At 60.4% G+C, this 57,671-nt stretch carries 49 protein-coding genes, 2 other RNA genes and 1 other annotated feature (2 of these 52 cut by a window edge); of the genes, 13 read left to right on the top strand and 38 right to left on the bottom strand.

Translation table 11 applies throughout. From position 1 onward, the window contains the following. Positions 1-47, top strand: the 3' portion of a protein-coding gene (locus tag EDD78_RS03425; RefSeq protein WP_132083967.1) for a rhodanese-like domain-containing protein. The gene continues 955 nt to the left of window position 1, outside the view; only the last 47 of its 1,002 coding nucleotides appear in the window; its start codon lies beyond the left edge, outside the window; it ends in the stop codon at positions 45-47. Positions 48-113: 66 nt separating this feature from the next. On the opposite strand, the gene EDD78_RS03420 is transcribed toward EDD78_RS03425, so the two are convergent. The 5 genes from EDD78_RS03420 to EDD78_RS03400 form a co-directional block, all read right to left on the bottom strand. After that, positions 114-1,685, bottom strand: a complete 1,572-nt coding sequence (locus EDD78_RS03420) for an oligosaccharide flippase family protein (protein WP_165873094.1) — start codon at positions 1,683-1,685, stop codon at positions 114-116. A 160-nt stretch (positions 1,686-1,845) separates the two neighbouring features. Next, positions 1,846-3,240 carry an MATE family efflux transporter gene (locus EDD78_RS03415; protein WP_079699400.1) on the bottom strand — a complete coding sequence of 465 codons (1,395 nt, stop codon included), beginning with the start codon at positions 3,238-3,240 and terminating at the stop codon, positions 1,846-1,848. A 183-nt stretch (positions 3,241-3,423) separates the two neighbouring features. Further along, entirely contained in the window at positions 3,424-4,218 is a 795-nt protein-coding gene (locus EDD78_RS03410) for an ABC transporter ATP-binding protein (RefSeq protein ID WP_117507455.1), read from the bottom strand. Then, complete coding sequence (locus EDD78_RS03405; RefSeq protein WP_242942164.1) at positions 4,211-5,125, bottom strand: ABC transporter permease; 915 nt, start codon at positions 5,123-5,125, stop codon at positions 4,211-4,213. Before EDD78_RS03405 ends, EDD78_RS03410 begins: the two co-directional genes overlap by 8 nt. Positions 5,126-5,160: 35 nt before the next feature. Further along, positions 5,161-6,246: an ABC transporter substrate-binding protein gene (locus tag EDD78_RS03400; protein WP_079699402.1), complete on the bottom strand. Its 1,086-nt coding sequence runs from the start codon at positions 6,244-6,246 to the stop codon at positions 5,161-5,163. Between the two features lie 513 nt (positions 6,247-6,759). Here EDD78_RS03400 and EDD78_RS03395 point away from each other — a divergent pair. From EDD78_RS03395 to EDD78_RS03360, 8 genes are all read left to right on the top strand, one after another. Beyond that, a complete protein-coding gene (locus EDD78_RS03395) occupies positions 6,760-7,293 on the top strand; it encodes a spore maturation protein (RefSeq protein ID WP_132083965.1) in 534 nt (177 codons plus the stop codon). A 93-nt stretch (positions 7,294-7,386) separates the two neighbouring features. Continuing rightward, positions 7,387-7,486: signal recognition particle sRNA small type (ffs, locus tag EDD78_RS03390), an RNA gene on the top strand. Between the two features lie 63 nt (positions 7,487-7,549). After that, positions 7,550-9,151, top strand: a complete 1,602-nt coding sequence (dnaX, locus tag EDD78_RS03385) for a DNA polymerase III subunit gamma/tau (RefSeq protein WP_132083964.1) — start codon at positions 7,550-7,552, stop codon at positions 9,149-9,151. 92 nt (positions 9,152-9,243) lie between these two features. Continuing rightward, a complete protein-coding gene (locus EDD78_RS03380) occupies positions 9,244-9,588 on the top strand; it encodes a YbaB/EbfC family nucleoid-associated protein (protein WP_079699405.1) in 345 nt (114 codons plus the stop codon). A 4-nt stretch (positions 9,589-9,592) separates the two neighbouring features. Next, positions 9,593-10,192, top strand: coding sequence for a recombination mediator RecR (recR, locus tag EDD78_RS03375; protein WP_079699406.1), 600 nt, complete (start codon positions 9,593-9,595; stop codon positions 10,190-10,192). 84 nt (positions 10,193-10,276) lie between these two features. Further along, positions 10,277-10,741 carry an SsrA-binding protein SmpB gene (smpB, locus tag EDD78_RS03370; RefSeq protein ID WP_132083963.1) on the top strand — a complete coding sequence of 155 codons (465 nt, stop codon included), beginning with the start codon at positions 10,277-10,279 and terminating at the stop codon, positions 10,739-10,741. A gap of 61 nt (positions 10,742-10,802) precedes the next feature. Continuing rightward, positions 10,803-11,194, top strand: a transfer-messenger RNA (tmRNA) gene (gene ssrA, locus EDD78_RS03365). A 318-nt stretch (positions 11,195-11,512) separates the two neighbouring features. Further along, a complete protein-coding gene (locus EDD78_RS03360) occupies positions 11,513-15,271 on the top strand; it encodes a diguanylate cyclase (RefSeq protein ID WP_132083962.1) in 3,759 nt (1,252 codons plus the stop codon). Between the two features lie 70 nt (positions 15,272-15,341). On the opposite strand, the gene EDD78_RS03355 is transcribed toward EDD78_RS03360, so the two are convergent. From EDD78_RS03355 to EDD78_RS03310, 10 genes are all read right to left on the bottom strand, one after another. Continuing rightward, on the bottom strand, positions 15,342-16,226 hold the full coding sequence (locus tag EDD78_RS03355; RefSeq protein ID WP_132083961.1) for a ribokinase: 885 nt from the start codon (positions 16,224-16,226) through the stop codon (positions 15,342-15,344). Continuing rightward, positions 16,223-17,152 carry a nucleoside hydrolase gene (locus EDD78_RS03350; RefSeq protein ID WP_207668646.1) on the bottom strand — a complete coding sequence of 310 codons (930 nt, stop codon included), beginning with the start codon at positions 17,150-17,152 and terminating at the stop codon, positions 16,223-16,225. Before EDD78_RS03350 ends, EDD78_RS03355 begins: the two co-directional genes overlap by 4 nt. Positions 17,153-17,163: 11 nt before the next feature. Further along, entirely contained in the window at positions 17,164-18,006 is an 843-nt protein-coding gene (locus EDD78_RS03345) for a carbohydrate ABC transporter permease (protein ID WP_286170696.1), read from the bottom strand. Then, complete coding sequence (locus tag EDD78_RS03340; RefSeq protein WP_132083958.1) at positions 17,993-18,892, bottom strand: carbohydrate ABC transporter permease; 900 nt, start codon at positions 18,890-18,892, stop codon at positions 17,993-17,995. The genes EDD78_RS03345 and EDD78_RS03340 overlap by 14 nt, the downstream gene beginning before the upstream one ends. 35 nt (positions 18,893-18,927) lie before the next feature. Then, entirely contained in the window at positions 18,928-19,920 is a 993-nt protein-coding gene (locus EDD78_RS03335; RefSeq protein WP_132083957.1) for a nucleoside hydrolase, read from the bottom strand. Next, positions 19,917-20,951: a nucleoside hydrolase gene (locus tag EDD78_RS03330; protein ID WP_165873093.1), complete on the bottom strand. Its 1,035-nt coding sequence runs from the start codon at positions 20,949-20,951 to the stop codon at positions 19,917-19,919. Before EDD78_RS03330 ends, EDD78_RS03335 begins: the two co-directional genes overlap by 4 nt. A 25-nt stretch (positions 20,952-20,976) precedes the next feature. Continuing rightward, a complete protein-coding gene (locus EDD78_RS03325) occupies positions 20,977-22,323 on the bottom strand; it encodes an ABC transporter substrate-binding protein (RefSeq protein ID WP_165873092.1) in 1,347 nt (448 codons plus the stop codon). Positions 22,324-22,373: 50 nt separating this feature from the next. Continuing rightward, positions 22,374-24,287: a PfkB family carbohydrate kinase gene (locus tag EDD78_RS03320; protein ID WP_132083954.1), complete on the bottom strand. Its 1,914-nt coding sequence runs from the start codon at positions 24,285-24,287 to the stop codon at positions 22,374-22,376. Between the two features lie 192 nt (positions 24,288-24,479). Beyond that, positions 24,480-24,929 carry an RbsD/FucU domain-containing protein gene (locus tag EDD78_RS03315; RefSeq protein WP_079699455.1) on the bottom strand — a complete coding sequence of 150 codons (450 nt, stop codon included), beginning with the start codon at positions 24,927-24,929 and terminating at the stop codon, positions 24,480-24,482. 135 nt (positions 24,930-25,064) lie between these two features. Beyond that, positions 25,065-26,423 carry a catalase gene (locus EDD78_RS03310; protein WP_286170695.1) on the bottom strand — a complete coding sequence of 453 codons (1,359 nt, stop codon included), beginning with the start codon at positions 26,421-26,423 and terminating at the stop codon, positions 25,065-25,067. A 263-nt stretch (positions 26,424-26,686) separates the two neighbouring features. On the opposite strand from EDD78_RS03310, the gene dinB reads away from it, so the two are divergent. Continuing rightward, positions 26,687-27,895 (top strand): DNA polymerase IV, encoded by a 1,209-nt coding sequence (gene dinB, locus EDD78_RS03305; RefSeq protein ID WP_434059178.1) that lies wholly within the window; start codon positions 26,687-26,689, stop codon positions 27,893-27,895. Positions 27,896-28,096: 201 nt separating this feature from the next. On the opposite strand, the gene tpx is transcribed toward dinB, so the two are convergent. From tpx to aspS, 6 genes are all read right to left on the bottom strand, one after another. Further along, on the bottom strand, positions 28,097-28,537 hold the full coding sequence (tpx, locus tag EDD78_RS03300; protein ID WP_286170694.1) for a thiol peroxidase: 441 nt from the start codon (positions 28,535-28,537) through the stop codon (positions 28,097-28,099). A 164-nt stretch (positions 28,538-28,701) separates the two neighbouring features. Beyond that, positions 28,702-29,976, bottom strand: a complete 1,275-nt coding sequence (locus tag EDD78_RS03295) for an ABC transporter permease (protein ID WP_079699458.1) — start codon at positions 29,974-29,976, stop codon at positions 28,702-28,704. Beyond that, positions 29,963-30,703 (bottom strand): ABC transporter ATP-binding protein, encoded by a 741-nt coding sequence (locus tag EDD78_RS03290; protein WP_079699459.1) that lies wholly within the window; start codon positions 30,701-30,703, stop codon positions 29,963-29,965. Before EDD78_RS03290 ends, EDD78_RS03295 begins: the two co-directional genes overlap by 14 nt. Before the next feature lie 87 nt (positions 30,704-30,790). After that, the gene (locus EDD78_RS03285; protein WP_079699460.1) at positions 30,791-32,266 is read right to left on the bottom strand and encodes an efflux RND transporter periplasmic adaptor subunit; all 1,476 of its coding nucleotides are present in this window, start codon (positions 32,264-32,266) and stop codon (positions 30,791-30,793) included. 352 nt (positions 32,267-32,618) lie between these two features. Next, on the bottom strand, positions 32,619-34,526 hold the full coding sequence (locus tag EDD78_RS03280; protein WP_132083951.1) for an NAD(+) synthase: 1,908 nt from the start codon (positions 34,524-34,526) through the stop codon (positions 32,619-32,621). Positions 34,527-34,704: 178 nt separating this feature from the next. Beyond that, the gene (aspS, locus tag EDD78_RS03275) at positions 34,705-36,513 is read right to left on the bottom strand and encodes an aspartate--tRNA ligase (protein ID WP_132083950.1); all 1,809 of its coding nucleotides are present in this window, start codon (positions 36,511-36,513) and stop codon (positions 34,705-34,707) included. 57 nt (positions 36,514-36,570) lie between these two features. Beyond that, positions 36,571-36,822: a binding site (T-box leader), on the bottom strand. Positions 36,823-37,096: 274 nt separating this feature from the next. Between aspS and EDD78_RS03270 the strand changes: the two genes are divergently transcribed. Next, positions 37,097-37,429 (top strand): hypothetical protein, encoded by a 333-nt coding sequence (locus EDD78_RS03270; RefSeq protein WP_132083949.1) that lies wholly within the window; start codon positions 37,097-37,099, stop codon positions 37,427-37,429. 15 nt (positions 37,430-37,444) lie between these two features. Here the strand turns inward: EDD78_RS03270 and EDD78_RS03265 are convergent, their stop codons facing one another. The 3 genes from EDD78_RS03265 to EDD78_RS03255 all read right to left on the bottom strand — a co-directional run bounded on the left by EDD78_RS03265 (position 37,445) and on the right by EDD78_RS03255 (position 39,924). Continuing rightward, a complete protein-coding gene (locus tag EDD78_RS03265; protein WP_079699463.1) occupies positions 37,445-38,119 on the bottom strand; it encodes a response regulator transcription factor in 675 nt (224 codons plus the stop codon). 29 nt (positions 38,120-38,148) lie between these two features. Then, a complete protein-coding gene (locus EDD78_RS03260) occupies positions 38,149-38,643 on the bottom strand; it encodes a MarR family winged helix-turn-helix transcriptional regulator (protein WP_165873091.1) in 495 nt (164 codons plus the stop codon). Positions 38,644-38,775: 132 nt separating this feature from the next. Beyond that, positions 38,776-39,924, bottom strand: a complete 1,149-nt coding sequence (locus EDD78_RS03255; protein WP_132083947.1) for an acid shock protein — start codon at positions 39,922-39,924, stop codon at positions 38,776-38,778. 387 nt (positions 39,925-40,311) lie between these two features. On the opposite strand from EDD78_RS03255, the gene EDD78_RS03250 reads away from it, so the two are divergent. Continuing rightward, positions 40,312-41,322: an aldo/keto reductase gene (locus EDD78_RS03250; protein WP_132083946.1), complete on the top strand. Its 1,011-nt coding sequence runs from the start codon at positions 40,312-40,314 to the stop codon at positions 41,320-41,322. Between the two features lie 51 nt (positions 41,323-41,373). Here the strand turns inward: EDD78_RS03250 and EDD78_RS03245 are convergent, their stop codons facing one another. Genes EDD78_RS03245 through EDD78_RS03210 form a run of 8 tightly spaced genes read right to left on the bottom strand, consistent with a single transcriptional unit; the run spans position 41,374 to position 47,219 of the window. Beyond that, a complete protein-coding gene (locus EDD78_RS03245; RefSeq protein WP_132084120.1) occupies positions 41,374-42,438 on the bottom strand; it encodes a type IV pilus twitching motility protein PilT in 1,065 nt (354 codons plus the stop codon). Positions 42,439-42,458: 20 nt separating this feature from the next. Further along, positions 42,459-42,929, bottom strand: a complete 471-nt coding sequence (locus tag EDD78_RS03240; RefSeq protein WP_132083945.1) for a hypothetical protein — start codon at positions 42,927-42,929, stop codon at positions 42,459-42,461. Between the two features lie 22 nt (positions 42,930-42,951). Next, on the bottom strand, positions 42,952-43,365 hold the full coding sequence (locus EDD78_RS03235; protein ID WP_132083944.1) for a hypothetical protein: 414 nt from the start codon (positions 43,363-43,365) through the stop codon (positions 42,952-42,954). Between the two features lie 17 nt (positions 43,366-43,382). Further along, the gene (locus tag EDD78_RS03230; RefSeq protein ID WP_079699469.1) at positions 43,383-43,880 is read right to left on the bottom strand and encodes a DUF4860 domain-containing protein; all 498 of its coding nucleotides are present in this window, start codon (positions 43,878-43,880) and stop codon (positions 43,383-43,385) included. Between the two features lie 24 nt (positions 43,881-43,904). Further along, complete coding sequence (locus EDD78_RS03225) at positions 43,905-44,240, bottom strand: hypothetical protein (RefSeq protein ID WP_079699470.1); 336 nt, start codon at positions 44,238-44,240, stop codon at positions 43,905-43,907. A 42-nt stretch (positions 44,241-44,282) separates the two neighbouring features. Then, entirely contained in the window at positions 44,283-45,329 is a 1,047-nt protein-coding gene (locus EDD78_RS03220) for a type II secretion system F family protein (protein ID WP_132083943.1), read from the bottom strand. Between the two features lie 21 nt (positions 45,330-45,350). Beyond that, positions 45,351-46,508: a transglutaminase family protein gene (locus tag EDD78_RS03215; protein ID WP_132083942.1), complete on the bottom strand. Its 1,158-nt coding sequence runs from the start codon at positions 46,506-46,508 to the stop codon at positions 45,351-45,353. A gap of 27 nt (positions 46,509-46,535) precedes the next feature. After that, positions 46,536-47,219 (bottom strand): class E sortase, encoded by a 684-nt coding sequence (locus EDD78_RS03210; protein ID WP_132083941.1) that lies wholly within the window; start codon positions 47,217-47,219, stop codon positions 46,536-46,538. 229 nt (positions 47,220-47,448) lie between these two features. Here EDD78_RS03210 and EDD78_RS03205 point away from each other — a divergent pair, with 229 nt between their 5' ends. Beyond that, complete coding sequence (locus EDD78_RS03205; RefSeq protein ID WP_132083940.1) at positions 47,449-48,660, top strand: AfsR/SARP family transcriptional regulator; 1,212 nt, start codon at positions 47,449-47,451, stop codon at positions 48,658-48,660. 177 nt (positions 48,661-48,837) lie between these two features. Here EDD78_RS03205 and EDD78_RS03200 read toward each other — a convergent pair whose 3' ends face one another. From EDD78_RS03200 to carB, 6 genes are all read right to left on the bottom strand, one after another. After that, a complete protein-coding gene (locus EDD78_RS03200) occupies positions 48,838-49,254 on the bottom strand; it encodes a DUF3842 family protein (protein ID WP_079699474.1) in 417 nt (138 codons plus the stop codon). A 125-nt stretch (positions 49,255-49,379) separates the two neighbouring features. Further along, on the bottom strand, positions 49,380-50,558 hold the full coding sequence (locus EDD78_RS03195) for an LL-diaminopimelate aminotransferase (RefSeq protein ID WP_132083939.1): 1,179 nt from the start codon (positions 50,556-50,558) through the stop codon (positions 49,380-49,382). Positions 50,559-50,591: 33 nt separating this feature from the next. Continuing rightward, on the bottom strand, positions 50,592-52,418 hold the full coding sequence (glmS, locus tag EDD78_RS03190; RefSeq protein WP_132083938.1) for a glutamine--fructose-6-phosphate transaminase (isomerizing): 1,827 nt from the start codon (positions 52,416-52,418) through the stop codon (positions 50,592-50,594). 86 nt (positions 52,419-52,504) lie between these two features. Then, positions 52,505-53,245, bottom strand: coding sequence for an NAD(+) synthase (gene nadE, locus EDD78_RS03185; RefSeq protein WP_286170693.1), 741 nt, complete (start codon positions 53,243-53,245; stop codon positions 52,505-52,507). Positions 53,246-53,274: 29 nt separating this feature from the next. Continuing rightward, a complete protein-coding gene (gene pyrG, locus EDD78_RS03180; protein ID WP_132083936.1) occupies positions 53,275-54,882 on the bottom strand; it encodes a CTP synthase in 1,608 nt (535 codons plus the stop codon). Then, positions 54,879-57,671, bottom strand: the 3' portion of a protein-coding gene (carB, locus tag EDD78_RS03175; RefSeq protein ID WP_132083935.1) for a carbamoyl-phosphate synthase large subunit. The gene runs 1,248 nt beyond the window's last position; the window shows 2,793 of its 4,041 coding nt (coding positions 1,249-4,041); its start codon lies beyond the right edge, outside the window; the stop codon is at positions 54,879-54,881. The genes pyrG and carB overlap by 4 nt, the downstream gene beginning before the upstream one ends.

The raw sequence follows: 57,671 nt of genomic DNA, 5'->3' as shown, positions 1-57,671 counted from the left end.
CCGGGACCGGCTGGCTGGGCGCCGGCTATGAGGTCGTCACCGACTAATCCATCCCTACGATAGAAGAAAAAGGCCGCGGACTAAAGTCCGCGGCCTTTTTCCTTGCCGTCGGGTTATTTTCGCTCCGCGCCCCTTCCCCGCGCCGTCCCCGGGATGGTCAATGTTTTATAATAGCGCAGCGGATGCAGCCCCGCCATCAGGAAGATGGCGATACAGATCCCGCCGCTGCAGGCGGCCGCCGCCAAGATGGGCAGGAGCTGGCCGCCGAACAGGGGCAGAAAGGTGACGTAGAAGTAGCGCGCGAACATCCCCGTGACCCCCGCCGCCAGCATAGGCAGCAGGAAACTGTCATAAAATGCCGGGGCGCAACCGGTCTTATAGCGGATGGCCTCAAGGCTCAGCAGCAGCACCGCCAGAGGGCTGAGGATCATCCCGATGATGTAGCCGTAGATTCCGAGATTCGGCAGGGCCGCGAGGTAATAGGTGCACAGCAGCTGTATCCCCTCCCCCACGATCATGATCAGCATCCCGGCGCGCTGCATGCCGAGGCCGTTGAGGATGCTCGAGGCGATCACCTCGAAGTAGGTGAAAACGGCCGCGATGGCCAGCAGCAGCACATAGGCGGGCTCGAGCTCCTGGCGGTAGAGGATTTTCGAGAGCGGCCCCGCCAGCGGGACCAGGATGGCGGTGGCGGGCAGGACAAAGAGCCCGGTCGCCTGGAAAGACTTCTGCACCTTGCGGCGCACATCCGCGCCGTTGCTCTGCGATATGCTGCGCGAGATGGTGGGCAGCAGCACCGAAGACATCGCGCGGATAAGCACCATCGGCAGGGTGATCAGCGGCAGAGCCATCTCGCTGACCACGCCCAGGGCGCTCAGCGCCTCGCCCGAGCTCAGGCCCGAAGCGATTAATCTCCCCGGCAGGATCACCACGCTCGCCGAGGCGATCAAATTGGTCACCACCGCCGAGATCGAAACCGGAAGCGCCAGGGGCAGGATTTTGAGAGGCTCCTCCCCCACGGCGCTCCGCGCGCGGCCCTGGGAAGACACCTTGCGCCGGTAGGACGCCAGAAGCCAGACGACCGACGGGATTTCGCTGAGGGTCATCCCCAGCATGATGTAAAAGGCGACCTGGCCGTAATCCTCGCTATGCCCCAGCCAGAGCAGCAGGGCCGAGACGAGGACAATCTTGGAAAACTGCTCGAGCAGGTTGGAGACGGCAGTATATTTGGTCTTTCCGATTCCCAGAAAAAGAGCCTCAAAGGTCCACTCGAAGCCGATCAAAAAAACATAGACCGGGATCAGGAGCAGGGCCTTGGCGGTGCGTCCCTCCAGAATGACGTGTTCGGCAATGAAGCGGCTGAAAATCCCCACCGGCACCGCCGCCACCAGGAAGAGGCGGAAGAAAATGAGCATGCTCTTTCGCACCAACGCCCTGAGCCGTCCCGTGTCCCGCCCGGCGCGCAGCCCCGCCGAGAGGCTGGTCACCGCCAGACGCAGCCCGGACAGGGTCGCGGCGAGCACCACCGTCAACACCGGGGACACCAGCCGGTAGACCCCCAGTGCCTGCGCGCCCGCCATCCGGCTGAGAATTACCTGGTAAACGAACCCCAGCAGCTGAAAGAGCACCCCCGATACCGTGAGCACCGAAACATTATAAAAAACCGAAGCCCTGCTGATCTTCAAAAAGCGCCACCCCATACCATGTTGTCCTCCTTCATACTTATGAAGGTCGGGGGAGCACTATGCTTTATGGATGAGACTCCCCGGCTTCCGCCGGGGGCCCATTCATACAAAAAAGCGGTCCCGCGCAAAATCTCGCGCGGGACCGCTTTATAGCCTGGGATCAGGCTTCCGGCTGCGGGCCGGAAACAGCCTGTTCCTCTTTTTTGTGGAACTCCTTGCGCACCACCGAAACCGCGATGGGCAGGAAAACCAGAAGGCAGATGTATTCCGCCGTCGGATAAGCGAACCAGACGCCGTCTAAGCCCCAGAGCTTGCCGAACAGCCAGCCGATCGGCAGGATGAGCACCAGCTGGCGCAGCAGGGACATCAGCAGGGAGTTGAAGCCGTAGCCCATCGCCTGGAACATGGTGGAGATGATGATACCGCCCGCCGCGCCGATGAAGCAGAAGCCGATGGTGCGCAGCGCCACCGTTCCGATGGAGAGCATCTGCTCGCTCGCGTCGAAGAGCAGCAACAGCTTGTCCGGGATCAGGCAGAAGATCGCCGTGCCGATCACCATGATGATGGAGGCCACGATGAGCGACAGGTTCATGGTGCGCATGAAGCGCTTCTTGTTGTTCGCGCCGAAGTTGTAGCCCATGATCGGCATGGCGCCCTGGGTCAGGCCGAAGACCGGCATGAACACGAAGGACTGGAGCTTGAAGTAAATGCCGATGACCGCAACCGCGGTGGAGGAGTAGACCATCAGAATGGCGTTCATCCCGGTGGTGGTCACCGAGCCGATCGCGTTCATGATCATGGTGGGCACGCCGACCTTGAAGATGTCCCGGACAATCTGCCCGTCGGGCCTGAAATGCTTAAAGCTCACATGCACGTCGTGCTCCTTAAAGAGGTACATCACCAGCACGAAGATCATGGCGAAAATCTGGCCGATCACAGTGGCGATCGCGGCGCCCGCCACGCCCATCGCCGGGCAGCCGAGCAAGCCGAAGATCATGATCGGGTCGAGCACGATGTTGGTCACGGCGCCGATGATCTGCGAAACCATCGGGACGATCATATTCCCGGTCGCCTGCAAAATCTTGCTGCCCATCATCTCGATGTGCATGCCGAAGGAGGCCACCATGACGATCGTCAGGTACTGGGTGCCCATCTCGACAATCCCGGCATCCTGCGAAAACAGCACGAGAAAGGGCCGGGAGATAAAAATGCCGGCAACCAGGAAGATCAGGTAGTTCATTCCCGCCAGAAAGAAGCCGTTGGTCGCCGCGGCCGAGGCCTCCTCCCGCTTCCCCTCGCCCAGGCGGCGGGCGATCAGGGAGTTGGCGCCGACCGACGCGCCCAGCGAGAAGGCCAGCACCAGCATCTGCATGGGAAAGACCAGTGAGACCGCCGTCAGGGCGTTTTCCCCGATCCGGGCGACAAAGATGCTGTCCACAACGTTGTACATCGACTGGATCAGCATGGAAAACATGGCCGGTATCGCCATACTCGCCAGCAGCGGCCCGATCGGCATGGTTCCCATCTTTTGCGAAGACGAAATGTTATTTTCCATTTTAGAATCAATTCCCCCTCTGTCACTGCGTAAGAATCACAGGGCGGCCCATAAGGCCGCCCTGTGATCAATCCAATAAGCGAATTCTGTTTTTCATTATACCATTTTTCGCGGGAATTCTCCATAGCTGATCTGTAAATTGATTCCTAAAATTCGCCATACATTTCGTACAATTTCACAGCGTCAGGACAGGAGCATGCGGTCGTTGTCCAGCTCCTTGCGGCTCTTCTCGCGAAAGACCTCCAGGAGCTTCGGGACCGTCATGTTCGCGCGCTCCTCCCCCTTAAGATCGAGGATCAAAGAGCCCTCATCCATCATGATGGTGCGGTTGCCGAGCTCCAGGGAGCTGCCGATGTTGTGGGTGATCATCATGGTGGTGATCCCGTGCTCCCTGACGATCCGCTGGGTGAGCTCGAGCACCTTCTGCGCGGTGGAGGGGTCCAGCGCGGCGGTGTGCTCGTCGAGCAGCAGGAGCTTCGGCGTGACGATGGTCGCCATCAAAAGGGTGACCGCCTGGCGCTGCCCGCCCGAGAGCAGGCCCATGCGGGTCTTCATCCGGTCCTCCAGCCCCAGGCCGAGGGCGCGCAGCTTTTCGCAGAACATCTCTGCGTCCCGCTTCGGGATCCCGATCGAGAAGCCCCGCTTGGTCCCCCGCCCGTAGGCGAGCGCGAGGTTCTCCTCGAGCGTCATCGACGGCGCGGTGCCCTTTAAGGGGTCCTGGAAGAGCCGCCCGATGTGCTGCGCGCGCAGATACTCCCGCTGGAAGGTGATGTCCTCCCCATCGAGGAGAATCTTCCCCCCGTCCGGCAGATAGGTCCCGGCGATCAGGTTGAAGAGGGTGCTCTTCCCCGCGCCGTTGCCCCCGATGATGGTGACGAAATCCCCCTTCTGAAGGCTCAGGGAAAAGTCTTTGATGGCCACCCGCTCATTGACGGTGCCGCGTCCGAATACCTTTTGCAGACCCGAAATCTCAAGCACGGCTCTTCTCCCCCTTCCTATCATTGCCTTTACGCAAGGTGCGCATGCGCAGATGGGAGATCAGCACCGGATACGAGATGGCCAGCGCCACGATGACCGAGCTGATCAGCTTTAAGTCCCCCTGCGGCATTCCGAGCTCGAGCACCTCGGCGATGATGATCCGGTAGATCACCGAGCCGAGCGTCACCGCGATAACGCTGCGCAGCACGCTGCTGTGGCCGAAGATGACCTCGCCGATGATGATCGACGCCAGGCCGATGACCACCATGCCGATCCCCATGCTCGAATCGGCGAACATCTGCATCTGGGCGATCACCGCGCCCGAGAGGGCGACGATGGCGTTGGCCATGCAAAGCCCGATGGTCTTGGTCATGTCCGAATTGATCGAGCTGGAGCGAACCATATCCTCATTGTCCCCCGTCGCCCGGATGGAAAGCCCCAGCTGGGTGCGGAAGAAGAGGACCACCGCCGCCATGATGATCAGCACGATCAAAAGGCAGGTGAGGAGTTTTGAAAACTTATCCCCCACCACCGAGGCCATCATGGTGAAGATGGTATCCGCCCCCAGCAGCGGTACGTTCGGCTTGCCCATGATCCGCAGGTTGACCGAGTACAGGGCGGTCATGGTAAGGATTCCCGCCAGGATCGGCTGGATTTTCATTTTGGTCTGCAGAAAGGCCGTTGCAAAGCCCGCCAGCGACCCGATCACCATGGCGGCGAGAACCCCGAAAACCGGGTGCCCGGCCGCCGTCAACACGGCGGATACCGCCGCGCCCAGAGTGAAGCTGCCGTCCACCGTCAGGTCCGCCACATTCACGATCCGGTAGGAAATATATAGTCCGATTGCGAGCAGGCCGTATCCCAGCCCCAGCTCGACCGCCCCCTGGAAGGCAAACAAGCTCATCATGGTTATAGCCACCTTAATGTTTAGTCTAAATAATCCTATTCCCCGGCGGTGAGCTCGCCCTGGGTCCCGTCAAAGAGGGTCGCGCTCGAGAGGACGTCCTCGGGGACCTGCACGCCGATGGTCTCGGCGGTCTTGGTGTTGAGGATGGTCGAGAAGTCGCTCATCACCTCGAAGGGGATGTCGGACGGGCTCTTGCCGCCGAGCACCTCGGCCGCCATCTGGGCGGTGCGGGTGCCGAGCACCGAGTAGTCGATCCCGACGGTGGCAAGCCCGCCGTCGCTGACCATCGAGTCCGCGCCCACGTAGTAGGGGATCTTGTTCTCATTGCACACCCCGGCGATCACCGCCAAAGCGGAGGCGACGGTATTGTCAATGGGGGTGAACATCGCGTCCACCTTGCCCACCAGGCTGGAGGCCGCCTGCTGCAGCTCGCTGGTGTTGGTGATGGTCGCCTCGGCGAACTCGTAGCCGTTGGCGCTCATGTATTCCTTGGCCTGCTCGATGACCGAGACCGAGTTGACCTCACTGGTGTTGTAGACCAGGCCGAATTTCTTGGCGTCCGGGGTGAGCTTGGAAGCGAGGGTAAAGATGCTCTCCACCGGGATCGCATCCGAGGTACCGGTGACATTGGGAATCCCGGTCAGCTTGGCGGCCTCGGGGTCGGTGACCGCCGAATAGAGCACCGGGATCTCGCTGGTGGCCGCCGCGGCCGCCTGGGCGGACGGGGTGGCGATGGCGACGATCAGGTCCTTCTCGTCCCCCACGAACTTCTGGACGATGGAGTTTAAATTGCTCTGGTCGTTCTGGGCGTCCTTGCACTCGATGTTCACCCGGTCGCCCAGCTGCGTCTCCATCTCCTTGACGAAGGCGTCGCGGATGGTGTTGAGCGAGAGGTGGTCGACGATCTGCACCACGCCGATTTCATAGGTCTCGCCATCCGCCGTACCCTCGGGCGCCTCGGAGGCTTCGGACGTCGCGCTCTCGGGCGCGCTCTCCTGGACGGAGGATGCGGGTTCAGAGGGCGCTTCGCTTTGGGTGGTACCGGCGCCGCTCGAGCAGCCGGCAAAAATCAGGGTGGAGGCAAGGATCGCGGACAGTAAGGTTTTCATGGTTTTTTTCATGATCAACAACTCCTTCAAAATACGGTTATGGTTTTGTTGGTTGTTGTTTTGAGTAAAGGGGCGCGGCTGTCTTCGTTCTCCGGAAAACGAAAAACACCTGTCCTTGAATATTTCAAGGACAGGTGTAATAACCTGCGGTGCCACCTTGATTGACACGAAAAAATCGTATCCTCTCAAACAGAATGCCAACACATTCCTGGCCCGATAACGCCGGCCGCGCGTCGCCGGATACTCGGCTTTCGCCTTTCCCCGCGCCCTCAGGGGTCCATTTGTCCGCTGTGCTGCTGCCGGGTTCCCAGCTACCCCCGGCTCTCTGTGAGCGCCCACGCCGATTTCGATCGGCTCACGGTTTAATCTCCCCGTCAACGGTTTATTTGATTAAATCACAATCGTCTCAATTTGTCAATACCCTTTTTTTGCAATCTATGCCGCACGCTTTATTTTGGTGAAAACATATCGCCTCCCCTTCCCTCATAAACTGGTATCAGGCCGACACAGAAAGGGGGAAACCGTATGCCGATCCTTACGCTGATTTCCGATCTGAGCGTACCGGTGGTGATCGTGCTCATTTTGATACACGGGCTATATAAGGGCGTACCGGTCTTCGACACCTTCCTGGAGGGGGCGAAGGAAGGGATCGGCGTCACCTTCAAAATCCTTCCGGCCCTGATCGCGCTGTGCACCGCCATCGGGATGTTTTCGGCCTCGGGCGCTTTGGACGTGCTTTCAAACGCGGCCGCCCCCCTGACGGACCTGCTGCACCTGCCCAAGGAGGTGGTGCCGCTGGCCATTCTGCGCCCCATTTCGAGCAGCGGCGCGATGGCCATCTTCCAAAAGCTGCTGGGCGATCTCGGACCGGACAGCTTCGGCGGGCGGGTGGCGAGCGTCATGATGGGCTCGGCCGAGACGACCTTCTACACCATCGCCATCTACTACGGCGCCACCAAGGTCAAGGACACCCGCCACACGGTCGTTGCCGGGCTGACCGCCGACCTGGTCGGCTTTGTGGCCAGCGCCATAATGGTGCGGATGTTTTTCTATTCCTGATGAAAATTACTTGCGTTTTGGAGTCCAATCGTATATAATAATAGGGCTATGGAATCAAATGGGCAGGGCATGCGTATGTCGTGTCACGCAGAGATACGGGCCCTGTGCGGCGGGGCGCTGTGAATCATGTCAGGCGGGGAACCGAGCAGCATTAAGCAGTCTGTTCCGTGCGCCGCAGGCAAACCTGTATCTCTGCGTGACCGGGCATATGGATCGACTGCCTATTTTGTTATAAGCCCAGAAGGAGGAATGTGGGTTGTATCAGGCGCTTTACCGCAAATACCGTCCCCGCACGTTCGACGACGTTTACGGGCAGAAGGCCATCACCACCACCCTCAAAAACGAGCTGGAAAACGGGAAGCCCTCCCACGCCTATCTCTTCACCGGGCTGCGCGGCAGCGGCAAGACAACCTGCTCAAAGATCATCGCCAAGGCGGTCAATTGCCTCCAACCCAAGGGCGGCAACCCCTGCTGCGAATGTGAGATCTGTACCGGGATCGACAACGACTCGGTCACCGACGTGATGGAGATCGACGCGGCGAGCAACAGCGGCGTGGACTACATCCGCGAGCTGCGCGAGCAGGCCTTCTACCAGCCGGTACAGTGCAAAAAGCGGGTCTACATCATCGACGAGGTTCATATGCTGAGCACCGAGGCCTTCAATGCCCTGCTCAAGATCATGGAGGAGCCGCCCGAGCATGTGCTCTTTATCCTCGCCACCACCGAGGTGCACAAGGTCCCGGCAACCATCATTTCCCGCTGCCAGCGGTTCGATTTCAAACGGATCGACCCTGAGGATATTGCGGACAGGCTATCCTATATCGCCTCGCAGGAGGGCTTTTCCATCGAGCGCGACGCCGCGCTGATGATCGCGCGGCTGGCCGACGGCGGGATGCGCGACGCGATCTCGCTGCTCGACCAGTGCTGGTCCCACTCGGCTGCGATCGACCTAAAAACGGTGGCCGACTGCGCCGGGCTTTCGAGTAGCGATATGCTCTTCGCCATCTCGGACGCAATCGCCGGCGGAGACTGCGCCGCCGCGCTGCTGGCACTGAGCGGGGCCGCCGGAGGGAGCGCCGACATTGCGCGGCTGTGCGAGCAGCTGGTGGGGCACTTTCGCAACCTGATGATCGCCCGGTGCACCGACAAGCTCTCTTCCTTAGTGGTCTGCCTGCCTCAGGAGCTGGAACGTTTTAATCAGAGCGCCGCCGCCTTCGCGGTGCCCCGGCTGCTCTTTATCCTGGACTGCTTGCAGGATACCCTCGCGCGGATGGGGCGCACCCCGAACAAGCGCCTGGAGCTCGAGATGGCGCTGGTGCGCATCTGCGAGTCCCCCTCCCCGGCTGCTTTGGCGCCGGCGGCTTCTGTACCGCCTGTCGCTGCGGACGGCGCCCTCGCCGCCCGCTTGGCAAAGCTGGAAGCAGCGCTCCAGGGCGGCAGCGCTCCGAGCGCGTCCCCGGCGGCCCCCGAAGCGCAGGACGAGGCGCCGAAAAAGCCCGTCCTTCCGCCCGAGGAGCTGCGCAAGCGGGCCGTCCCCTTCCCCCGGTGGGCGGAGGTGCTGGAAAAGCTCAAGGAAAAAAACCGGGCGCTCTACGGCGCGCTGATCGGCTCGAACGCCTACCTGGCGGACGACTTGATCCTGATCGACTCGAAGAACGAGCTTTTTTTAAAGCTCATTCGGGAAAACGAATACTCCAAGCAGAACATCCACGAATGCATCATTGAAATTACCGGGAAGAAGCACCGCCTCGGTCCCTTCAAGGAAGGGCATTATAAGATCGAGGAGGGCGCGGACCCGCTCGATGAGCTGCTGAAAAATGCAAATGAGCTGGACATCGACCTTAAAGTAAGCGAGTAGCTCCAGTTTCATCATAAGGAAATTTAAAATTGGGGAAGCCAATGGCTCGCATATCACGACCGTGTATCCCCAAGAAAGGAATGTTTATCACAATGAAAGCAAGATTACCGGAAGGCTTCGGCGGCGGGCCGAACAATATGCAGGGCATGATCCGCAAGGCGCAGAAGATGCAGGAGGATATGGAGAAAAAACAGGCCGAGCTGGCTGAGCGCGAATTCACATCAACCTCCGGCGGCGGCGCCGTCACCGTGGTCATCAACGGCAAGAAGGAGCTTCAGTCCTTAAAGCTGAAGCCCGAGGTCGTCGATCCCGAGGACATTGAGATGCTCGAGGACCTGATCCTGGCGGCGGTCAACGAGTCTATCCGCACGGTGGAGGACGTCACCTCCAAGGAGATGGATGCCATCACCAACGGGCTGAATATCCCGGGGATGTAAACGGATGGCCTACAACGTATTGCCGCTGACCAAGCTCGTCGAGCAGTTCGAGCGCCTGCCCGGGATCGGCCGCAAGAGTGCCCAGCGCCTGGCCTTCCATATGCTGGGGCTTCCGAAGGAAAAAGCGGAGGAATTCGCCAACACGATCCTGGATGCGCACCGGCTGATCAAGAAATGTGCCGTCTGCCAGAACCTGACCGATCAGGAGCTCTGCCCCGTCTGCGCCGACGGCAAGCGGGACCGCAGCTTAATCTGCGTGGTGGAGGACCCGCGGGACGTGGTCGCCTTTGAGCGCACCCGGGAATATAACGGCCTTTACCATGTGCTGCATGGGCTGATCTCCCCGATGGAAGGGATCGGCCCTGATCAGCTGTATATCAAGGAGCTGCTCGCCCGCCTCTCGGACGGGACGGTCAAGGAGGTCATCATGGCCACCAACCCGACGGTGGAGGGCGAGGCCACGGCGATGTATCTGGCCCGGCTCCTAAAGCCGATGGGCCTCAAGGTAACCCGCCTGGCCTACGGGATCCCGGTGGGCGGCAATCTGGAGTATGCGGACGAGGTGACCCTCTACCGCGCGCTGGAGGGACGCAGCGAAATTTAGCACAGCTTGCTTTTGCGCACAAGCCACTGCGTATAAAGCCGTGTGCAACCGATCATGATCTTAATTGACAGGAGGTGCTGCCGTATGGACAAAAAGGGAACCAAGACGATCGCCGTCAACAAGAAGGCCCGCCACGACTATTTTGTGGAGGACGCCTTTGAAGCGGGGATCGAACTGTACGGGACCGAGGTCAAGTCTCTGCGGCAGGGCCAGGTCAATCTTAAAGACGCCTGGTGCGACATCGAAAACGGCGAACTTTTCATCAAGCAGATGCACATCAGCCCCTATGAAAAGGGTAATATCTTCAACCGTGATCCTCTGCGGGTGCGCAGGCTGCTCATGCACCGGCGGGAGATTCTTTCCCTCTTCGGTAAGATGAAGCAGCAAGGCTATACCCTGATCCCCCTCTCCCTCTATTTCCGAAATTCCAAGGTTAAATTGGAGCTCGGACTCTGTAAAGGCAAGAAACTTTACGATAAGCGCAGCGACATGGCCGAGCGGGATGCCAAGCGGGACATCGACCGGGCGATGAAGCAGAAAAATTTCTAAGCCGCGTTTGGACTGGATTCTTCTCTCAAACTGTGGTATACTAAGTGTTCCATCGAAACATGGGGGCGTACCGGTTTCGACGGGGGCTTTGAAGCATGGACAGCGAGTACAGGTGCGGAACCTGTATAAAATCCGCAACCTAAAATAAACGCTAACAATAACGTTAGAAAAGTAAACTTCAACAACATGGCGGTAGCTGCGTAGTTTGAGTTTACTGCGCCGCAGTATTGCGGCCCATCCTGCTGTGTTTTACCACGGGCATAGATAGGGTGTCATTTTAGTGGTCAACGCTTTTTAGCAGCGCTCCGGGCTGATTAGCGTATTAGGAGCTACCTGGGGCCGCAGTTTGTTTGTCGTCGGCGGCCTTGGGGAAACTTAAACGACAAACTGCACTCGGAGAGGTTCATGTGAATGGGTTTTCGGACAGGGGTTCAACTCCCCTCGCCTCCACCAGCTAAAAACCGCTTAAACGTGATGTTTAAGCGGTTTTTTATTGCTGAGCGCATGCGAAGCAATAAAAATGGCTATGACCGTAGGTCGGCCATAAAAATTTAAAAAATAGATCGAAGAGCTATTTTTTATTTGCGATAAATAACGCGTCCTGTCTTAATGAAATGGTAATCATATAACCCCATCCCATACGGCCTCCATCCGTGAAATCGGATAATTCTCTTGTAAGACAGGGGACAAAATAGTATACTAGAATATGGATACCGTTCTAACAGCTCCACATTAATTTTTGGCGTTCAGCGCCCCCCGGAAAGGACAGTCATGAACCGCGACACCCTTTTGATCGTCGATGACATGGAGATCAACCGTGCCATCCTGCGGGCTCTCTTTGAACAGGAATATAATTTGCTGGAGGCGGAAAACGGCGAACAGGCCATTATGCTGATCAAGCAGTACCACGATTCGCTCGCCGCCGTCCTGCTGGACCTGGTCATGCCGATCAAAAGCGGCTATCAGGTCATGGCGGAGCTGTCCCAAAACGGCCTGATGGCCAGTATCCCCGTCGTGGTGATCACCTCGGAGGATTCGATGGAGAACGAGGTGCGCGCCTTTGATTTAGGCGCGGCGGACATCATTCTGAAGCCCTTTGAGCCGCATGTGGTCCGCCGGCGGGTGCAGAACGCGGTGGAGCTCAACCGGCACAAGATGCACCTCGAGGAGATGGTCGAGGAGCAGGCGGCCAAGCTTCGCGAATCGCGCGACGTCATTATGGACACCCTTTCCTCGGTGATCGAGCACCGCAGCGCCGAAACCGGGCAGCATGTGCTGCGTATTAGAATGTTCACCAAGGTGCTGCTGCAGAACGTCGCGCGCTTCTGCCCGGAATACGACCTGGACGATCACGCCATCGGCGTGATCGCGGAGGCGGCCGCCCTGCACGATATTGGAAAAATCTCGATCCCCGACACCATCCTCAACAAGCCCGGCCCGCTCTCGGACGAGGAGTTCGAGATCATGAAATCCCATACAATCAAGGGCTGCGAAATTCTCTCCGGGTTGGACCGCATGAGCGATACGGAATATCTGCGCTACGCCTACAACATCTGCCGCTACCATCACGAGCGCTGGGATGGCAAGGGCTATCCCGAGGGGCTCAAGGGGGACAACACCCCCATCTGCGCGCAGGCGGTGGGGATTGCCGACGCCTATGACGCGCTGACCACCGACCGGGTATATAAGAAGGAAATCCCCTCCGAGCAGGCGATCACCATGATTTTAAACGGGGAGTGCGGCGCCTTCTCCCCGAAGCTCCTGGAATGCCTGAAAAATGTGCGGGAGGATTTCTATGAGCTCTCGAGCAGCTATTCCGACGGGCTGGCGCCGCGCTCCGCCTTCGAGAGGCTGCCGGAGCATCCCCCTATCCAACTGGGCAATATCAAGAACCTGCCCGAGCTCGGGCAGATGAAATACCTGGCGCTGCTGCGCTATCTGGAATCCACCGTCATGGAGGTGGACTTCGACAGCGGGGTCTACCATCTGGTCCATCAGCAGAGCGAGGACTTTCTGGACCTGCGCTCCGGCAACACCTTCGCCGAATCGCTCCACGCCTTCGCCGAACACGCCGTCCATCCCGACGACCGGCCGCTGGTGCTGGAAATTTTGGACAAGTATATCGAGGACTTCTTCAGCAGCGGGCTGATGAAGCGCTCGCGCAAATACCGCATCTTCCACCACGCCTCGGGGGAATACGTCTGGTATGAGGGGACCGCGCTGCGGGTCGACCTCGACAACCCCAAACATCACAAGGCGCTGATCGTCTGGAAACAGCTGGACCAGGCCGAGAGCCCCGCCTCTTCCTTTGACGGGACGGCCGACATCCCCACGACCCAGAACCTGATGGTCGGGGTGCAGCAGTGTCTTAACGACCGCTGGTTCACCATGACCTATGTCAACGAAGGCTTTATCGTACTGTTCGGTTACAGCAAAAAGGAGCTTGAGGAACGCTTCCATAACCGGTACCTCGAGATGATCCATCCCGACGACCGGCAGGGCGTCCTGCGCCAATACCGCGACCAGCTCTCCTGCGGCAGCGCGCAGGAGTTAGAATACCGGATCGTCTCCCGGCAGGGCCAGGCGGTGTGGGTGCTGGAAAAGTACCAGCTGCTCATGGGAAGCGATGGGCGGGAGTACCTCAACTGTGTGCTGACCGACATCACCCAGATCAAGCAGGCGCAGGAGGCGCTGCGCCTGAGCATGGAGCGCTATCAGATCATCCAGGAGCAGACCAACGACATCATCTTTGAAGGGGACCTGTCCACCTGGGAGTTTAGCTACTCCGCCAACTGGGAGGCAAAATTCGGCTACAAACCCCTCACCCACCTGACCCGGGAAACGGCCCAGACCGCCTCCCATCTCTTCCCGGACGACGTGCCCGGCTTTTTGCGCCTGATGGAGAGCATCGCCGCAGGGGCCCCCTACGGGGAGGCCGAGGTGCGCCTGGCCAAGGCGGACGGGAAATACCTGTGGTGCCGCATCCGCGCCACCACCCAGTTCGGCAGCGACAAGAAGCCGGTGCGGGTGGTGGGGGTCATTTTGGACATCGACGGCGAGAAGCGCCGGTTCCAGGAGCTCACGCACAAGGCGGAGCAGGACACCCTCACCGAGCTTTACACCAAGATGGCCGCCGGGGAGGCGATCAAGCGCACGCTCAAGGGCCGCGCCCCCGAGGACCGCTTCGCCATGCTGATCATCGACCTGGACAACTTCAAGCTGGTCAACGACCTGCACGGCCACATGTTCGGGGACGCCGTACTGGCCAAGGCGGCCTCCTGCCTGAAGACACTATTCCGCGCCGCGGACATCGTCGCCCGGTTCGGCGGGGACGAATTCCTGGTCTTCCTGCGCTATGGCTCGGATGACGCCTGGCTGGAAAGCATGGCGCAGCGGATCGTCGAAGCCCTGCGCGACATGTTCCAGGACGACATGTGGGACTGCCGGTTGACCTGCAGCGTGGGCATCTCCCGCTGTCCGCAGGACGGGGCCGACTATCAGTCCCTGTTCCAGCACTGCGACCGGGCGCTGTACCAGGCCAAGCTCAGCGGCAAGGACCGCTTCGCACTCTACGACAAGAGAACCATGTCAAATATTTTTGGCGCGGGCGCCCAGCAGCACACCTCGGGCACCCGGATCGAATCGGACGGCGCGGCCGATTTCAGCGTTGACAGCATCGTGCCGCAGGCCTTCAAGCTGCTGTATGAATCGGGCGACGCCCAGACGGCGATCAACGCCATTTTGGAGATGGCGGGGTGCAAATATAACGTCAGCCGGGTCTACATCTTCGAGAACTCCGAGGACGGCTCCTGGTGCAAAAACACCTTTGAATGGTGCAACGAGGGAATCCGGCCGGAGATCGATAATCTGCAGCGCGTCGAGTACCACGACCTGGGGGAAAGCTATCAGAGGAACTTTGACGAAAATGGAATCTTCTACTGCCGGGACATCGCTAAGCTCCCCCGGGAGCAGTATACCCTGCTGGAAAGCCAGGGGATCCGTTCGCTGCTGCAGTGCGCGGTGCGCGACGGCGGCAAATTCGTGGGCTTCGTCGGGTTCGACGACTGCAAAATTCTGCGGATGTGGACCCAGAACCAGATTGATGCGCTCACCTTCATCTCCGAGCTGCTCTCCACCTTCCTGCTCAAGAAGCGCGCGCAGGACCGTGCGCTGGCGGCCGCGCAAAACCTTGAGATGGTGCTGGATAACCAGAACGCCTGGCTCTATGTGATCGACCCGGACAGCTTCGCCTTGCAGTACATCAATGCGAAAACCTTAGACGCTGCACCCGGCACCAAGCCGGGCATGCGCTGCTACGAGGCGTTTTTCCACAGGGGATCCCCCTGTGAAAGCTGCCCAGCACGCGGCATCCGGCGCCTGCGCCACCAGGAGCTGGAAATCTATAATCCCGTCCTGCACATCTGGTCGATGGCCAACGCCTGCATGATCCGCTGGGACGGGCAGGACGCCTGCCTGCTGGCCTGCTATGACATCGCAAAATATAAGGATGCCGATCCAAGCCGTCCATAATCTCTACCGGCAAGGAGGGCAAAAAAGCGAGGCGGGAAACCGCCTCGCTTTTTTGGTTGACATTTTCCTGCTAATTTGCTTGCAGCTCTTCTTTCCAGGGAATTGAGGGATAGGCCCCCGGCCGGGAGACCGCGAGCGCCGAGGCTCTGGATGCCAGCTCCATCGCCGCTTGCGGCGTTTGCCCTTGCAGGACGGCGGCCAGGAAATACCCGGTAAAGGTGTCCCCCGCCGCCGTGGTATCCACCGCCTTGGCGGGGAAGCTCCTTTGGTAGACGGCCTGCCCATCGTGAAGATAGACCGATCCGCGCTCCCCCAGCGTCAGCACGATCCCGCTGCCGGGCAGCACCGCTCCCAGCTGTGTGACGATCTCTTCCACGTCGCCGCCGTCAAAGCCCGTCATTTGCGCCGCCTCCACCTCGTTGACAAAGAGAAGGCTGAGGTTCTCGAGCGGGAGGCCGAGCATACCCCTGTCGAACGGCGAAGGGTTGAGTGCGATTTTTAAGCCCTTTCGACAGCCCAACTCGATCAAATAAGGGATTTCACTGATCTCGTTTTGCAGCAGCAGCCAATCCCCGGGTGAAAAATCCGACAGCGTCCTTTCAATCTGTTCCCGGCCGATTTCGTGGTTCGCCCCGCCGTAGACGACAATGCTGTTCTGCCCGTGCTCGTCCACCTGGATCACCGCGTTGCCGGTCGGCGTATTGACAGTTTTAATGTACCGGGTGTCCACCCCGTTCTCCCGCAGCAGCCCGCACAGGTGGTCGCCGTCCTCCCCCACGCAGCCCGCGTGGAAGACCTGTGCGCCGGCGCGTGCCAAGGCGATGGACTGATTGAACCCCTTCCCGCCCGCGAAGTGGCGCAGCTCCTTTGCGCGGATGGTCTCCCCTTCCCGCACGATATGCCCGACCTGATAGACGTGATCGATGTTGAGCGAACCGAAATTGAGTATCTTCATCCCTGAGCACGGCCTTTCCCTGATGTCATACCGCTGATTTTGTGAAAGAGGTCGGCGAAAACCGCGTCCCGTTCCACGAAGCGGGCGACCCGGATCAGGTGGCGGCGAGGGTCAAAGCTCCAAGTAAACTGGTCGGTCAGAATGGGGCTTGACATCAGCGCCGTGGGCACCCAATCGGCGTTTACCAGCCAGGCCACCGTGATCACGTCCCAAATCACCTTGGACCAGCCGTAGGCGTTCTCCTCATAGTGCTCCACAATGTCGCACAGGTAGCTCCCCAGTTGATTCCTGCCCTCCAGATAAAACCGCAGCTCCGGCACGGTGGTGCAAAGCCGGCTGGCGACCCCCTCGCAGGGAAAAAGAACCAGCGGCACCTCCATGTCCAACAAGGTGCGCGAGGCGTGGATGTCCTGGAAGAGGTTGAACTCCTCCGTGTTTTCGTATTCCAGCGCGTGCCCGCCCAGCCAGAGCACCACGATATGCTCCGCGATTTTTGGTTCCAGCAGCAACGCGCTGGCGATGTTGGTCGGCGCGCCGATGGCAATCACATAGAGCGGGTCTTCCCCGGTTTGGGCGAGCGCCCGCTCCACGAGGTCCTGTGCCGCCGGGCTCTCAATCGGCGTTTTGGGATCCAGCATAAAGCTTCTTGAGCCCTCAAAGCAGGGAATATCATCGGTGCGGCCCATCAGTTTTAAAACGTTTTCAATCTCATGAAGGCTTTTCTCCATCCCGTCGGCAGCACAGCTGCTGCGCTCGTTGAGAAACGGAGCCGCATAGATGGCCTTAAGATTGACCCTTTCCGCGGAGAGAAGGGCGTAGGCCAGGGCGAACTGGTCGTCCACCTCATTGTAGGTATCGGTATCCATCACGGCGCTGACCCGCCCGGTGGGCGGGACAAGGCGTGAAACGAGAAATGCGTCCGTCATCTTCATCCTCCTTATCCTTTGATCCCCGAGCTGGTGATCCCCTGGACGAAATACTTCTGGAAGGGGAAGAACAGCAAAAGGGGCAGCAATGCCGAGACGGTTGAGGCCGCATAGAGGTTGGACCACTCGGTGGTATGGGCCCCCCTGAAGTCGGAGAGCGCCACCTGGATCAGCCGGACGTCGGGCGAGCGCGCAATCAGCAGCGGCCAGAGGTAGGAATTCCAGTGCGTCATGAAAATCATCAGGCTGGCGGTGATGAACACCGGTACCGAGAGCGGCACCAGAATCCGGAAGAACGAATCCGCCCAGGTCGCCCCGTCCACCCGGGCCGCCTCGAACAGGCTCTGGGGAAAGTCGGAAAAGAACTGGGTGAACAGGAAAAGCACCAATCCGTCGGCTATACTCGGGACAACGATCCCGGCAAAGGTATCCACCCAACCCAATCCGTCCACTACAGTATACAACGGAATGGTGATCGATTCAAAGGGGATCATGAAGGAAAAGAGCACCAGGGCGTAGAGCGGCTTTTGGAAGCGGAATTCATAGCAGGCAAAGCCGTAGGCCGCCACGCTGTTGATAAGGCACCCAAACAGGATGGCCGCCGCCGAGACCACGACGGTATTGAAGACGGGCCGGTAAAACTCATATTTGAGAAAGATTTCCCGGTAAGCGTTCCCCGTGGGCCGGACCGGCAGCAGGGTCCTCAGTGTAAAGGGCATGGCGTACTGAAAGATTTCCGTGTCGCTGCGCAGAGAGGAGGCGACGGCGTAAAAGAGCGGGAACAGGGTGAGAATGGCGATCAGGCAAAGCCCCAGATAGATCAATACGGTTTTGAGCTTCCTATACCTTTTCACAGCCGGCGCCCCCCTTCCCTGCCTTTCCCGGCTTCTCGCCTCGGTCATTGATCAGTAAAAACTGCACGGCGCATACAAACGCGATGATCAGCAGCAGCACCGCCACGATCGCATCTCCCCGGCCCTTGTCGACATAGAGGAAATAGGATTTATAGGCCTCATACATCAGTACCGCCGTGCTGCGCTGCGGCCCGCCGCTGGTGATGATCTGCATGGGGGCGAACATCAAAAGGTTGATGGTGGTGTCCGCGATCAGCACAAACGCCAGTGTGCGCCGGATCATCGGGATGGTGATCTTTAAGGTGATGGTCAGCCAGCCGGCCCCGTCCACCCGGGCCGACTCATAGACGGCCCGGTCCACATTCTTGAGTCCCGCGAGCAGGAACATCATCCAGTAGCCCACCCCGATCCAGGTGGTGATGAGCATGATGCAGTAGATTGCCTGGCTGCTGCTGGTCAGAAACGGCTGCGGCGGAATCTGGAGCATCCCGAGCAGGCTGTTGATTACCCCGCTGTTCGGGTTGAGCATGGTGTTCCAGATAATGGCCGCCACCGCGGTCGACATGGTAGCCGGAAGATAAAAGATGGTGCGAAACGCCCCGATCCCCCGCACATCGGCGTTGACCAGCAGCGAGACCAAAAGGGCCAGGAAAATTTGCAGGGGCGTCAGAATCAGATTGAATTTCACCGTGACCAAAAGGGAATCCCAGAAATACTTGTCCCCAAAGAGGGTGGAAAAATTCCCCAGAGACAGGCTCCCATCATAGGTCAGGCTGTCGAGAAAGGTATTGCAGATCGGGTAGATTTTAAAGTACACAATCAGTACAATGGCAGGCGTAATCAGTATATAGGGCAGCACCGTCCTGCCGATTCGTCTTGCTTTCATAGCCGGTTCCCTCCGCCGCCGTATGTTATCAGGGATCACCCCTTTGCCCGCCCCAGAATGTCCAGTAGCATTCTGGAAAACTTCTCATCGTCTGTTCCCAGGCAGACCGTGCAGTTGGGCGCCCTGGCGGGCACGCTCCTCGTGTCCATCACCGAGCGCCCATCCGACGCGCCGCCGTAAAAATCCACACTGACCGGGAGAAGGCGCGTCTTGGTGATAACACTCCCGTCGAGCAGATAGAGGATACAGAGCGCATCGTGCATCGAAGCGCTGTCCGGCTTAAACAGCGGTTGGAACAGGGTGTATGCCTTGATCCGCTCACTGGTGATCTGGGCAACGAAATCCCCCACCGTCGTGCGCCAGGAGCGCATCCTTTGCACGTCTTCGCCACAGAGTACCGCATGGTGGGTGGCGTCCAGGGTGACGAGCACGATCTTCGCCCCACATCCCAGCACGATCTGGGCCGCCTCGGGATCCATGAAGAAATTGAACTCGGCCGCCGAGGTGGAATTGCGCTCTTCGCAGCCGCCTCCCATGATGACGATCTGCCCGACATGCTCGACGATGGACGGATCGGCCCGCAGCGCGAGCGCAAAATTGGTCAGCGGCCCCACCAGTACCAGGTCGACCTTCTTTGTCGCCGCACGCAGGGTTTCTACCATCCAGCACACCGCGTTGGTCGGGGCCGGGGCAATCCTTGCCGGCGGCAGACCGTCAAACTCCTCGACGTGGAAGGCGATCCGGTTGCCGTCCTCGTCCTCGAGCACCTCCTCGTTGTCGCAGTACTTGCGGCGCGGGTCCAAATCCCGCACGATCGGCCCGGCGCAGCCCCGGATCACCGGGACCTGCGGGGCGAGCAGGCTCACCACCCGCAGGGTGTTTTCAGTCGTATTCGCCAGCGGGAGGTTCCCGCTCACCGTGCAGATCCCCAGCACCTCGAACTCGGGCGAGAGCAGCGCCGCCATGATGGCGATGGCGTCGTCCGTCCCGGTATCGACGTCCAGGATCAACTGGCGTTTTTCACTCATGCCCTCTCCTCCCCTCTCCCAGATTGGCCTCTTATCCCTTCGGACAGCAGCCCTTCCAGCGTCTCTTCCATCCTGGCACAGTCGAGCGAAAAGGCTGTGCGGCAGTTATAATCCTCAAAGATGCGCCGGGTATCGAACACCGTCTGCCCGTCCGCGAGCCCGCCGCCAAAGTCCACGTCCACACTGTAGGGCAGGGGCGAGGCGAGCACCGCCTCGTTTGCGAAGGCACAGGCGGCGGCCACCGCCTTGAGGGGAATCCCACCTTTTTCACCCATGCCGCCAAGCGCCCGATATAAAGGGAAGAGCGGGGTGCACAGCGCCTCAAAAAGCTGTGCACGCACCCCTCCCCGCGCGGTGAGCCGCCCGAGACGGCCCCTCGTCAGGCAACAGGAATAGCCGCAGTCCAGAGGAACCAGCAGCTTGTCTACCGGGCTGCCCATCACGGTTGCCCCGGCCTCGGGGTCGAAGCGGAAGTTCGCCTCGGCCGCGCAGGAAATATCGCTATAGCGGTGTCCGCCGCCCAGGATAACGAGCCTGCCGATCTTCTTTTCCAGACCAGGCGCAAGTTTCAGCGCGCAGGCAAGGTCGGTCAGCGGGCCGAGGGAAAGGATCGAAACCTGCCCGGCGGCGCTTTCCAGCGCCTCGACCAAAAAGATTGCCGCCGGCTTCTTTTGCAGCATGCAAAACTGCATGCCGGGTGTGGCATTGGGCAGGAACCCATCATCAAAGCGCAGCGCCTCCTCAGAGGGCCAGCCCCGGGGCAGGGGTTCCAGCTGCTTGCGCAGCGGGTCCAAGTCGGCGCAAAGGGACTGTTCCATGCCGGGGTAGACCGCTATTGGCAGCTTCAGCGCGCCCAGCAGCCGCAACAGGTTTTCCGCCGACACCCGGGACGAAACCTTCCCCGCCGACGCCACGATCCCCAGAACCTGCCACCTCGGATTTCCCAAAAGCAGCGCCAGGGCCGCCGCGCTGTCGAATTCCGTATTGATCAGGAAAATGACCTTTTCCGGACATTTCTTTCCTTCTTCCAACAAGTACACCGCCTTTCCGTCAAGTTTACTTTTTGTACTTCTGGAACGCAGAATTGAGCTGGTCCACCGCGCCGTTGAGCGCCTCGGTGACGTCGGCCCCGTTGGAAATATCCTCCATGGCCGCGCCCACCACGTTTTCATACTCGGTATAGCCGGGAGTAACCGGGCGGGGAACACCGGTATTAAGCGCCTCGTAAGCTGCGATCTTCATAACGTTTCCGGTAAAGTCGTCGGTCTGCTCAGCCTCCTCGATCCTTTTCAGGTTGCGGTAGGTCGCGGGCAGGGCCGGGAAGCCGCTCATCAGCATGTCGTGCCCGCCGCCGATGGTCATATAACGGATAAAGGCCGCCGCATCGCCGGGATTTTTGGCGTTCTTCGGAATGCCATAGTGCCAGCTGCCGGTCGGGGTAGCGGGATCATGCCCTTCAAAGTAGGGATGGGCGGCGAAGCCAAAATGCTCAATCCCGATCTCCTTGAGGGTATCCACCACCCAGGTCCCGCCGACCATGAAGGCAACCTTGCCGCTCGAGAAGAGGCTGGGCACTTCGTCGGCCGAAATCCCGCGCAGGGAAATCCTGCGCTCGAAGGCCTCCTGATACACCGTCATCGCCTGAATCCAGGGGTCGGAATTTAGAACGCCCTCCACGGTAAAGCCATCCTCCCCGATCGAAGGGGCTCCCAAGGCGTTTGGCATGGCGAGGATTTGATAGGGACGGTTGATCTGCTCGAACATGAAGCCGCTGATCGACTTGGTGCCGTCGGGATCGACCGCTTTCTGGACCTGCTCTGCCAAAGAGTAGAGCTGCTCATAGGTCATGCGGTCCTCGACCTTGGCGGACGGGTATGCTACTCCGGCCTGGTCCAGCAGGTCCCTGTTATAGAACAGCACCTGTGAAGAGGTTTCCATCGGCGGGGCCATGAGCTTGCCGTCCCAGGTGCCGGCCGTGAGCGCGCTTTCGAGGAACATCTCCTTTTCCTCGTCCGAATAATACTCGTCCATCGGCAGGATATAATCCCGGTTGGCATAGGCCGCCACCATGGGCACGTCGACATGGATCACGTCATAGTCCGAGCTGCCGGAGCTGAGCTTGACCTCCACCAGCTCGAAGAACTGGTCGAACGGGTAATACTCCATGTTGACGGCAATCCCCGACTCCCCGGTAAAGGCATCGTTGATCTCGTAGAGATAGTCCGCCCAAACGTCGGAGTAGAACATGCAGGTGATGGCTTTTTCCTGGGAGCCCTTACTTTGCCCGGAGGATTCCCCGCCCGGGGCAGAAGTGCCTCCCCCATCCTTCGCAGAACAGCTGCACAGCATCCCCGCCAACACCAGCAAGGCGAGAACAGACGGCCAAACAGAGCTTGCCTTCATTTCTTTCACCCATCCTTCTTTTCACGGTCCGGTCCACTTGCTTCCTTCCATTATTCATAAATCTCATCCGCATAGACCGACAGGGCAGCGCGGTCGGGCAGCGCGGGCTGCACCCCCTCACGGGTGATGCTGATCCCGGCCGCAAAGGTCGCGAACCGGATCGCCGCGTGCAGGCCATTCCCCTCTGAAAGGGAGACTGCCAGCGCGCCGATGAAGCAGTCCGCTGCTCCCGTCGTATCCACCGGATGAAAATTTGCCGCCTTAAAATGGGTCGTCTCCTGCTGGTTGCACAATACGCAGCCGCGCTCCCCCAGCGTTATAATAACGTTTTCAACCCCCCGTTTAAGAAAATGCTTTGCCTTCTCCTCGATCGTGTCCAAACCCGGGCAGAGCAGGCCGATCTCCTTCTCGTTGGGCACCAGCAGGAAGAGGCCGCTCAGCAGCTGCGAATCCAGCCGGTCCACCGCGGCCGGCTTCATGATGACCCGAACGCCCCGATTGCGGGCGATGCGGATGGCGCAGTCGATCACCTCAGGCGGGTTCTCGGTCGGCAGCAGGCAGTACTTCGCATGGTCGAACAGATTGACGTTCTGCCGCAGGTAAACCGCCGAGAGCTTCCCGTTCGCCCCCGGATAGACCACGATGGTGCTCTCGCCCGCGCCGGTCACGGTGATATATGCCTTCCCGGTGGCGCGCGCATCGTCGATCGTCACTCCATCCATATTGACATTGTTGTCATACAGGGACTGGTAGAGCAGTTTCCCCTCGCGGTCGTTCCCGATCTTTCCGATCATCCAGACGTTCCCGCCCAGCTTGCCGACCCCGGCCGCCTGGTTGGCGCCCTTTCCGCCCGGTACCAGGTTCACCGAGGGTGAGAGCACCGTCTCTCCCGGCCGCGGGAAATCCGGCACCCGGATCATGACGTCCATGTTCATGCTGCCGACGACCACGATCTTTTGCCGCGCCTTGGCAGACTGCTTCGGCGCCGCCACGCTGCCTCCCGGCAGCAGCTGCGCTGCCGCTTCAAAGGGCTGCAGCCCGGTTTTGTCGCCCCGCTCGATCCACTCGATCAGGCAGCGCGCGGCGTATTCGCCGAGCTCCTGTACCGGCAGGCGGACCGCACACAGCGCCGGATGAAAGAAGGGCAAACTCATACGGGCGGTGAGGCAGGCAACAGACAGGTCCTCCGGAATGCTCAGGCCCGCGATTTCGGCCGCCTGATAGACGCCGGCGGCGATCTCCTCGTTCTGGCAGAAAAGGGCGGTGACCCCCTTGCGGACCAAATCCTCCAGCCCCGCCTTCCCATTTTCGACCCCCGAAAAGCTGCGGTAGACATATTTTTTGTCGTAGCGCAGCTTATGCTCATAACCGTAGTAAATGTAGCCGTTTAGCATTTGCTGCGCAAAGGGACCCTCCCCCTCGAGCAGACAGCCGATCCGCTCGTGCCCCTGCTGCGCGAGCTGCCGCACCCCCAGACGGGCCGCCTTCGCGACATCCAGGCCGGCCTGTAAAAAACGGGGCACCTTCTCCCCCACCCCCAGCAGCATGACCGGCAGGCGCAGCTTGCGCAGAGCCTCTATACTGGCTGCACAAGGGCTTTGGCTCCCAAAAAAGATCACTCCGTTGAGGTTGCGTGAGGAAGCGATCTGCAAAGATTTTAGTTCCCTTTCGCTCCCGCCCGCCAAATTGAGGACCAGGAGACTGTACCCGTTTTCGCTGAGGGCCCGCTCGGTCCCGCGCATGAGCGCCTCGTGCGCCGGGCTGTCAAAATCCGAAAGGAGCGCAATGGTATAGCTGTTCTGTTCCGCCTTGACTCCGGCATAAGGGGTGTATTGATACTCCTTGACCAATTTTTGCACCCGTTCCCGCGTCTCGGGGCTGATCCCCGCATCCTTATGGTTGATGATCTTGGAAACGGTAGCCGCCGACACGCCGGCCAGCTTCGCGATGTCTTTGATGTTCATGTCACAGCTCCAATATTTGAGAAATCTTTTTCCTAAAACTATTTCCTATATCAAATTATATATTATTTTGTCGAATTGTCAATTGTTTTTATTATTATTTTCCACAATTTCTTTAACAGACGGCAACAAACAAAAAAGTATGCGGGCTATAGATGTAATCTATAGCCCGCATACCAACAGCAACGCGATTGCTTATTTCTTGCGGATGACGCCCTTCTGCACGAAGATGTTCCCGTAAATATCCTCTTCGCCGGTGCCAATCACCAGGTCGAGCTCGGGCGCGACCGACCAGAACTCCTTGCCGTCCTGATAGTCGATCCCGTTCGGAAGTTTGGCATATTCCTCGCTGTTCCTGACGATCTCTTCATATTTCTTCCAGACGCCCGGAGCGGGGATCCCGTTGTCGGTCTTGCAGATGCGCACCGAATTGTCGATGTAATCGTCCAGCGGGATCAGGTCCAGGATCGCCTTTAAAATTTCGGCGCCGCCTACCCCGTCCACACGGATGCGAAACGCGTCCGGATGGCCCAGCGTTTTGATGTCGCAGTTGCCGTCGCAGATCATGATCTTCGAGCCATGACCGATGGCGCACAGCGCGCGCAGCAGGTCGGGGGACATGCAGGTCGGAATGTTCTTGAGCATAGATTGAAACCTCCGTCATATTTATTTGGCCACTGGCTTTCGCCCACAGCCAGAACGTCAAAATCACGGTACCTGTCCGCTTCTTATTATACTACCCGGCCTCCAAAAGGGCAAGGCAAATTGTGCATACCGATCCTATTTCTGCTTGTATTCCTCCATGCGCGCGCGCACCCGCTCGCCAAACCCGGCATCCGCCGCCGACAGGTAGCCGAGCACGCATTCCTGCGCCGACTGCGAGGCCAAATAGAGCTCGCTTGCGATGTTGTCCACCAGCCTCTCCTGCCAGTCGGCAGACAGGGAGCGGTAGCGCTCTCCCGCCTGTGTAAAATCGTCAGGCTTCTGGATGTCCGCCCGCACCAATTCCCCGGCAACGGGAAGTCCTTGCCCACTGGTGACCATTTTTTGGGGGCTCCACCCACCCTGCTGGCGGTTGACCGGAATACCGCGAAAATCAGGACCCAGGCGGCGGCGCTGGGCGTCCCAATAGATGAAGGAGCGGCCCTGGAGCATCTTGTCGGCCGAAAGCTCGATCCCCTCCACCAGGTTTGCCGGGGAAAAGGCGGCCTGCTCAACCTGGGTCTTATAGTCCTCAGGGTTCTGGTCCAGCGTCATCTTCCCCACCGGTATGAGCGGATAGCTTTCCTCGCTCCACACCTTGGTGTCGTCGAGCGGGTCGAAAGGCAGCGTCTGTGCGTCGCAGGGGTCCATCATCTGCACGCAGAGCTCGTACTCCACCGCCTCCCCGTTTGCAAGGGCGTCGTAGAGGTCCCGCGCCGCGGCGTCCGGGTCCTTGGCGGCGAGCTCCCCCGCCTGCTGGCGGTCGAGGTATTCCTCCCCTGCCAGCGGAATCCAGTGGTATTTGATATACCGGCGCCGTCCCTCCGCGTTGACCCAGACGAAGGTATTGATCCCGAAGCCCCGCATATGCCTCACGCTTGCAAGGGTACCCACGTCCGAATAGAGCCAGGTGAGCATATGCGTGCCCTCCGGCGTGCGGGCGAGGTAATCCCAAAAGCGGCCCGGGTCGGCCAGATTACTCTGCGGCGAGGGCGAGAGCGCCGCAATGGTCTCGGGGAAGCGCATGGCATCCCGGATGAAGAAGACCGGGATATGGTTGCCCACAATGTCAAAGTTTCCCTCGTCGGTATAAAACCGTGTGGCGAAGCCGTGGACGTTGCGGGCGGTGTCCGGCGTGCCCCGGTTTGATACCGCCAGCGAGAAGCGTACCAACACCTTGGTGCGCCTCCCGGCGCCCTGTAAAAAGGCCGCCTTGGTGTACTCGCGCATCGACTGGTAGGTCTGAAAGGTACCCAGCGCCCCGTAGCCCTTGGTATGAACCGCCCGCTCGATCCCCTTCTGGTGGACAAAGGTCTCCAGGCGTTCATGCAAAATGCCGTCCTGCACCAGGACCGGACCGTCGTCCCCCACCGTCTGGGAGTGGTTGCCCGGCACCGCCGGCGCACAGCCGCCGCCCGGATTGGGGTCGGGCGGCAAGGGAACATCCTCCGTTTGCTGTCCCCCGGGGCGCGCCCGCTGCTGCAATTGTAGCAACTCTCGGTTGTAACGCTGCATCATCTCTAAAAAAGCCGATTCATCGTGCATATCGGTACTCCCCTCGCTGATTCGTTGCGGCGCGCGGCCGCACAAATTTCTCTCCTTCATTCTTATGCGGGAAAACCGCGGCGAATCACACACAAAACCAATTTCTTCTATTGCCATTTCTTTTTGCAGCTGCTACAATTTTTATAGGAAAGGAGGTGAGCGCCTTGCGAGAACGCGTCATCCTGCACTGCGACCTGAACGCCTTTTATTGCAGCGTCGAGCTGCTGTCCCATCCCGAGCTGCAGAAGGTGCCCACCGCCGTCTGCGGGGACCCGCTAAGCCGCCACGGGATCATCCTGGCCAAGAATGAGGCCGCCAAGAAGTACGGCGTGCAGACGGCCGAAACCGTCTGGCAGGCCAGGCGTAAATGCCCGGGGCTGCAGCTGCTGCCGCCCCATCACGACCTATACGCCGAGTATTCGGTCAAGGTCAATGAAATTTATCAGCGGTACACCGACCAGGTGGAGCCCTTTTCGATCGACGAGTCCTGGCTGGATGTGACCGGCAGCCAGCAGCTCTTCGGAGACGGGAAAACCATTGCGGACGACATCCGCGCCACCGTCAAGCGGGAGCTGGGACTTAGCGTGTCGGTGGGGGTTTCGTTTTGCAAGGTGTTCGCCAAGATGGGCAGCGACATGAAAAAGCCGGACGCCACCACCGTGCTGGACCGGCAGAACTGGCGGCAGATCCTCTATCCCATGCCGGTGGGCAGCCTGCTCTTCGTCGGCCAAGCGACCGAGGAGAAGCTGGAACGGTACGGGATCAAGACCATCGGGGACTTGGCGAAGCTGGAGGAGGACGATCTGCGCGGGCTGCTGGGCAAGCAGGGCGGCACCCTCTACCGGTATGTAAACGGACTGGAAAATGAACCGGTGCGGCATATCGACGACCCGGACGAGATCAAGTCGATCGGCAACTCCACCACCTTCCGGCGCAATTTGGTGGGGCTCGAGGATATCCGCACCGGGGTGATCTCCCTGTCCTCCCTGGTCGGCTACCGGCTGCGCAAGCATGCGCTCAAATGCTACGGGGTGCAGGTCACCATCAAGGACCCGCAGTTTAACGTGCGGGACCGGCAGACCCAGCTGCAGCATCCGACCAACATCACCCGGGAAATCTACAGTACCGCGATGGAGCTGATCCAGAAATCCTGGAAGCTGCGCGATCCGATCCGGCTGCTGGCCGTGACCGCCATCTCGCTGGTGCCCGAGGACACCGGCGAGCAGCTGAATATGTTTGAACAAAGCGGTGGCCGCCTCAGGCTCGAGGCGCTCGACCGCTCGCTGGACAAGGTGCAGAACAAATACGGCAAGGGGGTCGTGAAGCCCGCTTCGGTGCTTAAAAACGACATTGGAGTGGACTGAGGGGCCACGGTATCAGCTCACAAGGTCGCACCCTTGCGGGTGCGTGGATCGAAACAGCGTGGGGGTCTGGACACGGCCCACGTTCAAGGTCGCACCCCTGCGGGTGCGTGGATCGAAGCAAATATTATTTCCGGGGCACTGGCTCCTGCAAAATTGGCGCGCAGACAAAGAACGGACGGAGTTTTCTCCGTCCGTTCTTCATTATAACAATTTTTCCAGCTCGCCATAGATGCGCTCATAGTTCGGATGGTCGGTGACCTCGGGCACATACTCGGTATAGGTGATCCTCCCTTCCCGGTCCAGCAGGAACACCGCCCGGGTGAGCAGCATGAGCTCCTCGATCAGCGTCCCGCTCGCTTTGCCAAAGCTGCGCTCCCGGTAGTCTGAAAGCGTCTGGACCTGCTCGATCCCTGCGGCGGCGCACCAGCGCGCCTGCGCAAAGGGCAAGTCCATGCTGACCGCATAGACCTGCGCGCCAGGCAGCGCGGCGGCCTTTTCATTGAAGCGGCGCACTTCCTCGTCGCAGACTCCGGTGTCCAGCGAAGGGACGGTGAGCAGCACCGCCGGGGACTTGAGCTCCTCTTCCCGCACCGGGCGCAGCTCACTGTCGGTTAAAGTACAGGGCGGCAGCTTTTCCCCCACCTGCAACGGGCTTCCCAAAAGGGTCAACGGCTTGCTTGCCTTTAAAGGTAATGTTCATCTTCCGGCCTCCTTGTAATGGTTCTGTCTTTATTCTGCACTCCGGGGCCGCCGGGCATACAAAAAGAGACGGGAGTTTCCCGTCTCTTTTGCTATTTGTTTGTTTTTTATTCGTAACGCAGCGCCTCGATGGGATCGAGCTTTGCCGCCTTGTTGGCCGGATAGTAGCCGAAGAAGACGCCGATGGCCATCGAGAAACCGACCGCCACGAACACGGAGAGCAGCGACGGCCAGCCGGGCGAGCCCAGCAGCACCGATCCAAGCCTTCCGAGCGTGGTGCCGGTGAGCACCCCGATCACCCCGCCGATCATACAGATGATGATCGATTCGACGATGAACTGCACCCGGATCGCACTGTTCTTGGCGCCCAGCGCCTTGCGCGTGCCGATCTCGCGGGTACGCTCGGTCACCGAGACGAGCATGATGTTCATCACCCCGATCCCGCCCACCAGGAGCGAAATCGCCGCGATGACCGAGATCGCCAGCTTCATGGTGCCCATCATGCCGGTCATCTGCTGGATCATGCTGTCCATGTTCTGCGCATAGATTTCGACATATTTGTTGCCGCGGTAGAAGGTACGGTTAAAAAACTGCTCCGAGCGTTCGGCAAACTTTTGCACGTCGGTCACCTTGGACGTGCCCTTGACCTGTAGGGCGTAATAGCCATCCGGCACATCGTCCCCGGTCATCATCTTCTTGGCCACCCCCACGGGGATGAACATCTGGCGGGTGGTGTCGCCCGTCATGCTGGCCGCGAAGCCGGTCACCTCATAGTTATAGACCCCCACGATGGTGAAGGTGTACATCCCCTTGGAGACCCGCACCTTGACCTCCTGCCCCAGCGCCTGCTGCGGCGTCAGATTGGGGAAGAGCTTTTCGATCACCGCGCTGGAAACCACCGCCGCGTTCTTTTCCCCCTTGACCTCGCGCTCGTTGAGGTCGTGCCCGGCTACCACGTCGATATTCTGGATGGCCAGCGCCCCCGCATTGGTGCCGTAGATATAGACGTTTGACTCCCGCCTGCCCGCTGCGATCTGCCCGGGACCCACGCTGTCGGTGACCGCCCAGGCCGCAATCTCTTCGCTGAAGCGCTCGAGGTAGGCGTCGATCATCTCCTGGCTGATATAATCCTCATTGGCATAGGGACGGTTCCAGTCGGTGTTGCCATATTCGTCCGGCTTGTCGGAAATGTAGAGCTGGATGCTGTTGGCGCCCATGTCGTTGAAGACGCTCTCCACCGAGCCGGTCATCGCGTCGCCCACCGTGACGATGGCGATCACCGAGCCGATCCCGATGATGATCCCCAGCATGGTCAGCAGCGCGCGCATCTTATTGGAGCGCAGGCCGTTGATCGCCAGGGTGATATTCTCAAACAGCTGCACGCACTTCACCCCCCTGCTGGCGGCTGACGATCCGCCCGTCGCTGATGGTCACAATATGCTCGGTCTCGGCCGCCAGCTCGGGGTTATGGGTAATGAGCACGATGGTCTTGCCCTGCTCGCGGTGCAGCCGGTGGAACAGGTCCATCACCAGCCGTCCGGTGGCCGAATCCAGCGCGCCGGTCGGCTCGTCGGCCAAAATGATCGCCGGGTCGTTGGCCATCGCCCTCGCGATCGCGACGCGCTGCTTCTGCCCGCCCGACAGCTCGCTGGGCATATGCTTCATGCGGTCGCCCATCTCCACCAGTTCGAGCAGCTCCTTGGCGCGCCTTGCGCGCTCGCCGCCGGACATCCCGGCGTAGAGCATGGGCAGTTCGACGTTGCTCAGGGCGCTGGTGCGCGGGATCAGGTTGAAGGTCTGGAAAACGAACCCGATCTTGCGGTTACGGATGCTCGAAAGCTGGCTGTCCGGCACGTCCCGCATCTGCACCCCGTCGAGCACATAGTCTCCCTCGGTCGCCCTGTCCAGCGCCCCGATGATGTTCATCAGGGTGCTCTTGCCCGAACCGGATGCCCCCACGATGGAGAGGAATTCCCCCTTCTTTACCCGCAGGTCGATCCCGCGCAGGATCTCCAGCTCGTTGGGCTGCCCGATGTAAAAGCGCTTATAAATCCCCTTCATGTCGATGATTATATTTTCATCCTGGGGGGTCATGATCTCTTCTTCCATTGTTGTGGTCATTCCTTTCAGGAATTGTGCCGTTTTTGGCCCTGCCAAGGCGCAATTCTGTGAGTTTGAAAGATTTATCTTTCAAACTTAACCCTCCGCCATGGCGCCGGCCATATCGCCCGCCATGCCGCCCATCGCGGGCAGGACCATGATTTCCATACCGGGCGCGATCCCGGTCGGATCGGAGATGATCTGGTCGCCGTCCTTCAGCCCCTCGGCAGCGATCTCGACGTCGAAATCGGTCTCCATCCCGGTGGTGACCGGGACCGCCTCGGCGACGGTCTTGCCCGCCTGCTCCCCGGTGCCGGGGCGGGCGACATAGACGATGTCCTCCCCGCTTGCGCCCAGGGTCACCGCGTCATAGGGGACCGACCAGACGTCCTCTTTGCTGGCAGTGAGGATGTTTAGCCGCACGCTCATCCCGATGCGCAGCCCGGTGCCCTTGCTGGTCAGCTCCACGTCGGTCTCGAACTCCACGGTGCCGTCGGTCTTGGTGGTGCCGTCCGCCGCCTTGATCGCCGCGGGATAGATCCGCCGGACCGCGCCCTCGAACTCCTCTTCGCCGGTGGCGTCCGCCTTGATGGTGGCGCTCATCCCCTCCTGCACCGTGCCAATGTCGTACTCCTTGAGCGTGGTCTTGATCTGCAGCGCGTCGGTGTCCTCCACCACGAACATCAGCCCGTTGCCCGGCACGCCCTCCTTGGCGTAGACCGCCGTGACCGTGCCATTGATCGGGGAGGTAATCACCGAATCCTCCAAATCCCTTCTCAGCTTCTGCAGCTCGAGCTGCTCGGCGGTCAGGTCGGCCGCGATCTTGTTCCCCTCGATGGTATCCTCGTATCCCTCGAGCTCCTGGTTGGCCGCATTGATCGCCGCATCCCGCTGCCGCTTGGCGTTTTCATAGCGCATGCGCGCGTCGGAATAGGCGCGGTCCGCCTCATCCTTGAGCTTGCGCGCCTGCTTGACGGTAAGGGTATCCGAGTCGGAATCGCCGACGGTGTGGTCGTCCTTGGCGTCCTCATAGTCGTCCTTGGCGTCGTCATAGGCCTCCTGCGCGTTGTCGGCCGCCTTCTTGGCGGCCTTGAGCTCGGTCTCGGCGCTGATCAGGGCGCTGTTGAGGTCGTTTTTAATGTTGTCTTTCGCGTTGTTGTACTGCTTTTGGCTGACGTCGATGTTGTGCTCGTCGCCCGCCTGGGCCTTGGCGATCGACGCCTGCTGGCGCGCGATGTCCAGCTTGAGGTCCTCGGTGTCCATCTCGCAGAGCACGTCCCCTTCGCTGACGCGGTCCCCCACCGAGACATTGAGCCTGAGCACCGGGCTCTGCAGCTTGGTATATATGTACGAGGCGTCCGCGCTTTCCACCGTGCCGGAGGCGCTGATGACATTCTGCAGGCTCCCCTTTTGCAGCGGCGTCACGCTGACCGGCATGGCGGAGGATTTGCCCATCCCCATCACCTTGACGGCGGCAAAACCACCCACCGCAACCACCGCACAGAGGATCAGCACCGTTTTGAGCTTTGGCTTTTTAAACTTAAAATTCGGCTTTTTCAGGTTCAGTTTCATGTCGATTCTCCCTCTCTATTACAGGTCCGCCCGGGCCGTCCGATTTCTCTTCGTACTATCCGTATTATTTGTATTAACACTGTAGTACAATAATACAATCTCTACGCCAGTCTGTCAAGAGATTGTCAAAAGAAATATGTGAAATTTTTGAAAATATAAAACGGCGCTTTCCGGGGGCATACATCGGGAAGTGCTGAAAGCAGAGCTTTCAGCACTTCATAAAGGGCGCCAAAACGATTCCGCGTTTGAAGAAATTCTGTGCGCCCTTTGCGCTTGTCCCATTATATCGGATCACAGGGGGAAAGTATACTGGGAAGACTTAGGATTAAGAAAAATGTAAGATTCACCCTTTTCACATATTCTCCAACTGGGAGAGCCAAAGCCGAGCCGAAGCGTCGCTGGGCATGCGCCAGTCCCCCCTCGGGGAGAGGGTGACCGAGCCGACCTTCGGCGCGTCCGGCAGGCAGGAGCGCTTAAACTGCTGGGCGAAAAACCGCCGGTAAAACTCCTTGAGCCAACGCAGGATGGTTTCGCGCGGATACTTTTCTTTAAAGGCGCGGCAGGCCAGGCGCAGCACCTTTTGCGGCGCAAAACCCCAGCGGATGGCATAGTAGAGGAAGAAGTCATGCAGCTCGTAGGGCCCGACGAGCTCCTCGGTGCGCTGAACGATCCCCTCCCCGCCGCCGGGCAGCAGCTCGGGGCTGACCGGGGTGTCCAGGATGTCGCGCAGCACCTCCCCGGCCCTGCCGCCGATCCGGGCGGCCTCGTGCGCCACCAGATGGCGCACCAGGGTCTTGGGGACCGAGGCGTTCACCGCGTACATCGACATGTGGTCCCCGTTATAGGTCGCCCAGCCGAGCGCCAGCTCGGAGAGGTCCCCGGTGCCGATGACCAGTCCCCCCTGCTGGTTGGCGAGGTCCATCAGCACCTGGGTGCGCTCCCGCGCCTGGGCGTTTTCATAGGTCACGTCGCGGCGCTCCTCATCCTGTCCGATGTCGGCAAAATGACGGCGCACCGCCTGCGTGATCGGGATTTCGCGCAGCGGCACCCCGAGGCTTTCGCAGAGCGCATGCGCGTTTTGCAGCGTGCGCGCGCTGGTGCCAAAGCAGGGCATGGTCACCGCCCGCACGAAGGCGCGGGGCACGCCCATCCAGTCCGCCGCGCGCACCGCCACCAGCAGCGCCAAAGCGGAGTCCAGGCCCCCCGACAGGCCGAGCACCGCGCATTTGGCGCCGGTGTGCAGGAGGCGCTGACAGAGCCCCGCGCTCTGCAGGCGCAGGATGTCTTCGCAGTTGGCATGAAGCGCCGCCGGATCCTGTGGAATAAAGGGGAAGGGGCTGACCGGACGGGTGAGCGTGGTTTCGTGGAGCGGCAGAGAGAAGGGAATCCTAAGGTATCCCTCGTCCTGCCGCGCCGGGAAGGTGGTCAGCCTCCGCCGCTCGTAAGCGAGGCGGGAGACGTCCACCTCGCTTATGACCAGGCCGGTGGTAAAGCGCTCGCTCTCGGCGAGCACCGCCCCGTTCTCGGCGATCAGATTATGCCCGGCAAAGACCAGGTCGGTGGTGGATTCCCCCTCGCCCGCATCGGCATAGAGATAGCCGCAGCACAGCCGCGCCGACTGGCCGCCCACCAGCGCCCGGCGGTAATCCGCCTTGCCGACGGTCTCGTCGCTGGCCGACAGGTTGCAGATCATCAGCGCCCCCGCCGCACAGTGCCCGACCGAGGGCGGGGCGCAGGACCAGAGGTCCTCGCAGATTTCCACCCCGAAGCAGAAATCCTCCATCTCCTCGCAGCAGAAAAGCAGCCTGGGGCCGAAGGGCACCTGGCGCCCATCCAGGGAATAGCTTTTGTTCTCCCCGGACGAGGGAGTGAAGAGCCGTGCCTCGTAAAACTCGCCGTAATTGGGTAAAAACCGCTTCGGAACCAGCCCCAGCAATTCACCCCTGTGGCAGACGGCGGCGCAGTTATAGAGCTTGCCCGCCGCCTGCAGCGGCAGTCCGAGCACCAGGACCGTTTCCAGCTCCCGGGTTTCCCTTAGTACCCGGCGCAGGGCGTCAAGGGCGCCCCGCAGCAGGGTGTCCTGCAAAAAGAGGTCGCAGCAGGTATAAGCGCTGAGCACCAGCTCGGGCAGACATAGGAGCCTAACGTTTTGCTCATCCGCTTGTTTTGCCAGCGCGACCACCTGGCCCGCGTTATAATCGCAGTCCGCCACCCTGATTTTCGGCGTGCCGGCCGCCACCCTGATAAATCCGTCCTTCATGCCGCTCCCCCATTTCTCTTTTTTATTGCTGAGCATGAACGAAGCAATAAAAATGGCCATGACCGTAGGTCGGCCATAAGAATTGTAAAAATAGCGCGCAGCTGCTATTTTTAATAGTATCTACAGAATTTCTTTCAAAATTTCTCCGATGGCCCTCAACCTCTCCCCTCCCGCTCGCTTATTCTTCACAGATAAGTCTATGCCGTCTTGTCCTCCTCGAGGCCGGCATCTGAATATGAAGTCCCAGCGCCTCGAGCTGGGAGGGGTCCACCATCCCCGGCGCGCCGGTCAGCGGGCAGGAGGCGTCGCCCAATTTCGGGAAGGCGACGACCTCCCGCAGCGAGCGGGCCCCCAGCAGCAGCATGACCAGGCGGTCCAGCCCGAAGGCAAAGCCGCCGTGCGGCGGGGTGCCGTAGCGGAAGGCGTCCACCAGGAAACCGAAGCGTTCCTTGGTCTCCGCCTCTGAGAAGCCCAGCGCCTCGAACATCTTCTCCTGGATATCGGGGCGGTGGATGCGCATGCTCCCGCTGCCGAGCTCGACGCCGTTGAGCACCACATCGTAGGCCTGGGCGCGCACCCGTCCCGGCTCGCTGCACAGATACTGCACGTCCTCGGGATAAGGCATGGTAAAGGGATGATGAGTCGCCACATAGCGCCCCTCCTCCTCGGAGTACTCGAACTGCGGGAAGTCGGTGACGATCAAAAAGCAAAAATCCCCCTTTCGGCGCAGCGAAAGCATCCCGGCGAGGTCCAGCCGCAGCCCGCCCAGCGTGCGGCGCACAGTGGGAAGGCCGTCGGCGCAAAAGAGGATGAAATCCCCGGGAGCCGCCTCTACCCTCTCCAGCAGAGCGTCCATGTCATCCTTTGAAAAGTATTTGGTCAGCACCGAGTAGAGCTCCCCGTCCTGGCGCACGGCGATCCAGGCCATCCCCTTGGCGCCGTAGCCGAGGGCCTTGTCTGTCAGCGCCTCGATCTCGCCTCGGGTGAAATCCGCCTTGCCCTTGACGTTCAGTGCCCGCACGCAGCCCCCCGACCTTGCCGCCTGAGAAAACACCGAGAAGCCGCATTTTGCTGCGATGTCGCTGACATCCACGATCGGCAGCCCGAAGCGCAGGTCCGGCTTGTCGCTGCCGTAGCGGTCCATCGCCTCCTGCCAGGTGATGCGCGGGAAGGGCGCAGGGAAATCCAGCCCCATCGTCTCCTTCATAATGTGCTTAAAAAGCCGCTCGAGATGGAGCAGGATGTCCTCCTGGTCCACGAAGGAGAGCTCCATGTCCACCTGGGTGAACTCCGGCTGCCGGTCGGCGCGCAGGTCCTCGTCCCGGAAGCAGCGCGCGAACTGATAGTATTTGTCGATCCCGCCCACCATCAGAAGCTGCTTAAAGATCTGCGGCGACTGGGGCAGGGCGTAGAACTCGCCCGGATGGACCCTCGAAGGCACCAGATAATCCCGGGCCCCCTCGGGGGTGGATTTGGTGAGCATGGGGGTCTCGACCGAGAGGAAGCCCTCCCGGTCCAGGTAGTCCTCCACCACCCGGGCGACCCGGTGGCGAAAGCGCAGGTTTCTTAGCATCTCGGGCCGGCGCAAGTCCAAAAAGCGGTAGCGCAGCCGCAGCTCCTCCCGCACGTTATTACTGTCGTCCAGCTGAAAGGGCAGCGTTCCGGCCTCGCTGAGCACCTCGAGAGAATCCGCCGCCAGCTCGATGGTCCCGGTGGCAAGTTTCGGGTTATAGGTCTCCTCGTCCCGCTCCCGGATCATTCCGCTCATAATTGCGACCGTCTCGTTCTTGAGCCCCTCGGCCGTATGGAAATCGGTCTGGGTGAGGTTCCTTGCATCGCAGACCACCTGTAAGATTCCCTCCCGGTCCCGCAGGTCCAGAAAGATTACCCCGCCCATGTCCCGTTTGGCGCTGATCCAACCCGCCACCGTCACGGTGCGGCCCAGATCGCTTTCGCACAGCACTCCGCAATAATCGGTCCGTTTCATCAAAAACTCCTCCTTTATCAGGTCCCGCAAAACCAAAAAGGCCTTTCGTCCCACACAAATTGGGACGAAAGGCCTTCCTTCCGCGGTACCACCCAAATAGGCTCCCCAAAGGGAAACCCACTCTTTCACACTATGGCTGGCGGCTGTAACGCGCCGCCCCGCGTCTGAGCCTACTTGGGCAACATTTGCCTCCCGTTCGGTCAGCGGCTCCGGGATGTTCTTCCCCCAAAGGCACAGGCGCCGGTTTTCAGCTACCCCGGCTCTCTGCCGCCCCTTCCTTTGGGCTACTCTTCCCATCAATGCCATTTTCATCATTGTAAGCGTAAAGCGCTACGGACTTAATCCGCAGCGCCCTTGCTGTTTGTTGTGATTGATTATATTCTGCCCGGCCCATCTTGTCAAGCGGTGATTGCCGGCAGGAAGAATCTTCATCACAAACGCCCGGTTCCGTTTTGTTATTCCCCGCCGTTTTTAGGAATATTCACCACACTTCCCGCGTTTAGTCAATATATCAAAGTCAATATATCGGTTCATATTCCGTTCATATGAGAACGCTAGAATAAGGGATGGAGGTGGTGTTTGCATGACATTTTGGCGGGACAGCCAGACAGCGGCAGCGGCCTGCATCCTCGCCCTGCTTTGTGAGGATGGGACCCGCATATACCTGCCAAGCAGGGCGATGCAAGAGAGGCTGAACCTGGAGAGCGAACCATTCGACCAGGCGCTGCAGCAGCTTCTGTCCTCGGGCGCGCTCGAGGGGTGCGAGTGGCCCTATGAGGGGATGGCCCTGCCCCATTACCGGATCACCGGAATCGGACGGTCGCTGCTGCAAGGCTATCGGGAGCAATGGCGCCGGGACCGCGAGGAATTGGATCAACTCCTGCTGTCAAGCGGATTCTCCACTTCTGTAAAGTAAAATGGCATTACAGATTTAGCGCGTCAGTTTTGCACGGTATCCGATCCCCCGCACCGTGACGAGCTGGAACTCCTGGCGGTACTTGAAGCGGGCGCGCAGCCGCTTGATATGTACATCCACCGTGCGCTCGTCCACGCCTGTGTCCAGCCCCCACAGCTCGTCGAGCAGCTGGCGGCGGGTGAAGGTCTGCCCGGGCGATGACAGCAGCTTAAAAAGCAGCTCGAATTCCCTTTTGGGGAGCTTCATGTTCCGGTCGGGCGTGGAAACCGTCAAGGTATCGTAGTCCGCAGCCAGTTCGCCGATCTGTAGCTTGTGGCGGCTGGCCGCGCCCGCGCGGCGCAGCAGCGCCGATACCCGCAGGAGCAGCTCCTCCATCTCAACAGGCTTTGGCATGCAGTCGTCCGCGCCCGCCAGAAAACACGCCCGTTTCTGTTCGAGCGAGTTTTCCCCAGCCAGCAGGAGGATGGGCAGCGAAAACTGAGCGGCGCGCAGCTCCCGTGTGATGGTGCAGCCATCCTTCCCGGGCAGCGCCGCCTCGCAGACAAGCAGGTCGATATGAAAATTGTCCAGCAAAAAGTAAACCTTTTCTCCGTCCTGGGCGGGAAAGCAATGATAGCCCCCGTCCTCGAGACTCTCATAGAGGCGCTTCGCTAAGGTTTCGTCCCCCGTTGCCGCCAAAACCGTAAACATTGCCGTTCCCCTCTTTCTCCCCCAAACGCTCAGTGTTCGGCCCGTATTTTGACATGATGCAGCCCGTCGTGCGTAGGCTGGGGTGCGGGCTGCGCCTGCTCATGCCGGGTCGCCTCGGCCAGCCTTTCTATGATCTGAGACAGGGCTTCGCAGTCCTGTTCTCCGAGCTGGCGATGCATTTCGTCATCCCATTCCTTGAGAATTTCCCGGACCGCGCTGGTCACCGCCCTGCCCGCCGGGGTGAGATAGAGCAGGATGATCCTCCGGTCGCTCCTGCTCCCCCGCTTCATCACGAAGCCCCGCTCCCCGAGCGCGCGCAGCTTGCGGTTGACCGCCGCGCGGTCCATCTGCACCGCCGCTTCCACGTCGCCGACCCTACAGCCGCCGTGAGCCCCGATATAGGCCAGGAACTGATACCCCGCCTCATCCAAGCCGTGGGAGAAGAGGTACTCGTCCACCCGCCGCTGCAGGTAATATTCCAGCTGGAAAAGCTCCTTATAAATCGAGTTGTTATTTCCTTCCATTTTTATACCCACCCTCATGACAGGAGAAAAGCCCGACCCTGGAGAGTAGGTCGGGCTTATCGTTATTTGCTTTATGGCAGAGGAGGAAATTCCAATAAACCTCTCATGCCCGAAAGCCAATGGAACAATCGCTTACTTGGAAGCCTTCTTGAACGCAACAGCGCCAGCAGCTACCAGGGAGACGACCGCCATGGCAGCGGCAGCGCCGACCATGTCGTTAGCGCCGGTGCCCGGGTTGGTCTTGTCGCCATCGGTGGGCTCTTCGGTCTCTTCATCAGAAGAGGTCTCGCCGTCCTTGGAGATGGTGCCTTCCTCGTACTCTTCCTCAGCCACGATGTAGGTGCCGAGAACCTTGGTCTCGAACGCCCAGCCGTCGCTCTCATACTCAGCGTCAACCTTGGTCACGTCGCCGGTCTTCTTGTTGTACTCGTAGAGCACAGAGCCGGAGTCAGCGTCGATGATGACTTTGACCTTGGAAGCAAACTTCGGATTAGCAATGAAGTCATAGCAGTCAACGTCAACGTCGCCGAAGAAATCAACGATCTCATCGATGTCGTCGTCAACCAGTCTCATGTTCTCGTAATCGGTGCCGTAGTTGCCCTTGAAGTACACATCAACATAGTCGTTGGCACGGATTCTGGACTCGTCGCCGATCACTTCGTCGAAGTTGTAAACAACACCGTTGGTCTTGCTGTTGGTGTAATTGGTGTCTTCCTCAAATTCCTGGATGCGGGAGTAGGCAACACCCTCGTCCAGCTTAACGGTGATGGTGATGTCCTTCTCGGCAGAAGCGCCCTTGGCAAGCAGACCGCCAGTCTTATCCGCATCGCCGATGGTCAGGTCAACCTCAACCTCGTAGTCCTCGAACTCGAAGGTGCGCAGGCCAGCGTTGCCCTTCAGGGTCAACACAGGGGATTTGTATTCCTTACCGTTTTTGTCGGTATAGGTAAGACCATCGTTCTTCTTTACCTTGGCAGTCACGTTCTTGGTGTTGACGTGAACGTCGATGTCAGTGATTCTCAGGTCACCGTCAGGCTCGATTACGATCTCAGCCTCGTTACCTGCGTCTTCCACATCGGTGCCGGCATCATCGGGCCCATAGGTCACGAGGTAGGGGGCGCCGGTCTCATAGGTGGCGTTGTCAGAATCCTTGTCAACGACGAGGGAGTAAGCATAGGAACCCTTTTTGGTTTTGCTGATAACGTTGTTGGCGGCGAACGCTACGGAAGCGGTGCCGAGAACCATCGCAGCAGCAAGCACTGAAGCCAGTACTTTTTTCATTGTGTTTCTCCTCTTTTCTTTAAAATCAAAACTGGTGTGGGATCTCTCCACTAAGTTTCATCCCTTACCGTGATTTCATTATAGAAAAGATTACAAAATGGTGAAACAAAAATAAAAAGCCTTATATGAAACGATTTATTTCTTAATCTATAACAAAATTTTACTTTTATGTCAAACTGATGTATTCTATATTTTAATATTTCTTATTTATTAATTATTTATTTCCATTATGAATAATCAATGAATCAAAAGGTTTGAAATGATTTCCTCTCTGTCACTGGAACTATAGACAAATTACAATTTTGTCTCAAAATTCCGGGACTGGACAAAGCCTTCCTCCTGCTATACAATAAATATTGGACAACAACGTTAGAGGAGGAATCGGGCATGCCAAAGGTGACGCTCGGAAGCACCGGGATCACGGTCGATAAAAACGGGTTCGGCGCGCTGCCGATCCAGCGCATCTCCAAGGAGGAGGCCGCATATCTGCTGCAAAAGGCTTACAGGGGCGGGATGACCTTCTTCGACACCGCCCGCAGCTATACCGACAGCGAGGAGAAGATCGGACTGGCCCTCTCGGAGGAGCGCGACGGATTCTATCTCGCCACCAAGACCCCGGCGCTCACGGCCGAAGGCTTTTGGAATGACCTCGACACCAGCCTGCGGCTGCTGAAGACCGACCACGTCGACATCCTCCAATTCCATAACCCGCCGTTCTGCCCCAAGCCGGGCGACGGCAGCGGGCTTTATGAGGCCATGCGAAAGGCCAAGGAGCTGGGAAAGGTACGGCATATCGGGATCACCAACCACCGCCTGAACGTCGCCAGGGAAGCGGTGGAATCCGGGCTTTACGAGACGCTGCAATTCCCCTTTTCCTATCTTGCCAGTGAGCGGGAGCTCGAGCTGGTGCGGCTCTGCAAGGAGAAAAACGTCGGCTTCATCGCGATGAAGGCCCTTTCGGGAGGGCTGATCACCAGCAGCGCGGCGGCCTACGCCTTCCTCGCCCGGTTCGACAACGTCCTCCCCATCTGGGGGGTGCAGCGCGAAAGCGAGCTCGACGAATTCCTCTCCTATATTGGGAATCCCCCCGCCATGACCGGAGAGCTCTCGGCCATCATCGAGAAGGACCGCAGTGAGCTGCTGGGCGAGTTCTGCCGCGGCTGCGGCTACTGCCTGCCCTGCCCCGCCAAAATCGACATCCCCACCAGCGCGCGGATGTCCTTAATGATCCGGCGCTCCCCCAGCGCGCAATGGCTGACCGATGAATGGCAGGAAAAAATGTCGCGGATCGATGCGTGTATCGGCTGTAACCACTGTGCGCAGCACTGCCCCTATGGATTGGATACCCCCAATCTGCTGCGGCGCAACTACGAGGACTACAAGACCTTCCTGAAATAAAAAAAGCAGGGCCGCCGGCAATCGCCGGCGGCCCTGCTTTTTTTATTTACATTATAACGCCTTGAGCTTCTTGGCCATCATATCCTGGTTGGCGCTATAAGTGAGTGCGTCCCGCTCGGAGATGATCCCCCTGCGGTAAAGCTCCAGCAGGCTCTGGTCCATCGAGAGCATCCCCTCCCCGGCCGAGGAGTAGATGACCGAATCGATCTGATGGACCTTCGACTCTCGGATCATATTGCGGATGGCCCCGTTGACCAGCATGACCTCGAAGGCCGGGACCACCTTGCCGTCCACGGTGGGGATCAACTGCTGGGAAACCACCGCCTGCAGCACCATTGCCAGCTGTACCCGGATCTGGTGCTGCTGGTTGGGCGGGAAGGCGTCGATGATCCGGTCGATGGTGTTCGCCACCCCGATGGTGTGCAGGGTGGAGAAGATCAGGTGCCCGGTCTCGGCCGCCGTCATCGCCACATTGATGGTCTCGTAATCCCGCATCTCCCCGAGCAGGATCACATCCGGAGACTGGCGCAGCGCGGCGCGCAGGGCCTTGACGTAGCTTTCGGTGTCGGTCATGACCTCCCGCTGGCTGACGATACTCTTCTTATGAAGGTGCAGGTACTCCAGCGGGTCCTCCAGCGTGATGACATGCGCACTGCGGGTGCGGTTGATCACGTCGATGATGCACGCCAGGGTGGTGGATTTCCCGCTCCCGGCCGGGCCGGTCACCAGCACCAGCCCCTTTGAGCGCCCAGCGAGCCCGAGCACCACGTCGGGGATACACAACTCCTTCGGGTCGGGCAGCTCAAAGGTCACCACCCGGATCACCGCGGCCAACGAGCCGCGCTGCTTATAGGCGCTCACCCGGAAGCGGGAGACGCCGGGGATCGAGAAGGAGAAGTCGTCATCCCCTCCCTTGGTCACCGACGCAATGTCCCGGTTGTGGGCCAGCGTGTAGATTTCCTTCACCAGCTGCTCGGTATGCTCCGGGCGCAGCTTCTCTTCATCCACCCGCTGGATGTTCCCGCTGATCTTAAAGGACACCGGCAGGCCCGCCACGATAAAGACGTCCGAGGCCTTGCGCCCGACCGCCTCCTTTAGAATCTGTGTCACGTCCATCTGCTTTTCCATCCCTTCGCTCAGCCGAGTTCGCCCGGCCAGAGGCTCATCGGCTCCTCTTCCTGCCACTGGGCCGTATTTACTGTCTTCCAGCCGGTCAGCCGGTACCCGCCCGTAGCGGGGATTGTCAGCGAGACCTGCAGCTGCTGGTTTTCCCCGGCCGCAACCTGATAGGAAACGGCCAGCCCGTCGTCATCCTGCAAGGCGTCCACCCCATCGATGGTGGCGAGCAGCCCGGCGCAGGTTTGCAGATATCCCTCCCCGGGCGGGACGGATTTCAGTGCTTCGCCGATCTGGGCCAGCAGCTCCTCGGCGCGCGCGTCCGCCTCATAATAGGCGCTCACCGTCTCGGCCGTCTTCTCGCTCAGGCGCGCATCCGCCTGCGCCGAGACCAGCGAAAGGGTGGCGAAGGTGGTCAGGCAGAGCAGCACAAAAATGAGCAGGATCGAGGAAGCCCCGACCCCCAGGCCCATCTGCGTCCTTTTTTTCATTCCGGCCCCCTCCTTTCCCCGCCTATGGCTGGTATTTCTTCACCTCTAAGGCGTAAAGGGGATCCACTTGCCCCTCTTTGGAAACCGTGATCTGTGCAGCGGCGGGCGTACCGCCCTGTGGCGAGAGGACCAGCCGGTATTCCCCCTCCTGATCCGTCCTGGACCAGTCGTGACCATAGTCGAGCACCAGCGTATCTCCCTCCTGCCGCGCGCCGAGCAGCGAAGCGAGCTGGCGCAAATCGTCTGGCGAAGCCTTGAAACACTCGGCGGCGCTCTGCGCCTCGGTGAGTGCCTGGCTCAAATCCCGGCTGTGCAGGCTGGTGAGATGCGCCTCGGCGAAGAGACGCACACAGACCGCGCTGGCCAGCGCGAAAAAGAGGATGGCAAAGATCAGCTCGAACAAAAAGAGCCCGGACTTTGCGTGCCTGTGCTTCATCCCTTCACCTCCCGTCTTCATTCGTTCCCTTTGCCGCAGCGGGGACAGAGCCGTATCTCGGCGCTGCCCCCCTCCCCGTCGCGGGAGGTAAAGGTCAGCATGCCGTTTTGATCCTGCTCCATCTCAAAGCCGGCGAGCTGCACTATCGGCTGCCCGTCGGCGGGCGCGGCGTCTGCGTCCGCGCGGGTAAACAGCTCACGCAGCCAGCCGTCGTCATAATAAATCCAGGTCTGATAGCTCCCCGAATCAAAGGGCTGCTCGAGCACCAGCGCGGGGACCCCATCGAGCGTGCCGATGTGTATTTCGCCCGCCCCGTCGTTTTGGCGCACCTTCTGCGAAACATAGCTCAGCGAGGTGCGCAGGGCATAGTTTTCATTCATCCCCCGCACCGTGCCCTGGTAGACGTTCGCCCCGATGATCACCACGATCAGGGAGGTGGCGGCAAAGGCGCAAAAGAGCGCGATGGTAAAGAGAAAATCCACCATATGCCCGCCCAAGGCGGCATGTTTGCGCATAGGAGCGCCCCCTTCCCTGCTAAGTTATTCCCCGTCTCTCGGGATCACCGTGATGTCCGGCATAATGTTGGAGGCAAAGCAGCGGTAATCCACGACGAAGTCCTGTGTATCGACGGTCAGCCCGTAGTGCTCCTCGAGATACGAAAGGCTTTGCGGATACATCCCCTCGCTCGCATAACAGTGCACCGCCGCGCGCACCACAGCCTCCTTGGTGGTGCGCAGCCGCTCGCTCTCGGTGAGGGCCGAAACCGACTGCAGCCCGTACCCGAACAGCCCGAGCAGCAAAGAGAAGGCCAGCACCGGCAAAAGGACATGAAGCCATCCGGGACGGTTCTTCCCCGCTTTGTCAAACCGGTTCATCTGTCCGGCACCCCCTTCCCGCAAATTTCAAAGATTGCCCGGTCAGCCGATCGAGGACATGATTCCCATCAGCGGCAGCATGACCGAGAGGAGCACCATCCCCACGATCACCGAGAGGATGGCCACCAGCGTCGGCTCGAGCACCGAGACCAGCGAGGCAATCTGCGCGTCGATCTCCTCCTCATACCGGTCGGCCAGCTTCCCCATCACCGTATCCGCCGAGCCGGTCTTGAAGCCGACCGCCACCATCCGCGCATAGATGCCGCCAAAAAGCCCGGCCTCGCCCAGCGCCTGGGAAAACGATTCGCCCGCGGCGATCCGCTCCTGGCAGCGCGCGATTTTTAGGCCGGTACGCTCGTTGTCCACCAGCCGCTTGGCCATCTCGAGCGACTGGTCGGTGTCCAGCCCGCTGGAGAGCATGAGGGCCATCGCGGCGGCGAACCGTCCCGAGGCAATCTTGGCGCGCAGCTTGCGGGTGAGGAAAAAGGAATCTAAAAACCGGTCGAGCATCCGCCGGCCCCCTTCGGTGCGGCGCAGCAGCCAGAAGAGCAGCCCCAGCAGCACCAACACGCCCAAAATCAGCGCCGAATAGCGGCCGATCAGGCTGCCCAGCGCCATTACGCTGCGCGCGAAGGCGGACATCTCGCTGCCCAGCTGCTCGAACACCTGGGCAAAGACCGGCAGCACCTTGATGAGCAGCACCCCGATCACCAGCACCATCATCGCGATCATGATCAGCGGGTAGGTCACCGCGGTGCGCACGCCGCTCGCGATGTCCTCCTCCCGCTGGTAATATTCGCACAGGGAGTCCATCACCTCGTCCAACCGCCCGGACTGGGTGCCGATCTCCACCATGTCCACCATATACTTGGGAAAGCGGCCGCTTTGGAGCAGCGCCGCATGCAGCGGCTCGCCCCGCCCGACCGTTTCGAGCAGGCCGGACACAATTTTTTTGCCCTCCTCGTTTTCCATCTCCCCCTGCATGATGGCAAGCCCCTCTTCCACCGGGATGCCCGATTTGAGGATCACGGAAATCTGGGCGCAGAAGGCCGAAATTTCCCTGGAGGTTAATTTCTTTTCACGCGGCACTTGTCCCCGCCTCCCTTATGCTCAATACACAAACTTGGTGCTGTAATTGCTTCCGTTGCCGATAAACTGTTTGACTTCCTCGCTGCCGCCGCTGTTGGCCGCAAAGGTGGGATCCATCAAAGTCCACTTTTTCCCGTTGAAGTGGATGATCCCGTTGACCCATCCCTCGTTTTGCAGATAGATGCTGATCCATGCGTGGTAAATCCCCCCCGTGACGTAGCCCACCTCCAGGCGGGTGGGAATCCCCTGCGAGCGCAGCATGGCGGTCATCAGGGCGGCGTAGTCGAAGCAGATCCCCTTGCCGGAGCGCAGGGTGTCGTCCACATTGGGCAGGTAGCCGGTCAGCGAGCCGGCGGCCGCGCTCTGCGCCTTGCCATCGTCATATACCACGTTTTCGGTAACAAAGTTATAGACCCTCTGCACCACTTCGAGATTGTCCTTCGCTCCCTCGGCCAGCTGGGCTCCTTTCGCCACCGCCGCGCTCGAGGAGGTAAAGCTGACGTACTGGTTGGGGTAAAGATAGGGCGAGAGAGCGCTGCGCAGCTGGACCTCGAAGCTGTGGCTGGCGAGCAGGGCGTACTGACTGCCCGAGACATTTTCATAAATTTTCAAAGTGTAGGTCCCGTTGCCCGAGGTCAGCGGAAAGGCGTCGAACTGGCCCTTGCGCAGCGTGTAGGTATACAGGGTCTGGTTGCTCCCGCTCATCTGGAGCTTGACCTTCGGATTGCTTCCGCTGTACTGGACCATGACGTAACCCTGCTCGGCGTTGGAATAGTCGATGGACACCCCGGGGTCGCTAAAGGTCTTGTCCCCCGGCGCTGTCGGGGTCAGCACCTGGGCGGCGCCTCCCTGATTGGAGGAGGCCTCCTGCACCCCGGCCAGACAGGCGAGCGCCGCTTCCGGTTCGGAAGGCTCCGCTGTTTCCCGGGTAAGGCTTTCCGGCTCCGGACCGGGCAAGGACGAAGCGGCCGCCGCTTCCGGTTCGGAAGGCTCCGCTATTTCCCGGGAAAGGCTTTCCGACTGCGCAGCGGACGAAGGGGAAGACGAAGATGACGCCTGCTGCGGCTGCGGCAACTGGATGGCCTCGACATGCCCCCCTGCGTCGGGAGAGGCGGAGGCGCAGCCGGCAAAAAGATATAGAATCAGCAGGGCCACGCCAAACAGCCGGCCTTTCCTCATGCGTCTTCCCCCTTTCCCCCAACCGGACTAGGACTGCGCCGCGTCCGCTTCCTTCTCTTTTTGGGCGCTGTCCACCCGGCGCGCCGTGACCACGATCCGCCGCTCGGAGGTGCCGACCGGGTCGCAGGAGGTCAGGGTCAGGCAGCCGTACTCCCGGCAGTAGACCGGCCCCCAATCGTCCGGCTCGACGATCGCGGTATCCTGATAGATATAGGTATACTCCCGCCCGCCGTAGTCGAGGTAGCAAGCGTCCCCCTCCTGCAGCTGGTCGAGATAGTAAAACTCGGCCCCGTAGATGTCCCGGTGCCCGGCGATCGAGACGTTGCGGTTCCCCTCCCCGGGCAGCTGGGCATATTCATAGAGCCCCACGCCGCGCTGCAGCACCTCGGGCCCGGTGCCGGCGAGCACCGGGGCATCCAGCCCCAGGCGCGGGATGCGAAGGGTCATCTCCCCGTCCCCGTATGCCGCCCGCTCGTCGGTGACAAAGAGCCGGTCGGTCGGGTAAAGGATCGCATCCTCCTGCGGCGGCTCGCCCGGCTCGGCAGGGACCGTCAGCGCCGGGGAGGGGTCCAGATTTAGGCGGCTGTGCAGCCGCCCGGCATAATGTATGTAGAGGTAATAGCCGATCAGCACGATCCCCGCGACGACCAGGATCAGCCCCAGCAGGCGGATCGCATCAGGCTTTTTCGCGCGTTGCTTTTGATTCCCCACCGGCGGCCCCCCTTCGTAGTCATATTCTATTATAATCTCCCGTGAGCATAAAAGCAAAACTTATTTTCATCCGCTGTGCAAACCGCTCAGAAACGCGGCCACTTTGTCAAAAATTTATCAAACATTACAAAAATTAAAATTATGGTTCCGTCAAAGTGAAAAACGTGCTAAACTGAGATATAAGCGTGTGCAAGCTATACAGGCCACGGCCAAGGGAAAGGATGGTTTTATGACAAAGGCGGAGAATGAAACCGTTTTTCATATCGAGATGCTCGGCGGGTTCAAGCTGACGGTCGGAGATAAGGTGATCAGCGATACCATCAGCCGCACCCATCAGCTTTGGAACCTTTTGGAATACCTGATCGCCTTCCGCCACAAGACCATCTCCCAGGAGGAGCTGATCGCCGCGCTCTGGCCCAATGACGACAGCGAAAACCCGGCCAACGCGCTCAAAAACCTGGTCTACCGGATCCGCTCTACCTTTACCTCCCACGGCCTGCCCCATGCCAAGGAGATCATCACCTTCTATCACGGCGCCTACCGCTGGAACAACGACCTGCCCTGCGTGGTGGACACCGAGGAGTTCGAGCGTCTTTGCAAGGAGGCCGCCAACCCCGTGCAGCCCGCCGGGGAGCGGATCGCGCGCTACCGCGAGGCGCTGCAGCTTTATAGGGGGGATTTCCTTCCGACCTCGGGCTATGAGGAGTGGGTGGTTCCGCTGAGCAGCTATTACCGCTCGGCCTATTTTAAATGCGTCTACGAATGCTGCGAGCTGCTCATGCTTTCCGAGCGGTACGACGACGTGCGCATGATCTGCGAGCGGGCCAACGCCATCGACCCCTTTGAGGAGCGCGCGCACCTCTGCCTCATCCATGCGCTGGTCAGGCAGAACAAGCAGTCCGCGGCGCTGGAGCACTATAACTACGTCACCGACCTGTTCTACCGCGAGCTGGGGGTCAAGCCCAGCGAGGCCATGCGCGATTTATACCGGGAAATCCTCAAAACGGTCAACAGCGTGGAGACCGACCTTGGCATCATCAAGGAGGACCTGCGCGAGCACAGCCAGGCGCAGAGCGCCTTTTACTGCGACTATGAGGTGTTCAAGAACCTCTACCGCCTCGAGGCGCGCGCCGCCGCGCGCACCGGCCAGTCGATCTTCATCGCCCTGTTCACCCTGACCGACCTGCGCAGCAACATCCCCGAAACCAAGGTGCTGGGCACTGTGATGGACCAGCTGCTTTCCACCATACGCACCAGCCTGCGCCGGGGGGACGTGGTCTCCCGCTTCAGCACGACCCAATACGTGTTGATGCTGCCGGCGCTGACCTTTGAAAACGGCCAGATGGTGATGGACCGGATTACCCGCCGCTTCTGGCAGGAACACAAGGGCGCGCCGGTCAAAATCCACACCACCCTGCAGCCGCTCGACCCGGTGGAGTGATTTTGTTACCGGGATATGACCCGGGAATGCTAAAATAAGCGTTGCGGGAGTTTTGGGTTTTTACATTCCCGCTAACCTACACAAACTGCCCTCCCCATTTTGGGGAGGGCAGTTTTATTACTGCTGGGCACAGGCGAAGCAGCAAAAGCGGCCAGGCCCGCAGGACGGCCATATGTTTTATTCCGCTTTCTCCAGCAGCGCATGCAGCTGTGCGATCGCATCCTCCACATACCTGGCCATCGGCTTTTCCATAATCCCCACGATCCGGACGTTGCACTTGGAGACCGGAAGCAGAATTTTTTTCGCTTCGCTCAGGCAGACCGCCTCGGCCATGGCGGGGGAAATCTCGCCCAGGATGGAGTAGGGCAGCGCAATTCCGATGGGGCCCATGATAACGTCCGCCCGGCGGCAGTTGTAGAGCACGGCGCTCTCCCCAGTCGCCCCCGCGTTGGCTCCCGCGCGCAGCATGGCGCCAGTGGCCAGCGCATTGGTCCCCACCGCGATAATCTCCAAATCCTTAAAGTCGGCGCGTGCCTGCTCGATCAGACTGCGGCCCATCCCGCCGCCCTGGCCATCGATCACGACCAATCTCAAACTCTCGTCCTCCCTCATTTTATCCGTCAGAATTTATTGCCGCTTCCCATTGTACAGGATTATTTTCTGTCTTTCAACCAATGGAGAAACAAAAGACGAAAGCACCCAAAACGGGTGCTTTCAAATTATAATATCTCTTTTAGCAGCCCGGCGGCTTTCTCCGTCCGCCCCCGGTCCCCGAAGGCGGTCAGGCGGAAATACCCCTCGCCGCCCGGCCCGAAGCCGGAACCGGGGGTGCCGACGATCCCGGCGCGCTCGAGCAGGTAGTCGAAGAATTCCCAGGAGCTCATCCCATCCGGACATTTCATCCAGATGTAGGGGGAATTCTTCCCGCCGGTATACCACACCCCGCGCGCTTGCAGCGCCCCGGCGAGGAGCGCGGCGTTGCCGCGGTAATAGTCGAGATTCGCTCGGGTCTGGCGCTGCCCCTCGGGACTAAAGACCGCCTGCGCGCCCCGCTGGACGATATAGGGCACGCCGTTAAACTTGGTGGTCTGCCTTCTCAGCCAGAGCGCATGCAGCCCATGGCCGCCGAAGGAAAGGGATTTCGGCACCACCGTATAGCCGCAGCGGGTTCCGGTGAAGCCCGCCGTCTTGGAAAGGGAGCAAAATTCGATGGCGCACTCCCGCGCCCCGTCGATCTCATAGATGCTGCGCGCGAGCGCCTCTTCGCAGACGAACGCCTCATAGGCCGCGTCGTAGAGGATCAGCGCGCCGTGCTCCTGCGCATATGCCACCCAACGCCGCAGCGCTTCCCTGCTGTAGGCCGCCCCGGTCGGGTTGTTGGGCGAGCACAGGTAGATGATATCCGCCCTCGGCGCCTGGTCGGGCAGCGGCAGGAAGCCGTTCTCCCTGTTGGCGCTCAGATACCGGATATCCCGCCCGGCCATGACATTGGTATCCACGTAGACGGGGTAGACCGGGTCGGGGATCAGCACAGTATTTTGAAGCGAGAGGACGTCGAGGATGTTTCCAAGGTCGCTCTTGGCCCCGTCGCTGACGAAGATTTCGTCCTCACCTATTATGGTGCCGCGCGCGGCGTAGTAGCCGCAGACCGCCTCGCGCAGGAAGGAATAGCCCTGCTCTGGGCCGTAGCCGTGAAAAGTCTCCTGCCTGCCCATTTCGTCCACCGCCTTGTGCATGGCCTCGGTCACCGCCGGCACCAGCGGCAGGGTCACGTCCCCGATCCCCAGGCGGATGACCTCCCGCCGGGGATTGGCCTCCTTCCAGGCGGCGAGCTTATGAGCGATCGAGGCGAAGAGGTAGCTCTCCTCCAGCCGCAGATAGTTTTCGTTGATCTTCATATTTTTAATTCCTTTTCCTTTGGCACATGCCGCCTATTCGACCGTCACGCTCTTGGCCAGGTTGCGGGGCTTGTCGATGTCGCAGCCCTTCTGCAGCGCCATATAGTAGGCGAAGAGCTGCACATATACGGTGGCCGGGATGGGCGAATAGATGTCCCGCATCCCCGGCACCGGCCAGATATCCTGGAACTGCCCCTCGTTCTGGATCTCCTTGTCGGTGATCAGCAGTATGCTCGCACCCCGCGCGCGGACCTCCTCGACGTTCGAGAGGGTCTTGAGGAAGATCCGCTCCTGGGTGGCGGTTGCCACCACCAGGGTGGTCTCGTCGATCAGGGCGATGGTGCCGTGCTTGAGCTCGCCGGCGGCGTAGGCCTCGGAGTGGATGTAGGAAATCTCCTTGAGCTTTAAGGCCGCCTCCAGGCTGGTGCAGTAGTCAAGCTGGCGGCCGATGAAGAAGACGTCCCGGCACATGCGCATGGAGTGGGCGAAGTGTTCCACCTGCCCTGCCCGCTCGAGCACGCTTCGCACCTGCCCGGGCAGGCGCAGCAGCTCGCGCAGGCAGTCCTGCAGCTCCCGCTCGCTGATCAGCCCGCGCAGGTTGCCCAAATCCAGCGCCAATATCTCAAAGAGCAGGACCTGGGTGGTGTAGGCCTTGGTCGAGGCCACCGCGATTTCGGGCCCGGCCAGGGTGTACATCACCGCGTGCGCCTCTCTGGCCACCGTGCTGCCCAGCACGTTGCTCAACGCCACGATCCGGTGCCCGTTGTTCTTTGCCTTGCGCACCGCCGCGATGGTGTCCGCCGTCTCGCCCGACTGGCTGACCGCGATCAGCGTTTCATTGGCGCTGTAGACGGTATCCTGATAGCGATACTCGCTGGCGATCTGCGCGTGGGTGCGCACTCTCGCCAACTGCTCGAGCAGGTTCTGCCCGACCATCCCCGCGTGATAGGCCGTGCCGCAGGCCACAATGGTGATGTTCTCCACCTGCTGCGCCTGCTCCTTGGTAAAGGGCATGCTCTCGCGGCGGATGGTGAGGGTCTGCGCGTCTATGTAATGGTTGAGGGTATCCTCGATCGCCTGGGGCTGGTCATAGATTTCTTTGAGCATGAAATGCCTAAAGCCGCCCCGCTTGGCGCCGTCCGCGCTCCAGGAGATGGGGGTGGGCTCCTTCTCGAGCGCCTGCCCCTGCGGCCCGTAGAAGCGGATTTCGCCGGCGGACAGCGCCGCGATCTCGCCGTCGTCCAGGATGTAGATATCCCGGGTGTATTCCAATACGGCGGAAATATCGGAGGCGAGGTAGTTTTCCCCCTCCCCCTTCCCCACGATCAGCGGGCTGCCGCGGCGCGCGCACCAGACGGTGTCCGGATCGGACACGTCCAGGATCCCCAGCGCATAGGAGCCCTCGAGCATGGGAAGTACCTTCCCAAGGGTGGTGAGCAGGTCGGTTTCGTAGTAATATTCCAGCAGCTGGGCGATGACCTCGGTGTCGGTCTGGGAGGAAAACTGTACCCCGCGCTCCATCAGCGAGCGCTTGAGCGCGGCATAGTTTTCGATGATCCCGTTGTGGACCACCGCGATCCTGCCCTTCTGGCCGATATGGGGATGGCAGTTCTCCTCGCTCGGGCGCCCGTGGGTCGCCCAGCGGGTGTGCCCGATCCCGACGCTGCCGCTCACCGGCGCGCGGGAGACGATATCCTGCAGGTTTTTGAGCCTCCCGGTCGATTTGCGCACCTGCAAGTCTCCCTGCGACTGCACCGCTATCCCGGCGGAGTCGTAGCCCCGGTATTCCAGCGCGCAAAGCCCCGACAACAGCAGCTGGGCACAATCCCGTCTGCCCGCGAATCCGATAATCCCGCACATAACTATAACCATTCCTTTCTTGGGCGCCGGCTGTAAAAACCGGCTCGTCAGCTTAAAAGCGGACCTTTCAAACATGGTCTGCTTCATCAAGGCCGCGAGGGACCCCGATAATCAATCGGCAGCCGCCGTTTGTGCTCGCTTCTCTGGTGCAGAAGTCCGATCTTCCCCACCGCCTGGGGGCTCCCTTCCCCCTGCAGCAGGTAGGAGTCCAGGTCCCGGTAGCTCAGGCCCAGTTCCTCCTCGTCCCGCTGCCCCTGAAAGAGGCCCGCCGAGGGCGCCTTTTCCATAATCCGCCCGGGCGCGCCGAGATGGCGCAGAAACTCGTACACCTCGCGCACCGTCAAATCGCTGACCGGGTTGAAATCGCACGCGCCGTCCCCCCACTTGGTGAAGTAGCCGATATGCCGCTCGCTTCGGTTGGTGGTGCCGGCGACCAGGTAGTTCTTGCTCTGCGCGATGGCGTAGAGCATGGTCATGCGCAGCCGGGGCGCGATGTTGAGCTTGGCCGCATCCGAGAGGTTGAGCCCCTGCCTCGCCGACGCGCACAGCGCCTCCTTGGCCGCGCCGAGATCGACGGTGATGGTCTCTATGCCGAACTGCCGTGCTAAAAGGATAGCATCCTCGCGGTCCCTTTGCAAGTTCTGTTTGACCGAGCAGGGCATAATAACCCCCAGCACATTGCGGCAGGCCTTCCGGCAGAGGATGCCCACCAGGGTGCTGTCCTTGCCGCCGCTGTTGCCATAGACGATCCCGTGGCAGCCGGACTTCGCCAGCACGTCCCGGATAAATTCGGTGCGGTTTTGCAGCTCGATCTTATAGTCGCGCATAGCTGTCATCCTTTCCGGCGGCGTCCCGGCTAGCCCTCGCTCCCCGCCTTCAGCGCGGCGGCGATAAATTCCCGGAAGAGCGGGTGCGCCCGGTTGGGGCGGCTCCTAAATTCGGGATGGTATTGCACGCCGATATAGAAGGGGTGGCCGGGCAGCTCCACCGCCTCGACCAGCCGCCCGTCTGGCGAGACGCCGCAGACCTGCAGTCCGGCGGCGGTGAGCCGGTCGCGAAACGCGTTATTGAATTCATACCGGTGGCGGTGGCGCTCATTGATTTCCCGCCCGCCGTAAATCTGTTGCAGACGGCTCCCCTCAGCAGCGAGGCAGGGGTAGCTGCCCAGGCGCATGGTGCCGCCCTTGGGGAGGTTCCCCTTCTGGTCGGGCATGAGGTCGATCACGCAGTTTTCATTGTCCGGGGCGAACTCTCTGGAGTGGGCCCCCACAATCCCGGCCACATTCCTAGCATATTCAATCACCGCGATCTGCATACCAAGGCAGATGCCAAAATAGGGGATTTCGCGGGTCCTGGCGTACTCGGCGGCGGCGATCATCCCCTCGATCCCCCTCTCGCCAAACCCGCCGGGCAGGATGATCCCCCCGCAGCCCGAGAGCAGGCTCTTTGCCGTTTCGGGGGTGATCTGCTCGCTGTCCACCCAGCGGATCGAGACGTTCGCCCCGTTTTCATAGCCAGCGTGGCGCAGCGCCTCGGCCACCGAGAGGTAGGCGTCGTGGAGCTGTACATATTTGCCCACCAGGGCGATGGTCACCGGGCGGGTGCTCTCTTTGATCCGGCCGAGCATCTGCTCCCATTCGCAAAGATCCCCCGGCCCGCAGGCAAGGCCCAGCTTGCGGCAGACGATCTGCGGCAGCCCGGCTCTCTCCAGCATGATGGGCGCCTGGTAGAGCACCGGCAGGGTGATATTCTCGATCACGCACTCCTTCGAGACATTGCAAAAAAGGGCGATCTTATCCTTTATGCTCTGCCCGAGCGGCTCGTCGGTGCGCGCCACGATGATGTCCGGCATGATCCCGAAGGATTGCAGCTCCTTGACCGAGTGCTGGGTGGGCTTGCTCTTGTGCTCGCCCGAGCTCTTGATGTAGGGCACCAGCGTGACGTGGATGAAAAGGCAATTCTCCCGTCCGGCCTCGTGCGAGACCTGGCGGATCGCCTCCAGAAACGGCTGGCTCTCGATGTCGCCGGTGGTACCGCCGATCTCGGTGATCACCACGTCGGCGCCGCTCTTCTCCCCCACAGAATAGATGAAGCTCTTGATCTCGTTCGTGATGTGCGGGATGACCTGCACCGTCTCCCCGAGGTACTGGCCGCGGCGCTCCTTTTGCAGCACGTTCCAGTAGACCTTGCCGGTGGTCAGGTTGGAAAAACGGTTGAGGTCCTCGTCGATGAAGCGCTCGTAATGCCCGAGGTCCAGATCGGTTTCCGCGCCGTCCTCGGTGACGAACACCTCGCCGTGCTGATAGGGGCTCATGGTGCCCGGGTCCACATTGATATACGGGTCGAGCTTCTGGGCGGCCACCTTGATCCCCCGCGCCTTCAAAAGCCGGCCGAGCGAGGCCGCCGTGATCCCCTTCCCGAGCCCCGACACCACGCCGCCGGTCACGAAAATGAACTTGCTCATAACTCCACTGCCCCCTCATAAACCTTTACCGCTTCCCCGGTCATATAGACCGTCTCATCGGTCACCCGGATCGTCAGGTCCCCGCCCAGCAGGTGGACGAGGATATCCTCATCTTTATCGCAGAGCCCCTGCGCCACCGCGGCCGCGGCGCTCGCACAGGCTCCGGTCCCGCAGGCGAAGGTCTCGCCGCTGCCCCGCTCCCAGACCCGCATGCGCAGCACGTTGCGCTCAGGTACCGATACGAATTCGGTGTTCACCCGGTCGGGGAAGATGGAGTCGTGCTCGAAAGACGGGCCGACCGCCGCGAGGTCGATCGCCGCCGGGTCGGCGGTAAAGACGACGCAGTGCGGGTTGCCCATCGACAGGCAGGTAACGCGGTACTCACGCTCCCCGATCCGGACCGGGCAATCGACCACCCGTTCCCCCTTGATTTTCACCGGGACTTGCTCCGGCAAAAAGACGGCCGGTCCCATGTCCACCCGCACCGAGCGCACCTGCCCGCCGTCGGTGTGCAGCACGAGGGTCTTGATCCCGCTGAGGGTCTCGACCTTCACCGTCTTTTCCCGCACGATCCCGCTGTCATAGAGGTACTTGCCCACGCAGCGGATGGCGTTGCCGCACATCCTCCCTTCGCTCCCGTCGGCGTTGAACATCCGCATTCTGGCGTGCGCCGACTCGCTTGGGAGGATCAGCACGATCCCGTCCCCGCCGATCCCGGTGCGCCGCTCGGACAGGCGCACGCTGAGCGCCTCGGGAGAGGCGACCTCCTGGCGGAAGCAATCGAAATAGATATAGTCGTTCCCGCAGGCCTGCATCTTGGTGAAATGCAGCTGCAATCTTTCCCCGCGCATATGGTTGATGTCGACCAGCTCGGTGTTCGCCTCGGTGAACCGTCCCCAGAGGCTGTGCAGCAGGGCGTTGGCGGTGTCCAGCGAGGTCAGGCAGGGGATCGAACGCTCCACCGCCTTGCGCCGGATGCGCACGCTGTCCCTGGTGGGAATCCGCCCCTTCTCGGAGGTGGAGACAATGTACTGGATCTTCCCGCTTTCGAGCAGGGAGAGCACGTTCTCCTCAGCCTCGTGGATCTTTTTGACCGTCCTGGCCGCGATCCCCGCCCTTTTGAGGGCGGCCGCCGTGCCCTCGGTGGCATAGAGCGCGAAGCCGAGCCGCGCAAAGCCCCGCGCGGTCTTTGGCAGCTCGTCCTTGTCCCTCTCACGCACCGTCAGCAGTACCCCGCCGCCCTTCTCCATCCGGTAGCCGGCGGCAATCAGCCCCTTGTAGAGCGCCTCGTCCAGGGTCTTGCCGATCCCCAGCACCTCGCCGGTCGACTTCATCTCGGGACCGAGCAGCACGTCCACGTCCGCCAGCTTCTCGAAGCTGAAGACCGGCACCTTGACCGCCACATAGGGCGGGGTGCGCCGCAGCCCGGTGCCGAAGCCCATCGCGCGCAGGCGCTCGCCGAGCATGGCCCTGGTCGCAAGCTCGGCCATCGGCACGCCGGTCACCTTGCTGATATAGGGCACGGTACGGCTGGCGCGGGGGTTGACCTCGATGACGTAGATTTCCCCCTGGTGTACGACGTACTGGATGTTGATGAGCCCCTTGGTGTGCAGCGAAAGCGCCAAACGCTCGGTGTACTCCACCACCCGCTGCAAAAGCTGTGCGCTCAGGTTATAGGCCGGATAGACCGCGATCGAGTCCCCCGAGTGGACCCCGGCGCGCTCGATATGCTCCATGATCCCGGGGATGAGGACCTCCTCCCCGTCGCAGATGGCGTCGGCCTCCAGCTCGGTGCCCGTCAAATACTGGTCGATCAGCACCGGGCTCTCGATCCCGTGGGAGAGGATGATCTGCATATATTCGCGCACGTCGTCGTCCGAAAAGGCGATGATCATGTTCTGCCCGCCCAGCACGTAGGACGGGCGCAGCAGCACCGGATACTGAAGCTCGTGCGCCGCCGCGAGCGCCTGTTCGGCGGTGGTCACGGCGGCCCCCTTCGGGCGGGCAATCGAGAGGCTTTCGAGCAGGGCATCGAAGCGCTCCCGGTCCTCGGCCATATCCACGCTGTCCGCCGAGGTGCCCAGTATCCTGATCCCCTGTTCATGCAGGAACCTGGTCAGCTTGATCGCCGTCTGCCCGCCGAAGGCCGCCACCACTCCGTAGGGGCGCTCGGTGCGGATCACGTTCATCACGTCCTCGGGGGTCAGCGGCTCGAAATAGAGCCGGTCGGCGGTATCGAAGTCGGTCGAGACGGTCTCGGGATTGTTGTTGATGATGACCACCTCGTATCCCTGCTTCTTGAGCGTCCAGGCGCACTGGACCGAGGCGTAGTCGAATTCGATCCCCTGCCCGATCCGGATCGGCCCCGAGCCGAGGACCACCACCGTCTTCCCCCGGCTCTTGTGTCCTTGCAGGTACTGCGCGGCCTCGTTTACCTCGTCATAGGTGGAATAGAAGTAGGGTGTCTGCGCCTCGAATTCAGCCGCGCAGGTGTCCACCATCTTGAAGGAGGTCGCAAGCGGGCGCTCCACCCTTTTGCCGCTGAGGCGTTCGATCACCCGGTCGGGGAAGCCGAGCTCCTTGGCCGCGCGGTAGAGCGCCGGGGTTGGCGCCTCGTTTTGCAGCCGGCGTTCCATTTCCAGCAGGTTCCGCAGCTTATATAAAAACCAAAGGTCAATTTTGGTGCGCACGTGTATCTCCCCGCAGCTCATCCCCCGGCGCATGCATTCACAGATCACGAAGAGCCGCTCGTCGCTGCAGACCGAAACCCTAGCGAACAGCTCGTGGTC

Source organism: Harryflintia acetispora (assembly GCA_004340125.1).
Taxonomy (GTDB): domain Bacteria; phylum Bacillota; class Clostridia; order Oscillospirales; family Ruminococcaceae; genus Harryflintia; species Harryflintia acetispora.
This window is presented reverse-complemented; position numbering and strand designations above follow the sequence as displayed.

What these genes read in the sequence shown, in the direction of transcription:
- EDD78_RS03260 (WP_165873091.1), bottom strand. Translation starts at nt 38,643, where the DNA reads ATGGAAGGAAATAACAACTCGATTTATAAGGAGCTTTTCCAGCTGGAA.
- EDD78_RS03270 (WP_132083949.1), top strand. Translation starts at nt 37,097, where the DNA reads ATGACATTTTGGCGGGACAGCCAGACAGCGGCAGCGGCCTGCATCCTC.
- EDD78_RS03335 (WP_132083957.1), bottom strand. Translation starts at nt 19,920, where the DNA reads ATGAGTGAAAAACGCCAGTTGATCCTGGACGTCGATACCGGGACGGAC.
- pyrG (WP_132083936.1), bottom strand. Translation starts at nt 54,882, where the DNA reads ATGAGCAAGTTCATTTTCGTGACCGGCGGCGTGGTGTCGGGGCTCGGG.
- EDD78_RS03405 (WP_242942164.1), bottom strand. Translation starts at nt 5,125, where the DNA reads ATGATGAGCTTGTTTGCCTTCCAGGGGGCGGTCGAGCTGGGGCTGGGA.
- EDD78_RS03325 (WP_165873092.1), bottom strand. Translation starts at nt 22,323, where the DNA reads ATGAAGGCAAGCTCTGTTTGGCCGTCTGTTCTCGCCTTGCTGGTGTTG.
- EDD78_RS03255 (WP_132083947.1), bottom strand. Translation starts at nt 39,924, where the DNA reads ATGAAAAAAGTACTGGCTTCAGTGCTTGCTGCTGCGATGGTTCTCGGC.
- EDD78_RS03230 (WP_079699469.1), bottom strand. Translation starts at nt 43,880, where the DNA reads ATGCGCAAACATGCCGCCTTGGGCGGGCATATGGTGGATTTTCTCTTT.
- EDD78_RS03315 (WP_079699455.1), bottom strand. Translation starts at nt 24,929, where the DNA reads ATGCTCAAGAACATTCCGACCTGCATGTCCCCCGACCTGCTGCGCGCG.
- EDD78_RS03340 (WP_132083958.1), bottom strand. Translation starts at nt 18,892, where the DNA reads ATGAAAGCAAGACGAATCGGCAGGACGGTGCTGCCCTATATACTGATT.
- EDD78_RS03285 (WP_079699460.1), bottom strand. Translation starts at nt 32,266, where the DNA reads ATGAAACTGAACCTGAAAAAGCCGAATTTTAAGTTTAAAAAGCCAAAG.
- EDD78_RS03205 (WP_132083940.1), top strand. Translation starts at nt 47,449, where the DNA reads ATGACAAAGGCGGAGAATGAAACCGTTTTTCATATCGAGATGCTCGGC.
- EDD78_RS03395 (WP_132083965.1), top strand. Translation starts at nt 6,760, where the DNA reads ATGCCGATCCTTACGCTGATTTCCGATCTGAGCGTACCGGTGGTGATC.
- EDD78_RS03195 (WP_132083939.1), bottom strand. Translation starts at nt 50,558, where the DNA reads ATGAAGATCAACGAAAACTATCTGCGGCTGGAGGAGAGCTACCTCTTC.
- EDD78_RS03355 (WP_132083961.1), bottom strand. Translation starts at nt 16,226, where the DNA reads ATGAAGATACTCAATTTCGGTTCGCTCAACATCGATCACGTCTATCAG.
- EDD78_RS03400 (WP_079699402.1), bottom strand. Translation starts at nt 6,246, where the DNA reads ATGAAAAAAACCATGAAAACCTTACTGTCCGCGATCCTTGCCTCCACC.
- EDD78_RS03240 (WP_132083945.1), bottom strand. Translation starts at nt 42,929, where the DNA reads ATGAAAAAAAGGACGCAGATGGGCCTGGGGGTCGGGGCTTCCTCGATC.
- smpB (WP_132083963.1), top strand. Translation starts at nt 10,277, where the DNA reads ATGGACAAAAAGGGAACCAAGACGATCGCCGTCAACAAGAAGGCCCGC.
- EDD78_RS03225 (WP_079699470.1), bottom strand. Translation starts at nt 44,240, where the DNA reads ATGAACCGGTTTGACAAAGCGGGGAAGAACCGTCCCGGATGGCTTCAT.
- glmS (WP_132083938.1), bottom strand. Translation starts at nt 52,418, where the DNA reads ATGTGCGGGATTATCGGATTCGCGGGCAGACGGGATTGTGCCCAGCTG.
- EDD78_RS03320 (WP_132083954.1), bottom strand. Translation starts at nt 24,287, where the DNA reads ATGAACATCAAAGACATCGCGAAGCTGGCCGGCGTGTCGGCGGCTACC.
- recR (WP_079699406.1), top strand. Translation starts at nt 9,593, where the DNA reads ATGGCCTACAACGTATTGCCGCTGACCAAGCTCGTCGAGCAGTTCGAG.
- EDD78_RS03265 (WP_079699463.1), bottom strand. Translation starts at nt 38,119, where the DNA reads ATGTTTACGGTTTTGGCGGCAACGGGGGACGAAACCTTAGCGAAGCGC.
- EDD78_RS03235 (WP_132083944.1), bottom strand. Translation starts at nt 43,365, where the DNA reads ATGAAGCACAGGCACGCAAAGTCCGGGCTCTTTTTGTTCGAGCTGATC.
- EDD78_RS03360 (WP_132083962.1), top strand. Translation starts at nt 11,513, where the DNA reads ATGAACCGCGACACCCTTTTGATCGTCGATGACATGGAGATCAACCGT.
- nadE (WP_286170693.1), bottom strand. Translation starts at nt 53,245, where the DNA reads ATGCGCGACTATAAGATCGAGCTGCAAAACCGCACCGAATTTATCCGG.
- EDD78_RS03280 (WP_132083951.1), bottom strand. Translation starts at nt 34,526, where the DNA reads ATGAAGGACGGATTTATCAGGGTGGCGGCCGGCACGCCGAAAATCAGG.
- EDD78_RS03245 (WP_132084120.1), bottom strand. Translation starts at nt 42,438, where the DNA reads ATGGACGTGACACAGATTCTAAAGGAGGCGGTCGGGCGCAAGGCCTCG.
- EDD78_RS03250 (WP_132083946.1), top strand. Translation starts at nt 40,312, where the DNA reads ATGCCAAAGGTGACGCTCGGAAGCACCGGGATCACGGTCGATAAAAAC.
- EDD78_RS03350 (WP_207668646.1), bottom strand. Translation starts at nt 17,152, where the DNA reads ATGACGGACGCATTTCTCGTTTCACGCCTTGTCCCGCCCACCGGGCGG.
- EDD78_RS03215 (WP_132083942.1), bottom strand. Translation starts at nt 46,508, where the DNA reads ATGAGGAAAGGCCGGCTGTTTGGCGTGGCCCTGCTGATTCTATATCTT.
- aspS (WP_132083950.1), bottom strand. Translation starts at nt 36,513, where the DNA reads ATGAAACGGACCGATTATTGCGGAGTGCTGTGCGAAAGCGATCTGGGC.
- EDD78_RS03415 (WP_079699400.1), bottom strand. Translation starts at nt 3,240, where the DNA reads ATGGAAAATAACATTTCGTCTTCGCAAAAGATGGGAACCATGCCGATC.
- EDD78_RS03380 (WP_079699405.1), top strand. Translation starts at nt 9,244, where the DNA reads ATGAAAGCAAGATTACCGGAAGGCTTCGGCGGCGGGCCGAACAATATG.
- EDD78_RS03290 (WP_079699459.1), bottom strand. Translation starts at nt 30,703, where the DNA reads ATGGAAGAAGAGATCATGACCCCCCAGGATGAAAATATAATCATCGAC.